56 protein-coding genes (1 of these 56 cut by a window edge) are annotated in these 56,555 nt (G+C 54.7%); 31 read left to right on the top strand and 25 right to left on the bottom strand.

Annotated features, from left to right (window positions below; translation table 11 throughout):
* Positions 1–77: 77 nt before the first annotated feature.
* The 11 genes from AC6I8K_RS15635 (at position 78) to AC6I8K_RS15585 (ending at position 9,436) form a co-directional block, all read left to right on the top strand.
* Positions 78–1,037, top strand: a complete 960-nt coding sequence (locus AC6I8K_RS15635) for a LysR family transcriptional regulator (protein WP_196762317.1) — start codon at positions 78–80, stop codon at positions 1,035–1,037.
* Between the two features lie 334 nt (positions 1,038–1,371).
* Entirely contained in the window at positions 1,372–2,826 is a 1,455-nt protein-coding gene (locus AC6I8K_RS15630; protein ID WP_497827033.1) for an NAD(P)-binding domain-containing protein, read from the top strand.
* The gene (locus AC6I8K_RS15625; protein ID WP_497827032.1) at positions 2,823–3,305 is read left to right on the top strand and encodes a CMD domain-containing protein; all 483 of its coding nucleotides are present in this window, start codon (positions 2,823–2,825) and stop codon (positions 3,303–3,305) included. The genes AC6I8K_RS15630 and AC6I8K_RS15625 overlap by 4 nt, the downstream gene beginning before the upstream one ends.
* Positions 3,302–3,868, top strand: coding sequence for a peroxidase-related enzyme (locus tag AC6I8K_RS15620; RefSeq protein WP_497827031.1), 567 nt, complete (start codon positions 3,302–3,304; stop codon positions 3,866–3,868). Before AC6I8K_RS15625 ends, AC6I8K_RS15620 begins: the two co-directional genes overlap by 4 nt.
* Before the next feature lie 10 nt (positions 3,869–3,878).
* Complete coding sequence (locus AC6I8K_RS15615) at positions 3,879–4,616, top strand: amino acid ABC transporter ATP-binding protein (RefSeq protein WP_497827030.1); 738 nt, start codon at positions 3,879–3,881, stop codon at positions 4,614–4,616.
* 20 nt (positions 4,617–4,636) lie between these two features.
* The gene (locus tag AC6I8K_RS15610) at positions 4,637–5,452 is read left to right on the top strand and encodes a transporter substrate-binding domain-containing protein (RefSeq protein ID WP_483816139.1); all 816 of its coding nucleotides are present in this window, start codon (positions 4,637–4,639) and stop codon (positions 5,450–5,452) included.
* A 111-nt stretch (positions 5,453–5,563) separates the two neighbouring features.
* Positions 5,564–6,250: an amino acid ABC transporter permease gene (locus AC6I8K_RS15605; protein WP_196762321.1), complete on the top strand. Its 687-nt coding sequence runs from the start codon at positions 5,564–5,566 to the stop codon at positions 6,248–6,250.
* A 15-nt stretch (positions 6,251–6,265) separates the two neighbouring features.
* Positions 6,266–6,958 (top strand): amino acid ABC transporter permease, encoded by a 693-nt coding sequence (locus tag AC6I8K_RS15600; protein ID WP_497827029.1) that lies wholly within the window; start codon positions 6,266–6,268, stop codon positions 6,956–6,958.
* Positions 6,959–7,130: 172 nt separating this feature from the next.
* Positions 7,131–7,661 carry a winged helix-turn-helix transcriptional regulator gene (locus tag AC6I8K_RS15595; RefSeq protein WP_497827028.1) on the top strand — a complete coding sequence of 177 codons (531 nt, stop codon included), beginning with the start codon at positions 7,131–7,133 and terminating at the stop codon, positions 7,659–7,661.
* A 42-nt stretch (positions 7,662–7,703) separates the two neighbouring features.
* A complete protein-coding gene (gene fabF / locus AC6I8K_RS15590; protein WP_497827027.1) occupies positions 7,704–8,969 on the top strand; it encodes a beta-ketoacyl-ACP synthase II in 1,266 nt (421 codons plus the stop codon).
* A 35-nt stretch (positions 8,970–9,004) separates the two neighbouring features.
* The gene (locus AC6I8K_RS15585) at positions 9,005–9,436 is read left to right on the top strand and encodes a MarR family winged helix-turn-helix transcriptional regulator (protein ID WP_483816135.1); all 432 of its coding nucleotides are present in this window, start codon (positions 9,005–9,007) and stop codon (positions 9,434–9,436) included.
* Here AC6I8K_RS15585 and AC6I8K_RS15580 read toward each other — a convergent pair.
* The 4 genes from AC6I8K_RS15580 to AC6I8K_RS15565 all read right to left on the bottom strand — a co-directional run bounded on the left by AC6I8K_RS15580 (position 9,433) and on the right by AC6I8K_RS15565 (position 15,173).
* On the bottom strand, positions 9,433–9,855 hold the full coding sequence (locus AC6I8K_RS15580; RefSeq protein ID WP_064738577.1) for an ester cyclase: 423 nt from the start codon (positions 9,853–9,855) through the stop codon (positions 9,433–9,435). The genes AC6I8K_RS15585 and AC6I8K_RS15580 overlap by 4 nt on opposite strands.
* 170 nt (positions 9,856–10,025) lie before the next feature.
* Entirely contained in the window at positions 10,026–11,090 is a 1,065-nt protein-coding gene (gene uxuA, locus AC6I8K_RS15575) for a mannonate dehydratase (protein WP_483816134.1), read from the bottom strand.
* 130 nt (positions 11,091–11,220) lie between these two features.
* Entirely contained in the window at positions 11,221–11,925 is a 705-nt protein-coding gene (locus AC6I8K_RS15570) for a response regulator (protein ID WP_483816133.1), read from the bottom strand.
* Positions 11,922–15,173, bottom strand: coding sequence for a transporter substrate-binding domain-containing protein (locus tag AC6I8K_RS15565; protein WP_497827026.1), 3,252 nt, complete (start codon positions 15,171–15,173; stop codon positions 11,922–11,924). The genes AC6I8K_RS15570 and AC6I8K_RS15565 overlap by 4 nt, the downstream gene beginning before the upstream one ends.
* Positions 15,174–15,454: 281 nt before the next feature.
* Between AC6I8K_RS15565 and AC6I8K_RS15560 the strand changes: the two genes are divergently transcribed.
* Positions 15,455–16,402 carry a diguanylate cyclase domain-containing protein gene (locus AC6I8K_RS15560; RefSeq protein ID WP_483816131.1) on the top strand — a complete coding sequence of 316 codons (948 nt, stop codon included), beginning with the start codon at positions 15,455–15,457 and terminating at the stop codon, positions 16,400–16,402.
* A 317-nt stretch (positions 16,403–16,719) separates the two neighbouring features.
* On the opposite strand, the gene treF is transcribed toward AC6I8K_RS15560, so the two are convergent.
* Both treF and AC6I8K_RS15550 read right to left on the bottom strand, forming a co-directional pair.
* A complete protein-coding gene (treF, locus tag AC6I8K_RS15555; protein WP_064738645.1) occupies positions 16,720–18,378 on the bottom strand; it encodes an alpha,alpha-trehalase TreF in 1,659 nt (552 codons plus the stop codon).
* Positions 18,379–18,884: 506 nt separating this feature from the next.
* Positions 18,885–19,739 (bottom strand): SDR family oxidoreductase, encoded by an 855-nt coding sequence (locus AC6I8K_RS15550; protein WP_497827025.1) that lies wholly within the window; start codon positions 19,737–19,739, stop codon positions 18,885–18,887.
* A gap of 97 nt (positions 19,740–19,836) precedes the next feature.
* On the opposite strand from AC6I8K_RS15550, the gene AC6I8K_RS15545 reads away from it, so the two are divergent.
* The gene (locus tag AC6I8K_RS15545) at positions 19,837–20,202 is read left to right on the top strand and encodes a winged helix-turn-helix transcriptional regulator (RefSeq protein ID WP_483816129.1); all 366 of its coding nucleotides are present in this window, start codon (positions 19,837–19,839) and stop codon (positions 20,200–20,202) included.
* A gap of 45 nt (positions 20,203–20,247) precedes the next feature.
* Here AC6I8K_RS15545 and yghX read toward each other — a convergent pair whose 3' ends face one another.
* Positions 20,248–21,138 (bottom strand): YghX family hydrolase, encoded by an 891-nt coding sequence (yghX, locus tag AC6I8K_RS15540; protein ID WP_497827024.1) that lies wholly within the window; start codon positions 21,136–21,138, stop codon positions 20,248–20,250.
* A gap of 566 nt (positions 21,139–21,704) precedes the next feature.
* On the opposite strand from yghX, the gene AC6I8K_RS15535 reads away from it, so the two are divergent.
* The 4 genes from AC6I8K_RS15535 (at position 21,705) to AC6I8K_RS15520 (ending at position 25,383) form a co-directional block, all read left to right on the top strand.
* A complete protein-coding gene (locus AC6I8K_RS15535) occupies positions 21,705–23,126 on the top strand; it encodes a cytochrome ubiquinol oxidase subunit I (protein WP_064738585.1) in 1,422 nt (473 codons plus the stop codon).
* A 1-nt stretch (position 23,127) separates the two neighbouring features.
* Positions 23,128–24,132 (top strand): cytochrome d ubiquinol oxidase subunit II, encoded by a 1,005-nt coding sequence (gene cydB / locus AC6I8K_RS15530; protein ID WP_064738586.1) that lies wholly within the window; start codon positions 23,128–23,130, stop codon positions 24,130–24,132.
* 1 nt (position 24,133) lies between these two features.
* Positions 24,134–24,301, top strand: a complete 168-nt coding sequence (locus tag AC6I8K_RS15525) for a DUF2474 domain-containing protein (protein WP_073991652.1) — start codon at positions 24,134–24,136, stop codon at positions 24,299–24,301.
* 215 nt (positions 24,302–24,516) lie between these two features.
* Positions 24,517–25,383, top strand: a complete 867-nt coding sequence (locus tag AC6I8K_RS15520; RefSeq protein WP_483816128.1) for a helix-turn-helix domain-containing protein — start codon at positions 24,517–24,519, stop codon at positions 25,381–25,383.
* 195 nt (positions 25,384–25,578) lie between these two features.
* Here the strand turns inward: AC6I8K_RS15520 and AC6I8K_RS15515 are convergent, their stop codons facing one another.
* Complete coding sequence (locus tag AC6I8K_RS15515) at positions 25,579–25,635, bottom strand: SEC-C metal-binding domain-containing protein (RefSeq protein WP_483817917.1); 57 nt, start codon at positions 25,633–25,635, stop codon at positions 25,579–25,581.
* Between AC6I8K_RS15515 and AC6I8K_RS15510 the strand changes: the two genes are divergently transcribed.
* The 3 genes from AC6I8K_RS15510 (at position 25,636) to AC6I8K_RS15500 (ending at position 27,593) form a co-directional block, all read left to right on the top strand.
* A complete protein-coding gene (locus AC6I8K_RS15510) occupies positions 25,636–25,779 on the top strand; it encodes a hypothetical protein (protein ID WP_231102700.1) in 144 nt (47 codons plus the stop codon).
* Positions 25,780–26,182: 403 nt separating this feature from the next.
* On the top strand, positions 26,183–26,965 hold the full coding sequence (locus tag AC6I8K_RS15505; protein ID WP_497827023.1) for a siderophore-interacting protein: 783 nt from the start codon (positions 26,183–26,185) through the stop codon (positions 26,963–26,965).
* A gap of 88 nt (positions 26,966–27,053) precedes the next feature.
* Positions 27,054–27,593, top strand: coding sequence for a PadR family transcriptional regulator (locus AC6I8K_RS15500; RefSeq protein ID WP_497827022.1), 540 nt, complete (start codon positions 27,054–27,056; stop codon positions 27,591–27,593).
* A gap of 55 nt (positions 27,594–27,648) precedes the next feature.
* Here the strand turns inward: AC6I8K_RS15500 and AC6I8K_RS15495 are convergent, their stop codons facing one another.
* Positions 27,649–27,936, bottom strand: a complete 288-nt coding sequence (locus tag AC6I8K_RS15495) for an Rdx family protein (RefSeq protein WP_007890340.1) — start codon at positions 27,934–27,936, stop codon at positions 27,649–27,651.
* Positions 27,937–28,166: 230 nt separating this feature from the next.
* Here AC6I8K_RS15495 and AC6I8K_RS15490 point away from each other — a divergent pair, with 230 nt between their 5' ends.
* The 5 genes from AC6I8K_RS15490 (at position 28,167) to AC6I8K_RS15470 (ending at position 34,268) form a co-directional block, all read left to right on the top strand.
* Positions 28,167–30,488 (top strand): TonB-dependent receptor domain-containing protein, encoded by a 2,322-nt coding sequence (locus tag AC6I8K_RS15490; RefSeq protein WP_497827021.1) that lies wholly within the window; start codon positions 28,167–28,169, stop codon positions 30,486–30,488.
* Between the two features lie 48 nt (positions 30,489–30,536).
* Positions 30,537–31,559 carry a hemin-degrading factor gene (locus AC6I8K_RS15485; RefSeq protein WP_497827020.1) on the top strand — a complete coding sequence of 341 codons (1,023 nt, stop codon included), beginning with the start codon at positions 30,537–30,539 and terminating at the stop codon, positions 31,557–31,559.
* Complete coding sequence (locus tag AC6I8K_RS15480; protein WP_497827019.1) at positions 31,556–32,398, top strand: heme/hemin ABC transporter substrate-binding protein; 843 nt, start codon at positions 31,556–31,558, stop codon at positions 32,396–32,398. Before AC6I8K_RS15485 ends, AC6I8K_RS15480 begins: the two co-directional genes overlap by 4 nt.
* Positions 32,399–32,493: 95 nt before the next feature.
* Positions 32,494–33,492: a FecCD family ABC transporter permease gene (locus tag AC6I8K_RS15475; protein WP_497827018.1), complete on the top strand. Its 999-nt coding sequence runs from the start codon at positions 32,494–32,496 to the stop codon at positions 33,490–33,492.
* Entirely contained in the window at positions 33,489–34,268 is a 780-nt protein-coding gene (locus AC6I8K_RS15470; protein ID WP_497827017.1) for a heme ABC transporter ATP-binding protein, read from the top strand. The genes AC6I8K_RS15475 and AC6I8K_RS15470 overlap by 4 nt, the downstream gene beginning before the upstream one ends.
* 96 nt (positions 34,269–34,364) lie before the next feature.
* On the opposite strand, the gene acuI is transcribed toward AC6I8K_RS15470, so the two are convergent.
* Positions 34,365–35,348 carry an acrylyl-CoA reductase (NADPH) gene (acuI, locus tag AC6I8K_RS15465; protein WP_497827016.1) on the bottom strand — a complete coding sequence of 328 codons (984 nt, stop codon included), beginning with the start codon at positions 35,346–35,348 and terminating at the stop codon, positions 34,365–34,367.
* A 208-nt stretch (positions 35,349–35,556) separates the two neighbouring features.
* Here acuI and AC6I8K_RS15460 point away from each other — a divergent pair, with 208 nt between their 5' ends.
* On the top strand, positions 35,557–37,704 hold the full coding sequence (locus AC6I8K_RS15460) for an ornithine decarboxylase (protein ID WP_497827015.1): 2,148 nt from the start codon (positions 35,557–35,559) through the stop codon (positions 37,702–37,704).
* A 73-nt stretch (positions 37,705–37,777) separates the two neighbouring features.
* On the opposite strand, the gene mltC is transcribed toward AC6I8K_RS15460, so the two are convergent.
* The 3 genes from mltC to mutY are packed head-to-tail and all read right to left on the bottom strand — an operon-like array spanning position 37,778 to position 40,270.
* The gene (gene mltC, locus AC6I8K_RS15455; protein ID WP_064738598.1) at positions 37,778–38,857 is read right to left on the bottom strand and encodes a membrane-bound lytic murein transglycosylase MltC; all 1,080 of its coding nucleotides are present in this window, start codon (positions 38,855–38,857) and stop codon (positions 37,778–37,780) included.
* 55 nt (positions 38,858–38,912) lie between these two features.
* Positions 38,913–39,185 (bottom strand): oxidative damage protection protein, encoded by a 273-nt coding sequence (locus AC6I8K_RS15450; RefSeq protein WP_007890330.1) that lies wholly within the window; start codon positions 39,183–39,185, stop codon positions 38,913–38,915.
* On the bottom strand, positions 39,185–40,270 hold the full coding sequence (mutY, locus tag AC6I8K_RS15445; protein WP_483816118.1) for an A/G-specific adenine glycosylase: 1,086 nt from the start codon (positions 40,268–40,270) through the stop codon (positions 39,185–39,187). The genes AC6I8K_RS15450 and mutY overlap by 1 nt, the downstream gene beginning before the upstream one ends.
* 154 nt (positions 40,271–40,424) lie before the next feature.
* On the opposite strand from mutY, the gene trmB reads away from it, so the two are divergent.
* The 4 genes from trmB to AC6I8K_RS15425 all read left to right on the top strand — a co-directional run bounded on the left by trmB (position 40,425) and on the right by AC6I8K_RS15425 (position 44,981).
* A complete protein-coding gene (trmB, locus tag AC6I8K_RS15440) occupies positions 40,425–41,144 on the top strand; it encodes a tRNA (guanosine(46)-N7)-methyltransferase TrmB (protein WP_064738600.1) in 720 nt (239 codons plus the stop codon).
* Complete coding sequence (locus AC6I8K_RS15435; RefSeq protein WP_483816117.1) at positions 41,144–41,470, top strand: YggL family protein; 327 nt, start codon at positions 41,144–41,146, stop codon at positions 41,468–41,470. The genes trmB and AC6I8K_RS15435 overlap by 1 nt, the downstream gene beginning before the upstream one ends.
* A 157-nt stretch (positions 41,471–41,627) precedes the next feature.
* Complete coding sequence (locus tag AC6I8K_RS15430; RefSeq protein WP_483816116.1) at positions 41,628–42,341, top strand: YggN family protein; 714 nt, start codon at positions 41,628–41,630, stop codon at positions 42,339–42,341.
* Positions 42,342–42,614: 273 nt separating this feature from the next.
* Positions 42,615–44,981: an Ig-like domain-containing protein gene (locus tag AC6I8K_RS15425; RefSeq protein WP_497827014.1), complete on the top strand. Its 2,367-nt coding sequence runs from the start codon at positions 42,615–42,617 to the stop codon at positions 44,979–44,981.
* A 132-nt stretch (positions 44,982–45,113) separates the two neighbouring features.
* On the opposite strand, the gene hemW is transcribed toward AC6I8K_RS15425, so the two are convergent.
* Genes hemW through AC6I8K_RS15405 form a run of 4 tightly spaced genes read right to left on the bottom strand, consistent with a single transcriptional unit; the run spans position 45,114 to position 48,137 of the window.
* The gene (hemW, locus tag AC6I8K_RS15420) at positions 45,114–46,256 is read right to left on the bottom strand and encodes a radical SAM family heme chaperone HemW (protein ID WP_497827013.1); all 1,143 of its coding nucleotides are present in this window, start codon (positions 46,254–46,256) and stop codon (positions 45,114–45,116) included.
* A complete protein-coding gene (locus tag AC6I8K_RS15415; RefSeq protein ID WP_497827012.1) occupies positions 46,249–46,842 on the bottom strand; it encodes an XTP/dITP diphosphatase in 594 nt (197 codons plus the stop codon). Before AC6I8K_RS15415 ends, hemW begins: the two co-directional genes overlap by 8 nt.
* 20 nt (positions 46,843–46,862) lie before the next feature.
* Entirely contained in the window at positions 46,863–47,417 is a 555-nt protein-coding gene (locus AC6I8K_RS15410; protein ID WP_064738605.1) for a YggT family protein, read from the bottom strand.
* Positions 47,418–47,429: 12 nt separating this feature from the next.
* Positions 47,430–48,137 carry a YggS family pyridoxal phosphate-dependent enzyme gene (locus AC6I8K_RS15405; protein ID WP_497827011.1) on the bottom strand — a complete coding sequence of 236 codons (708 nt, stop codon included), beginning with the start codon at positions 48,135–48,137 and terminating at the stop codon, positions 47,430–47,432.
* 16 nt (positions 48,138–48,153) lie between these two features.
* On the opposite strand from AC6I8K_RS15405, the gene AC6I8K_RS15400 reads away from it, so the two are divergent.
* Positions 48,154–49,146: a type IV pilus twitching motility protein PilT gene (locus AC6I8K_RS15400; protein ID WP_497827010.1), complete on the top strand. Its 993-nt coding sequence runs from the start codon at positions 48,154–48,156 to the stop codon at positions 49,144–49,146.
* Positions 49,147–49,280: 134 nt separating this feature from the next.
* On the opposite strand, the gene ruvX is transcribed toward AC6I8K_RS15400, so the two are convergent.
* The 8 genes from ruvX to metK form a co-directional block, all read right to left on the bottom strand.
* Positions 49,281–49,697 (bottom strand): Holliday junction resolvase RuvX, encoded by a 417-nt coding sequence (gene ruvX / locus AC6I8K_RS15395; RefSeq protein ID WP_497827009.1) that lies wholly within the window; start codon positions 49,695–49,697, stop codon positions 49,281–49,283.
* The gene (locus tag AC6I8K_RS15390) at positions 49,697–50,260 is read right to left on the bottom strand and encodes a YqgE/AlgH family protein (protein ID WP_064738609.1); all 564 of its coding nucleotides are present in this window, start codon (positions 50,258–50,260) and stop codon (positions 49,697–49,699) included. The genes ruvX and AC6I8K_RS15390 overlap by 1 nt, the downstream gene beginning before the upstream one ends.
* An 82-nt stretch (positions 50,261–50,342) precedes the next feature.
* Positions 50,343–51,287, bottom strand: coding sequence for a glutathione synthase (gshB, locus tag AC6I8K_RS15385; RefSeq protein ID WP_064738610.1), 945 nt, complete (start codon positions 51,285–51,287; stop codon positions 50,343–50,345).
* 77 nt (positions 51,288–51,364) lie between these two features.
* Entirely contained in the window at positions 51,365–52,096 is a 732-nt protein-coding gene (gene rsmE / locus AC6I8K_RS15380) for a 16S rRNA (uracil(1498)-N(3))-methyltransferase (protein ID WP_497827008.1), read from the bottom strand.
* Between the two features lie 73 nt (positions 52,097–52,169).
* Positions 52,170–52,877: a deoxyribonuclease I gene (endA, locus tag AC6I8K_RS15375; protein ID WP_483816111.1), complete on the bottom strand. Its 708-nt coding sequence runs from the start codon at positions 52,875–52,877 to the stop codon at positions 52,170–52,172.
* A gap of 75 nt (positions 52,878–52,952) precedes the next feature.
* Positions 52,953–53,465, bottom strand: a complete 513-nt coding sequence (locus tag AC6I8K_RS15370; RefSeq protein ID WP_497827007.1) for a SprT family zinc-dependent metalloprotease — start codon at positions 53,463–53,465, stop codon at positions 52,953–52,955.
* 292 nt (positions 53,466–53,757) lie between these two features.
* Complete coding sequence (locus tag AC6I8K_RS15365) at positions 53,758–55,152, bottom strand: sugar porter family MFS transporter (protein ID WP_064738613.1); 1,395 nt, start codon at positions 55,150–55,152, stop codon at positions 53,758–53,760.
* Positions 55,153–55,788: 636 nt separating this feature from the next.
* Positions 55,789–56,555, bottom strand: partial view of a methionine adenosyltransferase gene (gene metK, locus AC6I8K_RS15360; protein ID WP_064738614.1) — the 3' portion only. The gene runs 388 nt beyond the window's last position; 767 of the gene's 1,155 nt are visible here — the last part of the coding sequence; its start codon lies beyond the right edge, outside the window; its stop codon occupies positions 55,789–55,791.

Here is a 56,555-nt window from a genome sequence, read left to right as displayed (position 1 = left end):
GCCACGACTCTCTCTATGATGAAAACTTTCCCGCGCCAATGTCGGGAATGATCAATGAGTTAGGGGATAAACGCGCGATGACCATTTTAAACGACCTGGATTTGCGGCAGCTGGAAGCCTTCTCGGCGGTGATCTCCGCCGGTAGCGTTACGGCGGCGGCGAAGGCGCTTAATCGCTCGCAGCCGGCGGTGTCGCGTTTGATTCAGGAACTGGAACAATCGCTGGGTTATCCGCTGTTTATCCGCAACGGACCGCGTATTCATCCCTCGGAAGAGGCGCTGCAGTTGCATCAGTACGTGCAGAAGGCGCTGCTCTCATTGCAACAGATCCGCCTGCGTGCGCAGGAGATTGCCCATCAGCAGCATCGTCCACTGAGCATTGCCGCCACGCCCGCGCTGGCGGCGGGGTTATTGCCACAGGCACTGGCCGCGCTTAACTTGCAGAACAAAGTGCAGATCATCAGTGAATCCGCCGTGAATACCGCACATGCGGTGATAACTGCCGAAGCCGATCTCGGTTTATGTAGTTTGCCGCTGGAACATCACGCGGTGGAGCTGCACTGGATTGGACAGTCGCAGTGCGTAGTGGCGCTGCCGGAAAATGATGAGTTGGCCGCGCACACGCAGCTGTCGTTGAGCAGCCTGGCCGGACGCCGTTTGATTGCGCCCTGGAGCCCGCAGCGCCTGCGCGGGCGCTATGAAAAAGCGCTGAAAAAGGTCAAAACGCCGCTGCATGAAACCATCGAAACCAACTCATCCGCTAATATGCTTGGCTGCGTACGCGCCGGACTCGGCGTGGCCATTCTCGAACCCGTTACCGCCTGGGGCATGCCGCTGGCCGGTGTAGCGATCCGCCAGCTTGAGGAGGATATTCCTTACTACTTTGGTGTCATCACGCCGCAGGGGCGCCAAATCTCCGCTGCCGCACAGTCATTGGTCGAGGCAATCGCCCGCGCTGCCGCCGATTTGCTGCCCGGTTTTGAACGCCTATCCGCCAGCGAGCATCCACGCATTATGCGCCTGATTAATCAGGATTGAAGACCAGTGCGGATATCAACAAGGTCGCCATGAATGACGACCCTACAAACCAACGATGTAGGGGCGCCATTTATGGCGACCGCCAGCCGCGTCAGCCTCGCTTATAACATTTCTGGCATAAGATATAAGAAATCCATTGGTCAAAAGCTGAGCGTGATTCTTGACTCCGAATTAGGGCAAGAGGATTATGCGAAACCTTAGCTCTTACTATGCGGTTTGGTAATTATTGCCCTTTAACTATGTGTTATAGGGATAATGAAAATGCAAATTGACCACCGCGCTTTAGTGGTTTTCGCCCGCATTCAGGCTGCCGCTTCTTTCAGGGAAAATGTGTATGACTCATGCCGCCGATGGCCTTGCCGCGCTGGAAGACCAGCTTCAGCAGGATTTGGAATATCTTGAACTGCCCGCGAAATCCTGGGTGCCAGAGCGCACGCAGGATGGCGCACCCGCGCGTGACGTGGTGGTGATCGGTGCGGGCATGTGCGGGCTGGCGGCGGTGGCCAAATTACAGTTCACCGGCATCACTAATGTGGTGGCGTATGATGCCGCACCTGCCGGGTTGGAAGGTCCGTGGGTGACATTTGCGCGCATGGAAACGCTGCGTTCGCCGAAGTCATTGCACGGTCCAGCGCTCGGTATGGCGCAGCTGACGTTCCGCGCGTGGTTCACCGCGCAGTGGGGCAAAGACGCCTGGCAGGCGCTGGATAAAATTCCCAAAGCGCAATGGATGGATTACCTGATTTGGTATCGCAAGGTGTTGAATCTGCCGGTGCGCAATAACGTGCGCGTCACGCATATTGCCTTTACAGGCGATCTGATTGCCCTCGATCTCAGCGGTGCCGAAACCGGCCGCATTTACACCCGTCGTTTGGTGCTGGCCACTGGACGTTCTGGTCTCGGCGGCTTTGCTGTGCCGGACTTCCTGCAGGGTATTGATCGCCAGTTCTGGGCGCACTCCGCCGACGACATTGATTTTTCTGCCCTGCAGGGCAAGCGCATTGCGGTAATTGGCGCGGGCGCATCCTCGATGGATAACGCCGCCACCGCGCTGGAAAACGGCGCGGGCGCGGTAGATCTGCTGATTCGTCGCAAACAGATGCCGCGCATTAATAAAATGACCGGCATTGGCAGTCAGGGCGTGGTACACGGCATGCATCAGGTGCCGGACGCGTGGAAATGGAAGTTTGTCGATTACACCGCCGCCACGCAAACCCCGCCTCCGCGCTCCTCGACACTGCGCGTGTCGCGTCATGCCAATGCGCGCTTCTTCCTCGACTGCGGCATTATCGCGGTAAAACAAACAGGCGATGGCTTACTGATTGAAACCACCCAAGGCCCGATGCGCTATGACTTTCTGATTGCCGCCACCGGTTTTAGCAACGATTTCCACGGTCGCCCAGAGTTTGCCGCTCTCGCGCCGCATATCCGTAGCTGGCGTGACGGACGCTATCAGCCAGAGATGGGCGCGCCGCGCGCCAATCTGCTGGAAGCGCCGGATCTTGGCCCCGCATTCGAATTCCGTGAATTAACGCCTGGCGCATGTCCGCTGCTTGCGCATATTCACTGCTTCAACGATGCCGCGATGCTAACGCACGGCAAAGTCTCAGGTGACATTCCAGCAGTAAGCGCCGGTGCCGACCGTCTGGTGCGCGGTATTACCGCTTCGCTGTTTGCCGAAGACATTGAGCAGCATTACGCCAACTTACAGGCTTTTGACACCCCTGAATTGCAGGGCGACGAATGGGTGGATTCCACGCCCTTACTCAACCAGGAGAACGCGCAGTGAGTGACGCAATTGATCGCGCAGTGGGCTTAAACGCTGAAGATGCGCTGTATGGAACGCGCCGCCTGCGCCCGGAATTTGTTGATGGCGCGGAACAGTGCCGTCTATCGGTGCTGGCACCTAATGACGATCAGGGCTTAGCGCCGGACGTGCGTTTTGCGCTGGCGCAGCGCATGGCGATGCTCAATAACGATGCCGAGTTGCAAGCCGATTATCAGGCGCAGCTGGCAACCTTGCAGCCATCAGATCAACTGCTGGCGCTGGCAGCTGGCGCAAGCGAGCTGGCTGAACCGCTGGCAACCCTCGCGCGCCACGCCGACCTCGTTACCCAGCAGCCGATGAACGCCACCGAGCAGCATATTCGCCTGCTGGAGCAGGCAGGATTGAGCAATCCGCAAATTGTGGCGCTCTCTGAACTGATCGCTTTTGTTAACTTCCAGACGCGCGTCGCGGCCGGATTACGTTTGTTGAGGTCTGCATGATTCCGTCGGTTAATCTTAAGCCTCTGTATTGGCACCCTTACATCACGCCGGTTGAGGTGGCAGATGCCACACCTGCGCAGCTCGATGCGATGAAAGTGACGCCATCTAATAAGAAGATCTCGGAATATGTGCGCACGCTGGCACACGATCCCGACAGCTACGTGGCGCGCACCGTGCTGTTCAACGCCATTATGTATGTAGAGGGCGGATTGGATCGCGCGGATCGGGAGCTCGGTGCGTTAGGGGCTTCAATCGTCAACGGCTGCAGATATTGCGCAGTGGTTCACGCGCGCCGCCATGCGCAATTGGCAGAAAGTGATGCGGTGGTGAGTGCGATCTACTTCGATCGCGCTGATGAGCTGGGCGAGCGTGACGCGGCGATCTACCGTTTTGCTCGCCGCCTGTCAGTCACGCCAGCAGAAGCCAGCGCCGAGGATATGGCGGCACTGCGCGCGGTCGGCATGAACGATCAGGAGATTATCGATCTGATCCACGCCATCGCCATTTTTGGCTGGGCTAACCGTCTGATGCATGTGCTTGGCCATGCTGATCTGAATAAATAAGGGCTGCTGCATGTTAGAACTCAACAATATTAAGCTCGCTTACGGCAGCACACCGATCCTAAAAGGCGTCGATTTGTCAGTAAAACGCGGCGATGTGGTGTCGATCATCGGGCCAAGCGGTACCGGTAAAACCACGCTGCTGCGCTGCATCAACTATCTGGCGAAACCGGCGTCGGGCACTATACAGCTCGATCAAATTAGCATGGATTATCAGGCACCGGATAAAGCGGCGATCCAGGCGATCCGCCTGCGTACCGCGATGGTGTTCCAGCAGTTCAACGTGTTCAAAAACATGACGGTGCTGGAAAACGTGATGGATCCGCTGATCGTCATTCAACGTAAAACTAAGCAGCAAGCGCGCGACATCGCCGTGCAGGAGCTGGATCGTGTGGGATTGGGTGCCAAGCTCGATCACTATCCATCCCAGCTTTCGGGTGGTCAGCTGCAGCGTACCGGCATTGCCCGCGCGCTGGCGGTGCGTCCGGACGTCATGCTGTTTGATGAGCCGACCTCATCGCTCGATCCCGAGCTGGTGGGCGAGGTACTAAAAGTGATTAAAGATGTGGCGTCTTCCGGCATTACCTCGCTGCTGGTGACGCACGAGATGCAGTTCGCCAAAAGTATCTCCAACCGCATTGTCTTTATGGATCAGGGTGTGGTGGCCGCGCAGGGCAGCCCGAGTGAGATATTTGATAATCCAACCCTGCCACGCCTTGCACAGTTCCTCAATTCAGAACGCGTATTCTAATAATTAAAGGAATCAACGACATGCCTGCAATCAAAACCACATTTCGTCGCCTGGCCGCGCCTGGCATCATCGCACTGGCGCTCATCAGCGGCAACAGCTTCGCGGACGCGGTGCGCACCATCAAAATCGCGACTGCAGCGGAGTCTAAACCGCTGTCGTGGGGTGCGATTGGCCACGAGCCGCAGGGCTACGAGCCGGACGTGCTGAAAGCCATCAATGCCAAACTGCCGCAGTACAAATTCGTGATGGAAGGTGCGGCGGATATCGCCCAGGAAACCGGTCTGGCGACCGGTAAATATGACATGGCGAGCGGCGGCTATTACAAAGCGGCGACCCGTAGCAAACAGTTCCTGATTCCCGATGCACCTATTGGCGCCAGCCTGATGAAGATTTACAGCCGCAGCGATAGCAATATCAATGGCATGAAAGATCTGGTCGGTAAAAATATCGTGCCGGTCACCGCCGGCGGTGGCGTGTACAAATTCGTCACGCAGTGGCAGCAAGACAACCCGAACGACAAAGTCGATATCAAAGCATCGAGCGCGGGCGTGCCGTATCCAGATCGTCTGAAAGAAGTACAGCGTGGTAAATATGATGCGCTGATCCTGCCTTCTAACCTCGGTGAGCAAACGGTGATCGACAACCAAAAACTGGCGATCAAAGCCAGCGAGCCGGTGGCCGTCAACAATACTTACGTGCTGATTCACCGTTCTGCCGAGAACCAGGCGTTGAATGATGACATCACCAAAACGCTGAAAGAACTGAAAGCCGACGGCACGCTGGATAAGTTGGCGCAGAAGTGGTTTGGCGAAGACGTCACGAAGTACATGAAGTAATAGATTCACTGTGCTCGATGATGCGTTGACAAGGGCGGGCCGAAGGCCGCCCCTACGACGCATTCACCGGCTCTTTTTAAGCAGGAGTGTTTCACCGTGAATCTATCTTCGATGATTCCCGAGCTGCTCTCGGCGCTGCCGTTGACGCTTGGCATAATGTTTGTCGCGATGATCGTCGGGTTCTTTCTGGCGCTGATCGCCACCGTATTCCGCGTGCGCCGCATTCCGGTCATCAGCCAGTTTGTCGATCTGTACGTCTCGTATGCGCGCAGCGTGCCGGTGGTGCTGCAGCTGTTTGTCGCTTTTTATGGCTTGCCGCTGGTGGCCGAGCAGTTTGGCTTCAGCGATTTTGTCACTGCTAATATTGCGGCGATGATTGGCCTGAGCCTTTATCACGGCGGTTATTTGTCGGAAGTGATGCGCCCGGCGTTTCTCGCCGTGGAGAGCGGCCAGCACGATGCCGCCGATAGCATGGGCTACAGCTTCCGCCAGAAAATGCTGCGCATAGTCGGGCCGCAAGCGGTGCATTATGCGCTGCCTGGCTACGGCAATGCGATTATCTATCTGATTCATAACGTGGCGCTGGTGATGTACATCGGTGCGGCGGATGTGATGGCGACCGCGCATCTGATCATGGAACGCGACTACAACCAGTATCAGTTCGGTACCTATCTGGTGCTGGCGGTGCTCTATTCGCTGCTGTGCGGCGTGGCCTGGTTGATTATCCGTTACTTCGAACAACGTCACGCGAAATACAGCTCGAAAACCGCTGCACGCGTCAAATTCACCAGCGTCTGATAAGGGAGAGAAACCATGTTTGATCTTGAGGTTTTGCTACCGGACTTCTGGAGCATTCTCGATGCCGTGCCGGTAACGTTGCTGATGGCGGTGACGGTGTTTATCTGCTCAACGCTGCTCGGCGGGCTGTTTGCTTTTGTGGAACACCGTCGCATACCGGTGCTGCGCCAATTGGTGATCGCTTACAAGATTGCCTTCAAGGGCGTGCCGATGGTGGTGGTGATTTTCCTCGCCTATTACGGTTTGCCGCCGGCGCTGGACTTTGTCGCCACGCTCATGGGCGTGAAAGTGAATGCGCACTCGCTGCCAAACTGGGTGATTATCATTGTCGCCTTGAGCGCCTGCGTAGCGGCGTTTCAGGCGGAAGTGTGGAAGGGCGCGCTTAACTCGTTTGATAGCGGACAATCGGACGCGGCGTTGTCGCTTGGCTACAGCGGCGGCCAGCTGTTCCGTCGGGTGATGTTCCCGCAGATCATCGTGGCGGCGATCCCCGATTTGGCGAACGCCTTTATGGTGATCATGAAAGCGCTGTCGCTGGCGTTTGCCATTGAAGTGGTGGATATTTTTGCTCAGGCACAGTTGACTGCAGCGCTCAATTTCTACTATCTCGAAGCCTTCCTGGTTGCCGTGGTGTTCTACATGGTGATTGCGTATGTCGTCACCAAGATCGCCGACAAGATTGAGGCGGCGTTGCGGGTGCGGACGTAAGCCCCGGTCGCCATGAATGGCGACCCTACAAATCCGTACCGATTCGTTGTAGGGTGCGCATTCATGCGCACCTTTTTTATCGCCATCATGACTTTCATTTTGCAAGTTACTTGCAAAATGAAAGTCATTCTGCAACAGTATCCGCCACCAGAACAATGTCGGATATCCAACCTTGAAAAACCAACCTCTCTGCAACATGCCTTGTCCCATCGCGCGCAGCCTTGGCCGCATAGGTGATAGCTGGAGCATGTTGATCATGCGCGATGCGCTGGCCGGTTTTACCCGCTTCGATGAATTCCAGAAAAGCAGCGGCGTGGCGCCCAATATTCTTTCACGTCGGCTAAAAGAGTTGGTGGAGGATGGGCTGCTTGAGAAGGTGTGTTACAGCACCAGCCCGGCACGCTTTGAATACCACCTGACGCCCGCCGGGCGCGATTTCCGCAGCGTGATTCTGGCGCTGGCGGAGTGGGGCAGCACACACTTCTCGCCGGAAGGTCGCCAGATGCAGCTGGTGGAAATCGCCACGCAGCGGCCGGTACAAGTGCAACTGGTTGATAGCGACAATGGCCAGCCACTCGCGTTGGAAAAATATCAGATGGTACCGGGCCCGGCGGCGTCGCCGATGATTCACTATCGCCACGACTACCTGCAGAAAAAGCACGCCGGAGATCACACGCAAAAGTTTGCGCCGCCGTCGCTGTAAGCAGGGCAACCCGGATACGCACACCTTTGGAAGGAGCGATCAATGAGCACAAAAATTGTTATTACTGGCATGGGATTAGTGTCGCCGCTGGGCTGTGGAACGGAAGCGGCATGGCAGTCGCTGCTGGCGGGAAAGTCGGGTATTAGCGCCTTACCGCCGGAAATGGTGCAGGACATTGCCTGCAAGATCGCCGGACAGGTGCCAACGTTAGGGCAGGATCCGCAGCACGGCTTTAATCCCGACGGCATCATTGCCGCCAAAGATCGCAAAAAGATGGATCGCTTTATCGAATTTGCGTTGGTGGCGGCCCATGAAGCGCTGACGCAGGCCAACTGGTTTCCGCAGGATGTGGGGCCGCAGCAACGTACCGCCACGGTCATCGCCACCGGCATTGGCGGCTTTAACGAAATCGCCAACGCGGTGGAAACCACAGCTGAACGTGGGCCGCGTCGTCTGTCGCCGTTTACTATTCCCTCGTTCCTGGCCAATCTCGCCGCCGGACATGTTTCCATTGCGCACGGTTTTCGCGGGCCAATTGGCGCGCCGGTGACCGCCTGCGCGGCGGGTGCGCAGGCGATTGGTGATGCCGCCCGCTTGATTCGCAGTGGCGAAGCGGATATTGCGCTGTGCGGCGGCACCGAAGCGGCGATCCATCGCGTCAGCCTGGCCGGATTTGCGGCGGCGAAAGCGATGTCGGGCGGCTTTAACGATCGTCCTGAGCAGGCTTCGCGTCCGTTTGATCGTGACCGTGACGGCTTTGTGATGGGCGAAGGCGCGGGTTTGTTGGTGATTGAATCGCTGGAGCATGCTCAGGCGCGCGGCGCGACGCCGCTGGCGGAGTTAGTGGGCTACGGCACCAGCGCCGATGCTTACCATCTCACCGCCGGTCCGGAAAATGGCGAAGGGGCACGACGCGCGATGGAAACCGCGCTGGCGCAGGCCGGCATTTCGCCTGCTGAGGTGCAGCACATTAATGCGCATGCCACCTCGACGCCGGTGGGCGACAAAGGCGAACTGGCCGCGATCGGTTCGCTGTTTGCCGGCAGCAATGTGGCGATCACTTCCACCAAATCCGCCACCGGACATCTGCTGGGTGCTGCGGGCGGGGTGGAAGCGATCTTCTCGATTCTGGCGTTGCGCGATCAAATTGCACCGCCAACGCTGAATCTGCAGTATCCGGATGAAGCCGCTGCCGGGCTAAATCTGGTGGCATTGCAGCCACAACCGACCGCAATGACCTATGCATTGTCTAACGGATTTGGCTTTGGCGGCGTTAATGCCAGTTTGTTGTTTAAAGCCTGGCGATAGGTTTTCTATAATGGGGGCATTGATAGCGCGCAGGAATGCCCTCTTTGACCACTGAAACTGAAACTCAACAGCTGGCGGAAGCGCTCCGCCAGCTTGTCAGCCACTTCGTACGCAATGTGCGGGTAAGCACCGCGACCGTGCGCACTTCGCAATATGAAACCTTAGATCTGCTCGACAGCCATGACGCGCTCTCCATCGCCGACCTCGCACGGCTGCGCGGCGTGAAGCATCAAAGCATGCGATTAGTGATTAATGAACTGGAGGCGCAGGGTTTGGTGCTGCGGCAGAAAAGCGCGCAGGACGCGCGGGCGCAAGTGATTGTGCTCAGCGATCGGGCCCGCGCTGCGCTGGCCGCGGCGCGCGAACAGCGTGTTGCCTGGATTGCCGCTCGCATCGACGCAACGCTTAACCAGCAGGATCGTGACGATCTGCAAGCGGGTCTGGCGGCGCTGCGTAAGCTGCTTTAATCCGCCGCGCTGGCGCTGCGCAGCTGATCGATCACCGCCGCCAGCGTGTTCATGCCCCAATGTTCAGCGTATTTTCCCGCTTCGATGCGCACCATATCGATTACTGCGATCGTCACCGCTAAACCGGTGGGCGCAATGCCCATCAACGATCCGCTGTGCACGCCGCGGATGCTTTTGCGCGTGGTAACCCAATCGCGTTCGGCGATCTGATCCTCAATGTGTACCTGCAAATCAGAGAACGCGGGGCGCAGGATCTGATCGAACGTGTGCCATAAGCTTTCACCATCGCTGGGCGCGCCGGGCGGCGCGGAGCGGTTAATAAAATTCTGCGCGACGAGCTGATCGAAAGCCTGACGATCGCCTTCGGCAATCACCTGCTGATTGAAACGGCGTACCACGGCTTTGTTCTGTTCTGACATGATGAGTCTCCGCTGAATATGTACAGTTTAACTGTACATATTTAACGGCAAGTGAGTCGCGCGGGTTTGATATGTTGTGCGGTGAACTATGCGTGAATCGGTCACCATGAATGGCGACCCAACAATGGCGAGTGTTGTAGGGTGCGCATTCATGCGCACCTGAGGAAAAATCAGCGCTTACCCAGCGCTTCCCACAGTCCCAGCAAATAGGTGGTGCCGAGTGCGCGGTCGTACAAACCATAGCCCGGCCGGCCGGTTTCGCCCCAGATAAAGCGGCCATGATCCGAGCGGATGTAGCCATCGAAGCCGTTGTCATACATCGATTGCAGCACTTTATACATATCCAGCGAGCCGTATTCCGTCGGGTGCGCGCACTCGTAGAAATCTTTGTCCTGAATGATTTTGATGTTACGCACATGGGCAAACGGGATGCGTTTGCGGCGCGAGAACTCGGCCAGAATGGCGTAGACATCATTGTTGGGATCTTCTGCAATCGATCCGGTGCACAACGTAATGCCGTTGGCTTCAGAATCGACCACATTACAGATCCAATCAAGATCGTCGCGGTTTTTCACCACGCGCGGCAGGCCGAAGATCGAATACGGTGGATCGTCGGGATGGATCGCCATCTTCACGCCCACTTCTTCACACACCGGGATCACCGCTTTGAGGAAGTAAGCGAGGTTTTCGCGCAGTTTAGCGTCATCAACATCTTTGTATTGGGCAAACAGATCCTGCACTTTCGCCAGACGTTCCGGTTCCCAGCCCGGCAGGGCGAAACCATTCGAATTGCCGAGAACTTCCTGCACCACTTCGTCGAGGCTTTTATCGATGCCTTTCTTCTCGAACGCCATGGTGAGCGAGCCGTCAGGTAGCACGTAGTTCATGTCGGTCTTCATCCAGTCAAACACCGGCATGAAGTTGTAGCAGATCACCTTCACGCCGACGGCGGCCAGATTGCGGATGCTCTGCTTATAATTTTCGATGTATCGATCGCGGCTCGGCAAACCGATTTTGATGTCGTCGTGGATGTTAACGCTTTCGATCACTTCCACGGTCAGCCCGGCGGCATGCACCTGCTCAACCAGCGCGTTGATTTTGTCAACCGGCCAGGTTTCACCCACCGGCACGTCATAGAGTGCGCCAACCACACCGCGTACGCCCGGCACCTGGCGAATATATTCCAGAGAAACTTTATCTTCTTTTGGACCAAACCAACGCATTGTCAGCTGCATAATGTCATCCACCGTTATCGTGTCTGTGATAACTGATAAACTACCATTCTAGTAAACATCATGACAGCGCGGCTCGGCGATTAAGCTTTGATCCGCGTCACAGAACACAATTTATCCACTGCGATGACGCTTAATGATGCTGTACCAACACGCTGAAATGCTCTTTGTACTTAAACAGCTCCAAATCAGAACGCAGGCCCAGCTTGCGCAGCGCGGTCTGTTTCTGTCCACTAATGGTTTTGCGGCTGCGCGCATATTTGCCGGCGATTTGCGTGATGCTTAATCCGTCCAGATAGCAGCGAATCACTTCGATTTCGCGCGGACTGAGCTCGCGCATCAGCAGCGTAATTTCATCGCCCATTTGTCGTGGCATCAGGTAGTCATGCATTTCACGGTCGCTTTCCTGGAATTTATCCATCTCCAACAGCATATCCGCGGTGAGAAAACGCTTATTGCGACAAACCTGATGCAGCGCGGCAATTAACACTTCCTGGTCTTCGCTTTTACCGACAAAGCCATGCACGCCCGCTTTAAGCAGGAGTTGCACTATCGCCGGTTTCTCCACCGCAGAAGAGACCAAAATTTTCATCTCGGGATAACGAACGCGCAGCTGTTTCACCATCTGCAAACCGTCGAGTTCCTCCTCACCGAGCATGTAGTCAAGCACCAGTACATCGACCGATTGGCGTTGTAAAAAAGCCATCAGCTGCTGACGCTGCGAAAAGGCACCGGCGAGATCCAGCGCGTCTTCCTGCGCCAGTCGATATTGAATCGCTTTACCGATCAAAGGATGATCGTCTAATACGGCAACCTGCCAGATTGCAGATTCTTTCATGGTTTCACCTCATTATGGGGATTATTGTCCAGTGCATGCTGGAACAGCGCTTCCAGCTCGACGACGGCCGCGACGACCGCAGGCATCAGTTGCTGCAGGAGGGCACGCTGCTGTTGTTCGGCTGCCTGCTCGGCGGCGAGACAGCACTGTTGTAGGGAGTCGGCGCGCAGCAGTTTGGCGCTGCCGAGCAGTTGGTGTGCGGCGTGGCGCGCGCTGACGAAATCGTCGCTATCAACCGCCAATTGCAGCTGGGCGAGATCGCGCGCGTTCTGTTGCTGCGCGGTGGTCACCAGATCGCGCCAGGCTTGCGGATCGTTGGCCGCCAGATTTTCCAGCGTTAGCAGCGTTTCATTGCGCGTGCCGCCGCTGGCGCTGCCGGTCACCACCTGCAACAGCTGCGCGCGCTCCAGCGGTTTGAACAGGCAGCCGTCCATACCGGCCTGCGTAGCGAGCTGTGCTACGCGCTCCTCTGCCATCGCCGTGAGGCCATAAATCGGTACGCGACGGCGATTAAGCAATTTCTCTTCAATCCGCAGCTGGCGAGTGAGTTCGAAGCCATCCATAGCCGGCATATTGCAATCCGTGATGACGCGGTCGACCTCGTGTTCACGCCACAGAGACAATGCCGCTTCACCGCCATCCGCCACCAGCACATGGTGGCCAGCGTAACGCAGCTGCTGCGCTAACAGCTGTCGATTGGTGGCGTTGTCATCCACAATCAACATTCTCAATGACACCTGCGCGATCTCCTCCAGCGGTTGTCGCTCAGGCTGGATATCGCTGAGCGTGGCGGCGGGCGCGCTAAAACGCAGCATAAATACGCTGCCGACATCGGGTTCGCTCTCGACGTGCAGCTCGGTTCCCAGCATCACCGCCAGGCGGCGACAAATATTGAGACCCAGCCCGGTGCCGCTGACGCGGTTGGTGCTTTGTTCAACCTGTATAAAGGGTTCAAAGATCGCCTGTTGCTGCGCAGGCGTTAAGCCAATGCCGCTGTCACACACCTCCAGCACATACTCGGCTTTGCTGCTGTCGGCCTGATACAGCGCCACTTCTACTTCGCCGTGCGCGGTGAACTTAATGGCATTGCTCACCAGGTTTGCCAGGATCTGCTTCAGCGCCACCGGATCAAACAGCACGCTGTCCTGTTCGATATCCAGCATCACCGTGAGCGCCAGGCCTTTGTTATGCGCTACCTGACGGAACAGCGCTTCGGTGTCGTACACCACATCGCTGAGCGACATCGGCATATGGCGAATGCTGAAGTGACCGGATTCGATTTTCGCCAGATCAAGAATATCGCCCACCAGCGACAGCAGCGAACGCGACGATTCCCACGCCAGATCGATATTCTTCTGCCGCTGCGCCGCATCGCTTTGGCCTAAATGCTCAATTTCCAGCAGGCCAATCAGCGCCGCCAGCGGAGTGCGAATTTCATGGCTCATGTGCGACAGGAAGGTGCTTTTCGCCTCGCTGGATCGCAGCGCTGCACGTTTGGCTTTGCGCACATCCTCCAGCAGGGTTTCGATATAGTGCAGCTGGTTGCTGATCTCTTTTTCATGCTGGCGCTGTTTGGCCAGGGAGGATTTCAGCAGATGGTTGCGCCACAGGAAAAACAGCAGGCAAATGGCCGCACCCGCCACGATGCGCAAGCCGTAACTGCGGAAGCTTTGCCATGAGGTGCTGGTAGCGGGTGGCGTATATTTTATCCAGCGCTCCATCAGCGACTGCATAGTCGGTTGCGGAATATCGGACAGCGCTTTGTTCAGGATGGCGATCAAGTGCACATCGGCGGCATTCGCCGCCATTGCCATGCGAAACATCGGCAAAGGGGCAACAAACGCCACTTTGAAGCGATCGTTAAAGTGATTATTCAGCAAATACTGCGCGGATTCGTACGGCACGATAAAACCGTCCACTTGCTCATCCTGCAACTGCCCGAGCGCATCAATCGAGACCACTTTTTCCATAAAATGGGCTTTTGGCCAGCGCTGACGCAGGTCAAAACGGTAATACGAACGTTCGTAAATGCCGATACGTTTGCCGGCCATCTCATCAAAACTGCGCCAGGAACTCTCTTTGCGCGTCATCACCACCCAAGGCGAATAGATATAGGTGCGGGTAAAACGGATGTGTTCACTTTGCGGCGACGCGCCATCGCTCACCACGATCAGGGCATCACGTTGATTCACCAGCGCATCGCGCATGTTGCTCAACCCCTGAATGGGGTTGTAGTGAAAGCGGATGCCGGTGCGCTGCGAAATCAGCTTAAGCAGATCGACGCTCAGTCCGGTGATGCGCTGTTTGCCATCCAAAAAGGTAAAGGGCAGATGCGTGGGATCATAATTCAGGGTGATATCGCGATGCTGTTCCAGCCAGCGGGCTTCTTCATCGCTGAGATCGAGCGGATGGTTCTTCACCACCGATTGATAATCAAGGCCCCATGCTTCGGCGATTTGCACGGCATTACGCAGCGGAATATTGCGGAGTATTTCATTGATGGTCTCGATCAGCGCTTCGTTGTCGGCGCGCGCGGCAAAACGCGCATCTACATCATTTACGTACGGCGTGCTGTGGCCTTCAATAACATTCTGTAATCCGCGCTGCGATAAATAACGCTGGGTGGCGGTATTACTCCAGAACACGGTGTTTTCACTCAGCGCGGTATCGGTATAAGCCCAGAGTGGCGGCGAGGCGGGGGCTAAAGTTGCGTCGGGATAACGCTTTTCTAACAATGACTTAAGTTCATCATCGCCGTAATACATCAGTCGAAAGCGGCTATCTTTCAGCTCGCGATCAAATTTTGCCTGGCGACGGCTAATTAACACACTTTGTGCCAGCGAATAAGGGATACTCAGTGCCAGCTTGCTCTCGTGATTGGCCGCCTGTGGATAGTAGGGAATTATATCGACCTGCTTATTATTTAACGCCTCAACCAGTTCCAGGCGGGTAGCATAACGTTTGATTTCCACTGGCAGATTCAGCGTTTTCGCGACGATATCGAGGTAATCGGCAGAGAGACCTTCGAACGTATCTTTTTCAAATTCAACCGAGTAGGGCGGTAACGAGTGGCTCCACACGCCGACGCGTAACACGGCATGACGCGCCAGCCAGCGCTGGCTTTCCGGCTTGAGGGTGACGCCCGGAGAAACCAGGCCATAACGCGGCGTGAAGGTTAATGTGGTGGCGCTGCAGGCGGAAAAGCACCAGCCCATTAGCAAGATCATGCCTAAAATGCGTTTACCCATAAACCCGTTCTCACTCCTCAATACCTGTATCCGATGCCCCTTCACAGCGGCACGAAGCGCAGCAGTTATTAAACGGAATTAAGAATTTTCTTAGATTGCCGCGTGAGGTTTACTAAAAGTGGGAACTTAATTAAGTTTAGTCAGCTGTTTTTTCTGGAAACTTTCGACGTAACTTCTGAAGTCGCTGCAATTTACCGCGTCTAATCGGCTTTTCATTTGTTTTATTTACAGCAACGTCCAGGCAGGCAAAATAGCGCTTATTTCCTCTCCATCAGCTAACCATGTCAGAAGAAGCGCTGCGTCAGCAGATCCAGAACCTGAAAAAGCACAATGCGCGATTAAAGCGTATAGCGCATGACGCGCGAAATAAGCTGAGTGCCGCGCTGGATGGAACCGGGCTGTGTTTGTGGCAGCTGGATATTCCCAGCGGCAAGCTGGTGATTTTTAACCGCCGCTGGGGCTCAATGCTGGGTTTCCAGCCAAAAGAGACCAAAGCGCAGTTCGACGTGTGGCGTGAACGCCTGCATCCCGATGATGCGGACGAAGTGCTGAAGGCGTTTTACGATCATATTGAGGGGCGTGCGCCTTATTACGAAGCGCTGCACCGTATGCTCGGCAAGAACGACAAGATTACGTGGGTGCTGGATCGCGGACGCGTCACCGAATGGGATGCCGCAGGTAATCCGATCAAGGTGACCGGCACGCATATCGATATGACCAAAGAGAAGCAGTATGAAGCACAGCTCTCTTCTCTGGCACATCACGATCCGCTCACTGGCCTCACCAACCGCCATGCACTGCAGACGCAGTTCAGCAAAATGAAAGCGCTGGGGCCGCTGTGTGTGGCGTTTATCGATCTCGATAACTTTAAGCACGTTAACGATACGCTGGGCCACCGCAGCGGTGATGAAGTGTTGATTCAGCTCAGTCAGCGCATTACCGACGCCGTGCCGCCCAATGTGGTGATTGGCCGTTTGGGTGGCGATGAGTTTGTACTGCTGATGCCGTTCCTGATCGACTATCCAAAAGTGCGGATTATGATGCAGGCGGTGCTGGATGCGGCGCTGACGCCATTTGATATTGATAATGGCCACGCGCAGATTGGTGCATCGATTGGTATCGCACAAGTGCAGGATCGCGACAGCTTTGATGAGGCGCTGACGCGAGCTGATGAAGCGATGTATCAGATTAAGAAGAACGGTAAACAAGGTTTTGGTCTGGCGGGTTGATTCATGGTTACCGTCAGGTCGCCCTTCAGGCATCACCGGGCAGACACTGATAGCTGCCCCTAAACCGCCGCTACGCGGTGCCTTCACTCGCTCACGATTCCTGACGGACCGGCGGCGATTCGCTCCTGCTCAGCGCCGCCTCTCACCGCATCCCTGCGGTTCGAATTGCCGAGTGCACACATTGTAGCGGCGCAATTCATTGCGCGATAAATTGTGCCGCTACGGAAGGTGCGGCGATGTGATACGGCGCTTAACTGACGAGCATTACGCCACCAATGGCGACCCTGCGGTGCGCTTTAATGCGCACCGCTGCTCAATCAATCTGCCAGCAAATGCCCGTACATCGTCATTAACCGACGGGTGACACCGTTGGTCCAGCCAAAGCCGTCCTGCAACGGATATTCACCACCGCCGCCCGGACGGGCGCGATCGCCGCTGATATCATACTTCTCCACCAGCTTGTGATGCAGTGAATAGAAATTATTTACTGTATTCAGCCAGTTGACGGCAATTTCTGTCGCCAACGTCTCTTCACCGTAGTGATTCAAACCCACGACCGCCATCCACTGTAGCGGAGCCCAGGCATTGGGTTTATCCCACTGCTCACCGCTCTCCACCATTGACGTTAACAGGCCACCCTGCGTCAGTAAAAGATGACGCAGCGCAACGGCCTGCAAGTGCGCCTGCTCTGGTGATGCGAGGCCAAGGAACAGCGGCACCACCGCAGCGGCAGTGAATGCGCCAAAGCGCTCGCGGCGCCAGTCGTAATCACGGTACACACCGGCGGTGTTGTCCCACAGATAGCGATGAATCGCCTGCTTACGCGCATCGGCTTTTTTCTGCCACGCCAGCGCCGTCAGCTCTTCGCCTTTGGCGTGTGATAGCGTCGAAATCATCAGTTCCAGCTTGTAGAGGAACGCGTTGAGATCGATCGGAATAAATTGCGTGGTGCGGATACTCGCCAGACGCTGCGGATCGCGCAGCCAGCGTGATGAGTAATCCCAGCCCGATGCGGCACCGGCACGCAGATCACGATAAACCTCGTTCGCCGGACGACCCGATTTCTTCGCGGTCTCAATATCTTCCAGCCACGACTCATCGCGCGGCGTATCGCGATCGTCCCAGTAACGGTTCAGCAGCGAACCATCTGGCATGCGCACCACGTGGCGATAAGCCTGATGCGGCATCAGCTCGCCCGCGCCGTCCATCCAGAACTGATACTCTTTCATCAACTGATCGAGGTAGCGTTTCGCGCCGCGAATACCATCCTCTTCAAACAGTTCAACCATCAGCGCAAACACCGGTGGCTGCGAACGGCTGAGATAGTAAGTACGGTTGCCGTTCGGCACGTGACCGTAATTATCAATCAGCCAGGCGAAGTTATCCGCCATGTGGCGCAGCAGATCGTCGCGTCCCGCATCGGCGAGGCCGAGCATGCTGAAGTAGGAGTCCCAATAATAGGTTTCTCCGAATCGGCCACCAGGCACCACGTAGGGTTTTGGCAATGGCAGCAGCGATGAGTGCGCTAAATGTTGCTGCGGCATTTTGGTTAATACCGGCCACAGATCATCAATGTGTTCGGTTAAGGTTTTATCCGGATTGGATACATAAAAACTCTCATTCACCTGCGGTGAATAAAAATGTTCATGCACGAATTTTTCCAGATCGAAATCCGCAGCGCGTTTGCGACGACGAAAGCGGATTAAAATATCCAGCGGATCGAATTTTGGTGCGCAGTCCGGGAACGTTTTGCTGTCGGCAAATATGTGCGATGTCTGCACCTGCTCAAACAGTTCCATGTAGCGATCGGCAGGCGTCAGCGCATCCGGCGCGGGCAAACCCTCGATCAGCTCGGGTTCTGGCTCCGAATCCTGCATACCTTCGCGAACGAACTCGTGAGGATTATATTGATACTCCAGTTCAGCATCAGCGCGTCGATCCTCGAAAGCGTTATATTGCTGTTGGTTAGTATTAATAGCAGCCTCCTGGTAAATTCTTGAATGCGTAAAGAACAAATTATAGAGCTCTGAACGGGCGAAACAACAATGCGATTTATCTATGAACGTAATAAATCATGTCGATGGATCGCGGGTTTATATGATTTTTCAGCGATTACAACGGGCTATATTTCAGGAAATGAAAGCGGCTTTTAGGATGGATGTTTAAATAACCGCACAGATTTATCTGTATTTAAGAAAATCGCTAAAATTTGTGCAAAAAAGGGCGAGATGGCTTGATCAATTTATGGCAAACGCAGCGGTGATTAACAAGGTTGGCATCCATGCCAACCCCACAAAATCGCGTAGGGTCGGCATTGATACCGTAATGTTTGTCAGTTAAGAGATGAAAACCCCAACTACCTGGCGCACACCTTGTAGCGGCGCAATTTATTGCGCGATAAATCGCGCCGCTACGGAATGTGCGGTAATTAATACGGGGCTTAACTGATCGGCATTACGGCATTGATGCCGACCTGTTTACGCTACTTCTGCAACGCAGCCTTAATCACCTCTGCATACGGTGTAGTAGGGCGGCCAATCAGTTGACTTAGCGTGTGACTCTCATCGAACAATCCACCTTTTTCAGCGCCTGCATCCGAATCCGCCAGCATATCCGATAATCCATCCGGCAAACCGGCACCTTTCAGCGCGGCGGCAAACTCGGCCTGCGGCAGGTTGATGTATTCCACGTGCTCGCCCGACTGTTTAGCAATCTCGGCGCTAAACTGCGCCAGCGTGTAGCTGTCGTCGCCAGCCAGTTCATACACTTTGCCAGCCTGATCGTCACGGCTGATCACTTCTGCCGCGGCGTCGGCATAGTCAATGCGCGCCGCTGAAGCGATACGACCTTCGCCCACCGCACCAATAAAGGCATGATGCGCCAGCGCGGGCGCAATACTCGCCGCGTAGTTTTCGGTATACCAGCCGTTACGCAGCAGCGCGAATGGAATGCCAGAGGCTTTCAGCTGCGCTTCAGTCGCACGATGTTCAACGCCTAAACCCAACGGCGAAGTATCGGCGTGCAGCAAGCTGGTGTAGGCGATAAAGCCCACGCCGGCGGCTTTTGCCGCATCAATCACCGCCTTGTGCTGCGCTTCACGCTGGCCGACTTCACTGGAGGAGATCAGTAGCAGTTTATCGATGCCGGCAAAGGCACTTTGCAGCGTTTCCGGTTTGCTGTAATCCGCTGCACGTAGCGTAATGCCCAGCGCTTGCAGATCGACCGCTTTCTCCGGCGAACGCACGGCGGCAATCACTTCGCTGGCCGGCACTTTTTTCAGTAATGCGTTAATCACTAAGCGGCCCAGTTGGCCAGTGGCACCTGTAATTGCAATCATGATGTTTTCCTTGTGAACGGGTATGGAAACAGCCTACGGGATAAGCTAACTTATAGTAAGTACTTACAGATTTGTTAGTTTGGGGGAAGATAATTAAATGTCTGAAAAGTTGAGTGAAAAATTTACGCGCGGCGAGTTGCTTAACGTTAATTGCCCCTCACGCGAAGTGCTGAAGCGCATCACCAGTCGCTGGAGCGTACTGATTTTGCTGGCGCTACGCGAAGAAACCCTGCGCTTTAGCGAGCTGCGTCGCAAGATTGGCGGCGTCAGCGAACGTATGTTGGCGCAGACGCTGCGTTATATGGAAGAGGATGGTTTTGTTGAGCGGATTGCCTATGAGGTGGTGCCGCCGCACGTTGAGTACCGTTTGACGTCATTAGGCCGCGAAGTGGAAGGGCAGGTGACCGGGCTGGCGGATTGGCTGGAGAGCAATGTGCATCGGATTTTAAAGCCAGCGCATTGAAGCGGTCGCCATGAATGGCGACCCTACGACACGGCGATCACCAGGCTACGCGTGCAAATACTTCTCAAACCAGCCCAGCGTGCGGCTCCAGGCTAACTCGGCGGCGGCTTTGTCATAGCGCGGCGTCGAATCATTATGGAAGCCATGATTCACGCCGGGGTACACATAGCCTTCATAGATTTTATGGTTGGCTTTCAGCGCCTCTTCATAGGCGGGCCAACCTTCGTTGATGCCTTTATCCAGCGCGGCGTAGTGCAGCAGCAGCGGCGCTTTAATGCGCGGCACATCTTCGGCTTTGGGCTGACGACCATAAAACGGTACCGCGCAGGCGAGATCGGGAAAGGCTACGGCCGCCGCGTTTGCCACGCCGCCGCCGTAGCAGAAGCCGGTGATGCCGACTTTGCCGGTTCCTTCCTCGTGATGCATCAGGAAATCGATCGCGGCAAAGAAGTCGTTCATCAGCTTGGTGGGATCGACTTTGGCCTGCATCACCTTGCCTTCCTCGTCGTTGCCGGGATAACCGCCGAGCGAGCTCAGGCCATCGGGTGCCAGCGCAATATAACCGGCTTTGGCTACGCGTCGTGCCACATCTTCAATATAAGGATTGAGGCCACGATTCTCGTGGACCACCACCACCGCAGGCACGTTGCCTGACGCATTGGCCGGTCGGACCAGATAACCGCGCACCTCGCCGTGACCTTGCGGGGACGGATAGTGAATGTATTCGGGTTTGATGGCCGGATCGGTGAATTCCACCTGCTGTGCCAGCGCATAGTTGGGGCTCATGGCGCTAAGCAGCGTGGCGCCCGTCATACCGGCAATGGTGAATTTTGCCGCCATTGAGATAAATTCGCGTTTGCTGATTTTGCCGTGGGCGTAGTAATCGTAAAGCTCGAGCAGTTCCTGAGGGAAATCCTGTGCAGTAAGACGGGCCATAACCTCTCCTTCGCTGTTTAACTGGTTGATTACTGCTCTAAAAAAGCACAGCTTGTGGCTGCTGGCAAATGCCATGCAGCAGTAAGTTAACGCCGCGGGCTTTACATCACGTCACTAATAAGCAGCAGCAATATATCTTTTTGTTCTAAATTCTTTATCTTTTAATTAACAATTAAGATCATGGCGTATTGTCCGGAAATATTTACATGCTTAAGTTCCGGAGAAGAAATAATCCCTTTTTTTGGCGCACTAAAAAATAAATAAATGAAGCGGTTACCTGATAAGCATAGCGATAACACGTTAAAAATAATAACAATAATGTCACAATAAATGAGGGTGTTTAACCTTAAGGTGGTGATTTTAAAGTATTAGTTTCTATTGAAAACAATGATCGAAATCAAAAAACACTGTTATAGTTTTACCCATTCCCACTGTTTATTTTCGTTTGCATCACTTCCTTTTACAGTGATGCGACATTTCTTTAAGCACAGTGAAATAACACGCTGGGTTCTGCTTGTTAAATATAAGTAATAATTTCGGTGTAATTTGTGGCAATGAGGTAAGCAATGTTTGGATTAGACGCCTTTCATCTGGCCAGGATTCAGTTCGCCTTTACTGTTTCCTTCCATATTATCTTTCCAGCCATCACCATCGGTCTCGCCAGTTTCCTGGCGGTGCTTGAAGGGATGTGGCTGAAAACCCGTAACGAGACCTATCGCGATCTCTACCATTTCTGGTCGAAAGCTTTTGCCGTTAACTTCGGTATGGGCGTGGTATCCGGTTTGGTGATGGCATACCAGTTCGGGACTAACTGGAGCGGTTTCTCACAGTTTGCTGGCAGTATTACCGGCCCGCTACTCACCTATGAAGTGTTAACCGCCTTCTTCCTCGAAGCGGGCTTCCTCGGCGTGATGCTGTTTGGCTGGAACCGCGTCGGCCCAGGTTTGCACTTCTTCGCAACCTGCATGGTGGCGCTCGGCACCATTTTCTCTACTTTCTGGATTCTGGCGTCTAACAGCTGGATGCATACGCCGCAGGGCTACATCATCCAGAACGGCATCGTGGTGCCGGAAGATTGGCTGAAAATCATCTTCAACCCTTCCTTCCCTTATCGCTTGTTCCATATGTCGGTCGGTGCCTTCCTGGCCAGCGCCTTCTTTGTTGGCGCATCGGGCGCGTGGCATCTGCTGCGCGGCAACGACAATCCCGCGATTCGTAAGATGTTCTCGATGGCGCTGTGGATGGCACTGATCGTGGCACCGATTCAGGCGATGATCGGTGATGCGCACGGCCTCAACACGCTTGAGCATCAGCCGGCGAAAATCGCGGCGATTGAAGGCCACTGGGAAAACAAGCCGGGTGAAGCCTCGCCGCTGATTCTGTTCGGTGTGCCGGATATGGATCAGGAGCGCACCAAGTATGCGCTGGAAATTCCCTACCTCGGCAGCCTGATTCTGACGCACAGTCTGGAAAAACAGATCCCTGCGCTGAAGAGCTTCCCGAAAGAAGACCGTCCGAACTCAACCATCATCTTCTGGTCATTCCGCGTGATGGTGGCGCTGGGCTTGCTGATGATTACGCTTGGCGTGGTTTCTTTGTGGCTGCGCTTCAAAGGTCGCTTGTATCACTCGCGTCCATTCCTGTGGTTCACGCTGTTGATGGGCCCATCAGGTTTAATCGCGATTCTGGCCGGTTGGTTTACTACCGAAATTGGCCGTCAGCCGTGGGTAGTGTATGGCGTGCAGCGCACCATTGATGCGGTGTCAGCGCATGGCGATATGCACATGAGCATCAGCCTGCTGGCGTTCATTCTGGTCTACTCATCTGTGTTTGGTGTCGGTTACCTCTACATGATGCGTCTGATTAAAGAAGGTCCGGTAACGGGCGAAGGTAAAGAAGTTGATCACGGTGGTCCAGGCCAGCATCACACGCCTGCGCGTCCGTTGTCAGCGGCGAAGACCCATAGCGAAAAGAGTGGGGAGCACTAAGATGATCGATTTTTCAATTATCTGGTTTGCCATCATCGTCTTCGGCACTTTGATGTACATCGTGATGGATGGCTTCGATCTTGGGATTGGCTTGTTGTTGCCATTCAACAAAGATCCCATCGAGCGCGACATGATGGTCAACACCGTTGCGCCGGTGTGGGATGGCAACGAAACCTGGTTGGTACTGGGCGGGGCGGCGCTGTATGGCGCGTTCCCGCTGGCGTACTCGGTGCTGCTGGATGCGCTGTCAATTCCCTTAACCGCGATGTTGATTGGCCTGATCTTCCGTGGCGTGGCCTTTGAGTTCCGCTTTAAAGCTACGCTGGAGCACCGCGCGTTCTGGGATAAATCGTTTATTGCCGGTTCACTGCTGGCGACCTTCAGTCAGGGCGTGGCCGTTGGCGCCATCCTGAATGGTTTCCCGGTGGTGGGTCGTGAATATGCCGGTTCGGCGATGAGCTGGTTAGCGCCGTTCCCGCTGTTCTGCGGCGTCGGCCTGGTCATTGCGTATGCGCTGCTGGGATGTACCTGGCTTATCATGAAAACTGAACACGATCTGCACCGTAAGATGTCTGCGCTGGCTACGCCGTTGACGCTGACGCTGCTGCTGGTGGTGGGCATTATCAGTATCTGGACGCCATTGACGCACGCGGATATCGCGCAGCGCTGGTTCTCGCGTCCGAACCTGTTCTGGTTCCTGCCGGTTCCGGTGCTGGTGGTGTTGTGTTCGTGGGGCATTGTGCGCGCCATTAAACGTGAAGCGCATTACTCGCCGTTCATCCTGACGCTGGCGCTGATTTTCCTTGGCTTCTCGGGCTTGGGCATCAGCATCTGGCCGAACATCATTCCACCGTCAATCACCATCTGGCAGGCCGCGTCTCCGGCGAGCAGCCAGGCATTTATGCTGGTGGGCGGCTTGCTGATTATTCCGGTGATTCTGGGTTACACCTTCTGGAGTTACTACGTGTTCCGCGGAAAAATCAAAGCCGACGAAGGATACCATTGATATGAAAACCGAGGTCAGCAACATGAAAACTCACACTGAAACTAAGATTCCGTGGTGGAAGCAGGTGATGTGGCTGGTGGTCATTTACGGCGCAAGCGTGCTGGCACTCGGTGTGGTGGCATCACTGTTTCGTATGATGATGACGGCGGCGGGCATGCGTTCGCATTAAGAATCTCCCCTCGTCGATACGCATCGTAGGGTCGCCATTCATGGCGACCTTTTTTTATTCCCAAGCCCCAAAAAACATTAGTAACCTAAGCAATTAATGCTTTTCCCGCTGCGCTACGTTTACTCTTCCTTACGTTAGTAATACGTTTTTGTTATATTTATGTGACGAATAACGCATATTCATTACGTTAACCACTTCATTCGACCATCAAAATCATGCTCAGCCTGAATCTGAAAAAACAATACATCATCGATCTGGTGGACTGGATAGAAGCGAACCTGACCGATGAGCTCAACATCGATCTGATCACCCTGAAATCCGGTTACTCCAAGTGGCACATGCAGCGCATGTTCAAAGAGATGACCGGACAAACGCTGGCGTCCTACACGCGCAAACGTCGTCTGACCATGGCGGCGATGGCGCTGCGTCTGACCAGCATGCCGCTGATCGATATTGCCGTGCGTTTTGGTTTTGATAATCAGCAAAATTTTACACGCGTGTTTAAAAGTCACTTCTCGATGACGCCGGGCGCCTATCGCCGCATTCCGGAGATGTTGATGAAGGATTTCCACAGCCGCATTTCCACCCAGCGTGAATGGGTCAATGCGCGTCTGGCGCAAAAGCCGGAGATTCAGCTGTGTGGTGAAGTGATTGAGTGGGAATGCCGCTTCGGCGAATACATTGATCATCATCATCATGTGGTGGCGCAGCATACGCGCGATTTCATCGCCTTTGCCGGTCAACATGTCAGCTGCGGCTGGCTGGGTTTCCAGTTTAGTCCGGGTTTGCACTCGGCCGATCAGCAGCACATCAGCCTGTTCCAGGCGCTGGAAAGTCAGTACGCCGATATGTTGCCACGTAACGTGCAGAATTGGACCGGCGAAAGCGGCTTGTATGCTGAGATTGACTGGCACGGTACGCCGGAAGAGATCAACGCCTTCACTGCTGAAATCTACTACAACCACTTGCCCGCGTTGGGTGTGGCACGTCGTCCGGGCAAGGATTTGCTTAAGCTGGATCTGAAATACAGTACGCCAGATCTGCTGCAAGGGACGTTCTATATCCCGGTGGCGGATAAGTAATGCATAATTCGTGCGGTAAACCGTGACAAACCGCACGATTTTATAAACTCAATGCCGTAATAGGCGTAAAATTCTCCATCGAAACCTGATTGGCCGCGTAAATCACCAGCCGCCACACATCAGGCTGGATAATCACCTGCATTTCTGGTCCATTCCGGGCCGCTATAGTGAATAGACAAAAAAATTATGCGACTTCTACCGTTGTTTCTCATGACAGCGCTTGTAGCGTTTTCTTCGCTGGCAAGTGCACAGATGGCTGAACCTTTTTCACCGCCGGGCGGACTGCATCCGCATCAAACACATTGCGCACAGCGTGAAATCCTTGGCGACAATGTGCTGCCGAAACATAGCCAGGATGATGGCAGTTTTGTTAACTGCGGCAATCATCAGGCTTAATATTTCTGCGCTTTAATCTCGCTTGCCGGTCGCACTGCTCGTGCCTGATGTCCGGCAGGATGAGCTTCCCTATGAAAATCTTTACGCCTGTTGCATTGCCAGGTGCGATTAGCCATGTCTCAAATTCCGTGCGTCCATGTAAACGGTGCGCATAAATGCGCACCCTACAAAACCCGCGCGTCTTTATAAATGCGCACCCTACAAAACCCGTGCGCCTTTATAAATGCGCACCCTACAAAACCCGTAGGGGCGCCATTTATGGCGACCACTTGCGGATCGCACAGATTTTTCCATCGCCACAATCTCCTAATAGCATTTTTCGGCATTGCATCGAAGATATATCATAACTATTCTTTCCCCATCAGATGAGAATGACTTTCACTATCTTTTAGGGAGACACCACTTGCAAACTAACCCTTCCGAACGCGCGCCACGCCGTGTGCGCAATGAACTGCGTTTTCGCCATATCACCGTGGTCAGCAAGACGCTGATTGCCGGTGAATTCTGGCGCATTGTTTTCAACGGCAGCGATCTGGCGGGCTTCAACTCGCCGTCGTTTGACGATCACATCAAAGTGTTTTTCCCGGAAAGTCCGGGCAAAACATTGGCGCTGCCGCAGATGACTGATGAAGGCATCGTATGGCCGGGCGGCGTCCGTCCTGCCGCGCGTGATTACACGCCGCTGGAATTTAACGGCGTAGATTCCCTGACCATCGATTTCTACCTCCACGATGGCGGCGTTGCCAGCAGTTGGGCAAACGAAGCCAGCGTAGGTGATCAAATTGCCATGGGCGGCCCGCGCGGTTCGTTGGTTATACCGACGGACTATGCCTGCCAGATTTACGTCTGCGATGAAACCGGCTTACCGGCCTTTAAACGTCGTTATGCCGAAATGCAGGCGCAAGAAATTCATCTGTTAGCCTGTGCAGATGAAGCCACCGGCCGCGATTATCTCGGTGATCTGCCCGATGTGCAGGTGAGCTGGTTGGGCAGCGGTGCCTTGCAGGCCGCGAACCTTGCGCCAATAACGGCGCAGCTGGATAAGATCGCGCTGCCCGCTAATGAATACTTCATCTGGTTGACCGGCGAGGGCGAAGCGGTGAAATTGCTGAGCGATTACTTCACCCAGGGACGCGGTGCAGATAGCGATTACGTTCGTGCTGTGGCGTATTGGCATCAAAAATAACCCCTCCACCTGCGCGCTGCCGCCTGTGTTGAATTTTGCCAGGCGGCGGACTACTATCAACCTCCCTTAATTGATGCTCAGGAAGGCAATGAAACAGCAGCGGGATTTTCCATCGCAGTCCGATCACGCACCGCGTACCGTCTGTGCAGGCGCACGCAAGAAGCGTCGGGAGCGAATGCTGGATGCCAGCGATATCCGCCTGTTAATGCTACATTTTCTGGCGAACAATTCTGCACATGGTTATGAGCTGATCAAATCGGTTGAAGAACTCTCCAAAGGGGAATACTCCCCAAGTCCCGGCATTATTTATCCCAATTTGACGTTGCTCGAAGAGATGGATGCGATTCGCGTGGTCGATGCGCAGGCATCGCGTAAAGCCTATGCGCTGAATGACAGCGGATCGGCGCTGCTGGCAGAAAATCGTGACAATGTGGACGCAATTATCGAGCGATTAACCTCGCTGGCGATTCTGGTAAATAACCGCAGCATCCCGCAGGTTGAGCAGGCGATTCACCTGATTAAACACTCGCTGAATCATCGTCTGGCACAGGAAGATATTTCGGATGAGGCGCTGGCGATCGTGATCAACGCGCTGCATGAAGCGGCGGAGAAAATCGCCAGGAGTTAAATGATCGCCCGTAGGGTCGCCATTCATGGCGACCGTTCTGTTGCAGGGTGCGCAATCAGCTCTTCTTCTTATCAACATGTCCCAGTGCCCGATCCGGCCAGCAAACATCGCGCACGCGCTGCTTCAACGCGGCCGCATCCGGGAATCCGCCTTCCTGCTTACGCTCCCAAATCACCAGCCCATCAATCTGGATCTCAAACACGCCGCCGGTGCCTGGCTTAAGCGTTACCGCACTTAAATCCTCGGCAAAGGTATGCAGTAACTCCTGCGCCATCCACGCAGAACGTAGCAGCCAGTTGCATTGAGTACAGTAGTGAATGGTGATGGCAGGTTTCTGTGTCATAGGTGTCTCTGCTTAATTATTGATTATAAACAAGTTAACAAAATGTGCGGTCTAAGATACATCTTAGTGTAAATGCTATTGATAATGATTACCAATTGCATTACATTTCTGTCGAAATTATTTATTACATAAATTAAGTCCATAACTTTTTACGGTCTTTTCAACAAAGCCCGTACTTTCCGGCAGCAAGCAAGTGAGCGAATACTAACAATTAACCAGGTATTTCGCGCATGTCTTCATTCTTTCAGGGATTAAACCAGCCACGCCTTTTCAACGTTGCCATTTTGTCTGCGGCAATTCATGCCGCCTGCAGCTTTGCCGCCAGCGACGAACCGGTTCTCACCGTTACCGCGCCGAAGCAGCAGGCCGGCAATAAAACCACTATTACCGCACAAGAACTGCAAAAACGCGGTGCGAACGATTTCGGTTCGATCATGCGTTATGAGCCGTTAATCAGCGCCACCGGTTCCAGCGGCGGTTCGTCTGCCGGGAAAAGCGGCTTCGACCGCGCGGGTTACACTGGTTACAACATTCGTGGTCTGGAGAGTAATCGCGTTGGCATGGATATCGACGGCATTCCAATTCCGGATGCCACCGGACGTCCTTACGTCAGCCGCACCGGCAACAACACCTTTGGTATTGGCCGCGATTACATCGATCCCTACATGTTCGGCAGCGTCGATATCGAGAAGGGCGCCACGGCGGTGGATCAGCCGAATACCTCCATCGGCGGTAACGTCTCGTTCCACAACAAAACCGCCGACGATTATCTTACCAGCGACAAAAATACCTACTTCGGTTATCAGAGCGATTACGACTCCTCGAATCGCAGCTGGCACAACGGCATCACCGCCGCCGCTGGCGATGATGAGCTGCGCGGCCTGTTTGTTTACAGCCGTCGCGATGGCCAGGAAACCCGCAACAACAGCGATGTAAAAGACGCCTATCCGGCTAACTGGCACTCCGATGCCTTTATGACCTCCGGTATCTGGCAGCCCAACGATCAGCACAAGCTGAGCGCCACTTTCGATTACTATCACAAAACCAATCACAGCCATTACGATACCTGGGACACCAGCGGCAATACCGTGTGGGGCACTGCGCAGCAGCAGAGTGATACGCGCCGCTGGGGCATCAATCTGGCGGATGAGTGGACGCCATATAACGACTTCATCGATACGCTGACCACGCGCCTTTACTGGCAGCAAACCCAGGCGCATGACAATACCTATTTACCAACCAGCGCCAGCCAGTATGGCTTTGTCTACTCCGATTTCAACGTCGATACCTACGGCTTCGATACGCGCGGCACCAAAACGCTCGGTCGTCATGAGCTGAGTGCCGGTGTTAACGCGCGCCTGGATAACAGCGAGCGTCCGTTCCGTCAGGCGCCAGCGCCAAGCACCTTCAGCGCCATTACGCAGCCACAGTCAGACAGTCGCACATTTGCCGTGGCCGGTTATCTGCAGGATAAGATCAACTTCGATCTGGATAGCCACAACTTCGCGATCATTCCCGGCGTGCGCGTGATGTATCAAAGCACTAAGCCGAAGGATCTGGGTGATCTTACCACCGGTAGCACGGTGCTGACCGAAGAGCAGGTCGAAGCGCTGTACGGCAAAACCAATTCCGACACGCAGGTGCTGCCATCGCTGACCTTCCAGTACGACATAACGCCAGCGTTGACCACCTATCTGCAATACAAACGCGGCGTGCAGTTCCCCACCACCAGCCAGCTGTACGGTTCATGGAACCTCGGCTCCAGCTATGCCGGGAGCGGGCAGTATGCGTTGATTGGGAACACCGATCTGAAAACCGAAACCAGCAACAACGTCGAGTGGGGCCTGAAAGGTCAGGCGACCGAAGGCGTAACGGTGAACACCTCGGTGTTTTACAACCAGTACAAAAACTTCATCGCTTACACTCGCTATCGTCGCGCCACCAATCCGGAGATGTTCGTCAACGTACCGAGCAACATCTACACCAGCTATCAGGCTGAAAACCGCGATAAGGCCTACATTTATGGTGCTGAGATCACCACCAAAGTGAATTACGGCACCTGGTTCCCGCAGGTCGATGGTCTGAGCAGCACCTTTGCGCTGGGCTATAACGAAGGGAAATCGAAGTCCAGCTACGCCGGTGACAAGTACATCGATCTTGATAGCGTCGCACCATTGAAAGCGATTGTTGGTCTGGCGTGGGATGACAAAGCACGCGGCTACGGCGCAGCGCTAACCGCCACCTTCGTGAAAGGCAAGCAGGCCACGGCGACCAACCGCGAAAGCTACACCAACAGCGGCACGGCAATTACCGATTCCACCGCAGAATATATGCGCGTACCGGGTTACGGCATGGTGGATGCCACGGCGTATTGGCAGGCGACGAAAAACGTCAAGTTGAGCGGCGGCATCTACAACATTACCGATCGCAAATACTGGGACTACACCAGCAGCCGCACGCTGACCAGCAGCAATGCCCAGGAACGCAACGACATCAACCTGGCGGTGATGCCAGGCCGCACCTTCCAGTTGGGTGTGAACGTCGATTTCTAATCCTTTTTCGCCCTGCGGCAGCGCAGGGCATTTTCACGGAGCAAGGCAATGAACCCACGTTACGATCACTATCTGGCGCTGAAAGGCGAACATCCGAAAAAGTACGCGCGCGATCTGGCGGCGTTAATGGGCATTGGCGAAGCGCAGCTGTGTGAAGCGCGTATTGGCCAGGATGCAAAGGCGTTAAAAACCAATTTCCCGGCGCTGCTGGCAGCACTGGCGGCGGTGGGTGAAACCAAAAGCATCACCCGTAATGAATATGCGGTCCACGAGCAGCTGGGCAAATATGAAAATCTGCACCTTGGCGAACATGCCGGGCTGATTCTCAACCCACGCGCGCTCGATCAGCGTCTGTTCCCCAATCAGTGGCACAGCGCATTCTTCCTGCGTGAGCAGAACGCCCACGGTGAACGTCAAAGCATCCAGATTTTTGATCGCCACGCTGATGCGGTGCTGAAAATCTACACCACCGATAACACCGATATGGCTGCCTGGGATGCGCTGCTTAACGAATTCGTGGTGGATAATGCCGCGACGTTAGATCCGCAGCCCGCCAGCGTGCCGCAATACAGCAGTGTGATTGATGCCAGTAAAGTGGAAGCCGAATGGCGTGCCATCACCGATGTGCATCAGTTTTTTGGTCTGTTGAAGCGCCACAACCTTTCGCGCCCGCAGGCGTTTCGCGCGGTGCCGGACGATCTGGCGCGTCAGGTGAGCAATGACTCTCTGGCGCAGCTGCTGGATCTGGCGCAGCAGGATGGCAACGAAATCATGATTTTCATCGGCAACCGTGGCTGCACGCAGATCTTCACCGGCGCGGTGCAGAAACTGATGCCGATGGATAACTGGATCAACATCTTCAATCCCACCTTCACGCTGCACCTGATGGCGGATCGCATCCATGAAAGCTGGGTGACGCGCAAACCAAGCGGCGACGGCTTCGTCACCAGCCTGGAACTGTTTGCCGCCGACGGCACGCAGATCGCGCAGCTGTATGGTCAGCGCAGCGAAGGCACACCGGAGCAGGTGCGCTGGCGTGAGCAGGTGATGTCGCTGGAGGGAGCAGCATGAGAAAACTTCTGTTGCTGCTGAGTACGCTGGCGCTCCCCGCTGTAGCGGCGGAGCGGGTGATCTCGATTGGCGGTGATGTCACGCAAATCATCTATGCGCTGGATGCGCAGCAGGATTTGGTGGCGCGCGACAGCACCAGCCAGCATCCGGCGCAGGCTAATAAGCTGCCGGATGTCGGTTATATGCGGCAGCTGAATGCCGAAGGGATTCTGGCGCTGAAGCCGACGCTGGTGCTGAGTAGCGAGCTGGCAAAACCGTCGCTGGTACTGCAGCAAGTGGCACAAGCTGGCGTGAAAGTAGTGGATGTCACCGGCAAAAACAGCCTCGACGCCATTCCAGAAAAAATCGCGACTATCGGCAAAGCGCTGCATCGTGAAGATGAGGCCACCGCGCTGATCGAAAAAGTGAATAAGCAGCGCGCGCAGATCCCGCAAAAACCGTTGCCGATTAAAGTGCTGTTTATCATGGCGCACGGCGGCATGCGCACCCAGACGGCGGGCGCACAAACCGGCGCGGATGGCGCGATTCGCAGCGCGGGTCTGATTAACGCGATGGCGGCGGTGCCGCATTACCAGCAGCTGTCGCAGGAAGGCGTGGTCGCGGCGGCGCCGGATTTGATCGTGGTGGGTGAAGATGGCCTGCGTACGCTGGGCGGCGAAGAGAAAGTGTGGGCGCTGCCCGGTTTGGCAATGACGCCGGCCGGTCAGCATCGCGCGTTGCTGGTGGTCGATGAAATGGCGCTGCTGAGCTTTGGCCTGGATACGCCGGGCGTTCTCATCAAGTTGCGTCACGCCGCCGAAGCCGCTTCCCCGTCATACTTCAAGCCGCAGGCACGTTAGCTGCGAGTCCTCACCCCAGTCACTTACTGATGTAAGCTCCTGGGGATGCGCACACTTGCTGCCTTCCTGCACCTTGAATGATTTAGGGGAAAAACATGACTAATACCTCTGTGCTGCGCTGGTTGTGTTTGATGGGCATCAGCATGGTGATGTGTATGCTGCTGGCCGCCAACTTCGGCGCAATGCCACTTTCCATGCGTACCTTGTGGCGTGCGCCGTTCAGCGATATGACATGGCAAATTTGGGTCAACATCCGCCTGCCGCGCGTGCTGCTGGCGGTGCTGCTCGGCATGGCGCTGGCGGTATCCGGCGCGGTGATGCAGGGATTGTTTCGCAATCCACTGGCCGATCCCGGCTTGCTCGGCATCAGCAGCGGCGCGGGTTTAGCGGTGGCGCTCTCAATCATCATTCCGCTTGGCTTACCGCCGCTGCTGGCGCTGTGGCTGCCGAGCATTGCCGCCTTTATCGGCAGTTTGGTGGTAACGCTGCTGATCTTCAGTTTTAGCCGTATGGCGTTAGGCAATTTGTCGCGCCTGCTGCTGGTCGGCATCGCCATCAATGCCTTGTGCGGCGCGGCGGTTGGCGTGCTGTCATGGCTGAGTAACGATCAGCAGCTACGTCAGCTGGCGCTGTGGGGCATGGGCAGTTTGAGTGCGGCACAGTGGCCGAGCCTGGCGGTGTGCGCGGTGCTGATTCTGCCGGCGCTGATGGCGATTCAGCTGCGCGCGCGTCGTCTCAATTTGCTGCAACTTGGTGAAGAGGATGCGCATTACATGGGCATCAACGTTAAGCGCACGCAGCGTCAGCTGCTGGTGCTGAGCGCCTTGCTGGTGGGTACCGCCGTGGCGGTGAGCGGCATTATCGGATTTGTCGGTTTAGTGGTGCCGCACCTGATGCGTTTCTGTCTCGGCAGCGATCATCGCTGGATGCTGCCCGGTTCGGCACTGGCGGGCGCAATTTTGCTGCTGCTAGCCGATACACTGGCGCGCACGGTGGTGGTTCCGGCGGAAATGCCGGTGGGCCTGTTAACCAGCCTGCTGGGCGGCCCGTGGTTTCTCTGGCTGATTCTGCGTGAGCCCAAGGGGGATGAATGAGTGATTGCCTGCAAGCGCGTGGCCTGCGCTTCAGCCACGGCTCACGCGCTTTAATCGATGACGTTTCACTGAGCTTGCAGCCTGGCGAAATGGTCGCGCTGATCGGCCCGAACGGTGCGGGGAAATCCACGCTGCTGCGGCTGTTGACCGGGTTTCTCATGCCGGAATCCGGCCAATGCTGGCTTGGCGATCGACCGTTAAACGACTGGCCACGCGAACCGCTGGCGCAGCGCCGCGCGGTGATGCGCCAGCAAAATAGCGTCAGTTTTCCGCTGCCCGCTGCCGACGTGGTGGCGATGGGCCGCGCGCCGTGGCCAGCCAGCCAATCGAAAACGGTAATTGATGAGGTGATGCATCTCACCGGCAGTCTTGAACTGGCAAAGCGCGATTATCGATCGCTCTCCGGCGGTGAACAGCAGCGCGTGCAGCTGGCGCGCGTGCTGGCGCAGCTATGGCACGACGACGGTCCGCGCGGTTGGCTGTTTCTTGACGAACCGACGTCAGCGCTCGATCTGTTCTGGCAGCAGCACAGTTTGCGTTTGCTGCATCGCCTGACGCGCAACGGACGCTTTAGCGTCTGTACCGTGCTGCACGATCTGAATCTCGCGTCGCTGTGGTCGGATCGCGTGCTGCTGCTGCATCAAGGCAAGCTGGTGGCAGAGGGCGCACCGCAGGAAGTGATGAACGAAGACACGCTGACGCGGTGGTATCAGGCGGAGCTGGATGTGGTGATAAAGGAGGGAAAGGGCAGGCCGCAGATTCAGTTGCGACCATGATGGCAATGCCTGGGTTTTCGTAGGGTGGGCATTCATGCCCACCAGTCCGCGATTCATGCGTACAAGGTCGCCATGAATGGCGACCCTACGAACACATCAGCGGCAATCAACAATCAATCGTCCCCGCACCTGACCGGCCAGCAACTGCTCGGCGCCTTCACGCGCTGCGCTTAGCGGAATCACCTTGGTTAACTGCTGCAATAATTCGCCATCCACCAATTCCGCCAGACGCTGCCACGCCTGCTGACGCAGCGGTTTCGCGCACATCACGCTATCCACGCCCGCCAGAATCACGCCGCGCAGAATGAACGGCGCGACGCTGGTCGGCAGATCCAAACCCTGCGCCATGCCGCACGCGGCTACCACGCCATCGCGCTTGATGCCCGCCAGCACATTGGCCAGCGTGTGGCTGCCGACGCTATCAATCGCCGCCGCCCAGCGCTCTTTCGCCAGCGGTTTGCCAGGCTCACTCAGTTCCGCGCGATCGATAATCGACGTAGCGCCCAGCGTGTTGATCAGGTAATCGCTGTCGCTGGCACGACCGCTCGAAGCCACCACGTCATAGCCGAGACGCGCCAGCAGGCTGACGCTGAAGCTGCCCACGCCGCCGCTCGCGCCCGTCACTAAAACCGGGCCGTGCTGAGGTGTGATGCCCTGTTTTTCCAGCGCCAGTACGCACAACATGGCGGTGAGGCCAGCGGTGCCAATCGCCATGGTTTGCAGCGGGCTAAGTGCGGCGGGGACTTTCACCAGCCAGTCGCCCGACACGCTGGCTTTCTGCGCCAGTCCACCCCAATGTTTCTCGCCTACGCCCCAACCGGTGAGCAGCGCCACGTCGTCTTGCTGCCATTCGGCATGGCGACTGCTGATCACCCGACCCACAAAATCGATGCCCGGCACCATCGGGAATTGCCGCACAATCGGGCCTTTATTGCAGATGGCAAGCGCGTCTTTGTAGTTGAGGGTGGAGTAGCTTACTTCAAGGGTGACATCCTGATCTGGCAACTGTTTTTCTGACAGATCTTTCAGAGATGTACGGTAGCCCTGTTCGTCATTTTCAATGACCAATGCCTTGAACATGCAGCCTCCGGCTGGTTGAGGAAAGTGGGGTAATACTACTCCTTTTTTTCCCTTACCCAACCCTTACCCGCCGCGGGTTGTTCCCGCAAAAAAAAGATGACATGATTGCGCCCCAGTCAGTGATCAACTCCCTTATGACTTTCGCCGAGGAAATCTCCTCATTGCTGTGCCATCGGCACCCACTCATCCTCTCTCAGGGATTTGTGTTATGAACCCATTGAAAATTGCTGCCAGCGTTGCTGTAGCGCCAACCCTTAGTCTCAACACCGCGCGCGATGTGGTGACGCTGGACAATACCGACTTTACCGATGTCGCTGCGGTAGTGATCACCCTTTCAGACACGCGCAGTGGCGTGCTGACGCTGTTGCGCAAGATCGGCTTTAATCTGCCGGTGTTTGTTGCCAATGCGTTCGATGAAGAAGTGCTGAAGCTGCCGGGCGTCACCGGTGAAATCAACGGTGCGCCAGAAGAGTGGGATGCGCTGGAAGACGCCGCGCAAGCGTATGAAGCTGAGTTGCTACCGCCGTTCTTCGACACGCTCACGCGCTACGTCGATATGCAAAACAGCACGTTTGCCTGTCCGGGACATCAGGGTGGCGCTTTCTTCCGCAAACATCCGGCGGGTCGTCAGTTTTATGAGTTCTACGGCGAGAACGTATTCCGTTCTGATATGTGTAACGCCGACGTTAAGCTCGGCGATCTGCTGATCCACGAAGGCTCAGCTAAAGATGCGCAAAAGTTTGCGGCGAAAGTGTTTAACGCCGATAAAACCTACTTTGTGCTCAACGGCACCTCCAGCGCCAATAAAGTGGTGACCAACGCGCTGTTAACGCGCGGCGATTTGGTGCTGTTTGACCGCAATAACCACAAATCCAATCATCATGGCGCGTTGATTCAGGCGGGCGCAACGCCGGTATATTTGGAAGCGGCGCGCAATCCGTTTGGCTTTATCGGCGGCATTGATGCGCACTGTTTTGACGATGCTTATCTGCGTGATCAAATCGCCAAAGTGGCACCCGAACGTGCCAACGATGCGCGCCCATTCCGCCTGGCGATAATTCAGCTCGGCACTTACGACGGCACGGTGTACAACGCGCGCCAGGTGGTCGATCGTATCGGACATCTGTGCGATTACATCCTGTTTGATTCAGCGTGGGTCGGTTACGAGCAGTTCATCCCGCTGATGGCCGGCTGCTCGCCGTTAACGCTGACGTTGAACGCGAACGATCCGGGCATCTTTGTCACGCAGTCGGTGCACAAGCAGCTGGCTGGTTTCTCACAGACTTCGCAGATTCACAAGAAAGACAATCACATCCGTGGGCAGAAGCGTTTCTGTCCACACAAGCGCCTCAATAATGCGTTTATGCTGCACGCCTCAACCAGCCCGTTTTATCCGCTGTTTGCGGCGCTGGATATTAACGCCCGCATGCACCAAGGAGAGGCGGGGCGCAGCATGTGGCACGAGTGTGTCACCATCGGCATTGATGCGCGCAAAGCGATTCTGGAACGTTGTGAGATGATTCAGCCGTTCCTGCCGGAGAAAGTACACGGCAAGCTATGGCAAGCGGCAGAAACTGAAGCCATCGCCGCCGATCCCGCTTACTTCAGTCTTGAACCGGGCGCGAAGTGGCACGGTTTTGCCGGCTACGCGCAGCAACAGTATCTAGTTGATCCCTGCAAGCTGCTGCTGACTACGCCGGGCATTGATGCAGCCAGCGGTGAGTACACCCGTTTTGGCATTCCAGCGACCATTCTGGCCAACTATTTGCGTGAGAACGGCATTGTGCCGGAGAAGTGCGATCTTAACTCGATTCTGTTCCTGATGACGCCAGCAGAAACGCCGGAGAAAATGGCGCATCTGGTGGCGATGTTGGTGCAGTTTGAGCAGCACGTGCGCGAGGATGCGCTACTGGCGGAAGTGCTGCCGAGCGTTTATCGCAAAAATATTGAACGCTACAAAGGTTATACGCTGCGTCGTTTGTGTCAGGAGATGCACGATCTTTATGTCAGTTTCGACGTCAAAGATCTGCAGAAGGCGATGTTCCGTTCCGCATGCTTCCCTCCGGTGAAGGTGAATCCGCAGGATGCGCATCAGGCTTATATTCGTGGCGAAGTGGAGCTGGTGCCGATTGCCAAAGCCGAAGGGCGCATTGCGGCAGAAGGCGCATTGCCCTATCCGCCGGGCGTGCTGTGCGTGGTGCCTGGCGAAGTGTGGGGCGGCGCAGTGCAGCGCTATTTCCTCGCGCTGGAAGAGGGCATCAATCTGCTACCGGGCTTCTCGCCAGAGCTGCAAGGAGTTTACACCGAGGAAGATGAAAGCGGGCGTAAGCATCTGGTGGCGAATATGATGGTTTAACAAGGTCGCCATGAATGGCGACCTTACACGGAGGGTGGGCATTTATGCCCACCGTTTCAATCATCGCACTATCTTAGAATCGACGATAACTGCGCTGCGCCTGGCTCACTTTATACAGATAACGTCGCGACTCTGCCGAAGGATGGTTGGTCGTCAGCGTCTGATACACCTCCGCTGGCGACATACCGTTAATCGACGAGAAGGCGCGATCTTTATCGCTGGAGAACACGCGCAGCACGCTGCCCGCACCGCCGTTGTAGGCCGTAATCACCGCATAACGCCGTGAAACCGGATCCTGAATGCCACCCAAATAACTTCTCTGCAGCAGCGACAAATACGCGGTGCCCGCATCAATATTATTCTCGGGATCAAGCAGATAACTGCGGCTTGGTTTGCCGCCTTTACCCTTCATGCGGAACACATCGACACCGGCGGTATGCTGCACCACCTGCATCAATCCCAGCGCATCGGCATGGCTCACCGCATACGGGTTGAAGCTCGATTCAATCTGCATAATCGCCAGAATCAGTGACGCATCCACGCCATATTGCTCAGCGGCTTTACGCACCATCGGCAGATATTTGTGCGCACGCTTGTCGAGGTGGTTCGGTACCATCGGAATGGTGACCGACCAGATGACGTGCAGGCCGGAAGTGCGTTTCTGCAGTTTGTTTTGAATCAGGTAATCCGCAAAGCTGCCGGCGCGACCCTGCCAGCGAATCGGCTGACCGGTATTATCCAGCACCTGGCCGTACAGCAGCGGCTCTTTACTGATTTGAATATCGTTGACATCGGAGTAGAGATCGACATTGCCGGGATCTTCGCCAATTAACAGCGTGGTGATGATTGCCTGACGCAGGCTGGCCATCGGATCGGTGCCGGAAATGGTCTCAATGGTGATGCTACCGCTGTCAAAGTTGATGTGGCTGCGGGTGTAATAGCCGTCGCTGTATTTGACGTAATCTTTCGGTCCGGCGATCAGAACTTCATTGATTCCCCAAATGTTTTCAATATTGTGGGCAAACTGCCCCATTAAAATATCAAAACCGTTGGTGTCCTTAACCCACTCTTCATGAAACGGCGATTTTTTTTGTCCGGAGCAGGAGACCAAAAGTGGTGCAATCACTAATAGCGCTATCAGTTTTTTATTCATTTGTTAATGCGTGCCTGAATCGAAAAAGAGGGCCTCAATGGGAAGCCCTGAACGGTTATTTTTCTGGCGGGGTGTAACCTTCAATGTGCACATCTTTGCCTTCGAACAGGAAATTAATCATCTCCTTCTCCAGCACTTTGCGATCTTCCGGATTCATCATGCTCAATTTCTTTTCGTTGATCAGCATGGTTTGCTTGGACATCCACTGCTGCCAGGCTTCTTTAGAGATCTCGTTAAAGATGCGCTTACCCAACTCGCCAGGATAGAGCTGAAAGTCCTGGCCTTCAGCGTCGCGTTGCAGATAAGTACAAAAAATGGTGCGGCTCATTACTCTTCCTCTTCGGTCACTCTTGAATGCAGTTTTAGCTGCTGGGGATGGCGCAATTCATGCAGTAAGCGCTCAACCGGCGCCGCCAAACCCACTGACGGTGGTTGCGCTAAGTTATACCAGAGACCGCCCGCTTCATCCATCAGCGACCCAGCGGAAGGCCACGCTAGCCACATAGGCACAATGTCTAAGTGGAAATGGCTAAAGGTGTGACGGAAGGCCGTGAGCTGCTGCGGTTTGGTATGAATGCCGCGCTCGGTTAGCCAGTCAGTTAGCGCTTGCTCACTTGTAAACTGTGGGAAGCAGAATAACCCGCCCCACAGGCCAACCGGCGGACGCTGCGCTAACCACACGTCATCGCCATCCTGCATCATCAACATCCAGCCGCTACGTTCCGGCAAGATCTGCTTCGGTTTTTTGCCTGGATACTCGGCCCAGCTGCTGTTGGCATAGGCGACGCAGCCGCTGCTAAGAGGGCAAATTTCGCATTTAGGACGTGAGCGAGTACATACTAACGCGCCAAGGTCCATCATCGCCTGATTGAACTGGCTGACGCCCTTTGCGGGCGTGACCTCTTCGCTGATCTGCCACAGCCGTTTCTCCACGTCCTTTTTGCCCGGCCAACCGCCGACCGCGTAGCAGCGCGCCAACACGCGTTTTACGTTGCCGTCCAGAATCGGGAAATGCAGACCCAACGACAGCGATAACACCGCGCCCGCAGTGGAGCGACCAATGCCCGGCAGCGCCGCGACATCGTCAAAGTTACGCGGGAACTCGCCGCCGTGCTTTTCCACCACCTGTTTCGCCGCTTTGTGCAAGTTGCGCGCACGCGCGTAATAGCCAAGGCCGGTCCATAGATGCAGCACTTCATCCAGCGGTGCAGCCGCCAGATCGGCCACCGTGGGGAAGCGCGCCATAAAACGTTCAAAATAGGGAATGACGGTAGCAACCTGGGTTTGCTGCAGCATCACTTCAGAGAGCCATACCTTGTACGGCGTTTTCTCCTGCTGCCACGGCAGGGTTTTGCGACCGAAGCGCTGATACCAATCCAGCACTTGTTGCGCGAACGTCGGCGCTTGCATCATAAGAAGGAAATTTTCCGTGTTTACTCTACAATCAGGCAGGAATTCCAGCACAGAGACCTCTGGGTGTAAACCGGAACATTGCAAAGGCTTGCTTCTGCTTTCTAACTTTGCATAATGCCCGTTTCCCAGAACAGGCTAACCAGCAGGCTTCAACATGATTAATGACGTCATCACCCCAGAATTTGATGAGAACGGGCGGCCATTACGCCGTATCCGCAGTTTTGTGCGCCGTCAGGGGCGCTTAACGAAAGGACAGCAGCTCGCGCTTGATAATTTATGGCCGGAGATGGGCGTGGAGTTCCAGCAGGAGCCGCTGGATCTGGTGACGCTGTTTGGCCGCGAAGCGCCGGTGGTGCTGGAGATCGGTTTCGGTATGGGCGCCTCGCTGGTGACCATGGCGCAGAATAATCCGCATCAAAACTTCCTCGGCCTGGAAGTGCATGCGCCGGGCGTGGGCGCTTGCCTGGCTTCTGCCAAAGAAGCGGGCGTTGAGAACCTGCGCGTGATGTGTCACGACGCGGTGGAAGTGCTGCAGAAGATGATTCCGGATAACTCGCTGCGCATGGTGCAGCTGTTCTTCCCGGATCCGTGGCATAAAGCGCGCCATAACAAACGCCGCATCGTGCAGGTGCCGTTTGCTGAGCTGGTGATGCGCAAGTTGAAGCTGGGCGGCGTATTCCATATGGCGACCGATTGGGAAGCCTACGCCGAACACATGTTAGACGTGATGAGCAGCATCGACGGATATAAAAATCAGTCGGAAAGTAACAATTACGTGCCGCGTCCCGAAACGCGTCCGTTAACTAAGTTTGAGCAGCGCGGGCAGCGACTGGGCCATGGCGTATGGGATCTGATGTTTGAGAGGGTGAAATAATGGCCGTACAGCGTAGCCGTCGTTTGCGTAAAAAACTGCATATTGATGAGTTTCAGGAATTAGGTTTCTCCGTCGCCTGGCGTTTCGCCGAAGGCACTACTGAGCAGCAAATCGACGCCACCGTTGATCAGTTCATTAATGAAGTGATCGCGCCGAACGGTCTGGCGTATGACGGCAGCGGTTATCTGGTGTGGGAAGGTCTGGTGTGTCTGCAGGAAACCGGCAAATGCACCGATGAGCACCGCGAGCTGGTGCGCAAATGGCTGGAAGCCCACAACCTGTCTGATGTGCAGGTAACTGAACTCTTCGACGTTTGGTGGGACTAAAGATCGTATCGGGCTAGCTTACTTGCCCTTTTTGCACCGGGCAGTGCTCGCATTCCTCACGTACTCATGTACGCTCCGGATGCTGTGCGCTGGCCGGCACAAAAATGGCTGCGACGCTCAACGCCCGACCTTCAAGCCTGTAAAAAAGGGAGATTTCATGGTTCGTAAGGCACTTATCGCCGCGCTGCTGCTGGCGGCAACTCAGGCTCAGGCTGCATATGAATGCAGCGTTAAGCCACAGGATGATGTGATCGTTAAACCGCAGAGCGTGCAGGTGGTGGGAACCAACGGCAACCTCGAAATCACTCCGCAGGGCGATGTGCAGTTCAATGGCCAAAAGGTCAACGTGGATAACGCTGATCGCCAGAAAGCCATTGATTATCAAACGGCGCTGCGCCGCGATTTGCCGTGGATCGATAGCGGGGCGACTTCGCGTCTGGAGCGCAGCCGTGTGGCGCTGGATAAAGTGATTGTTGAAAAGCTCGGCGCGAACAGCAACGTGCGCAATCGCCTGACTAAGCTGGATGGTCAACTTAAAGAGCAGATGAACCGTATTATTGAGCATCGTCCAGATGGGCTGACGTTCCACCATCAGGCTATCGACCAGGTTCGTGCTGACGGCGAGAAACTGGTGCAAAGCACGCTTGGCGGCATCATGCAGGATAGCCTGAACGAAATGGGCAGCAGCCAGGCGGCGAACGGCAGCAATCCGCTACAGGCGATCATGGGCAACCTTGGTGGCTTACAGCAATCGGTGCAGGCGGAATGGAATAAACAGGAACAAGATTTCCAGAATTTTGGTCACGAGGTGTGTAATCGCGTGACGGTGTTAGAAAAACAACGCTCAGAATTGATAAAAGGGATTCAATAAAATTATCAATCTTTACAGATTATATAAGATAATTTCGCGTTGATAAACCTAGAAGATTATCTTTTTTTTATTTTATGGTAAATGACAAGATAAGCTGGGTTTATTTGATGTCTTGTTGTATTTACTTAAAACGTGAAATGTCTTGAAATCGCCTTAGTGACAAATTATTTAACTTGAAAGCGTCTTTTTTAGATTAAGACGCTTCTTGTTAATGGGTCATTTGAGCGGTGAGAATATAACACCTCGTTTAATATATTTCACATCGAGGTGGTTATGAGTATTAATTTTGATTTCTCTGATGATTTTATCGTTGTTAATCCACATGTCGCTAATCAAGATAAACAAGATAAAGAAAGTTCTAAAGCAGCCATTAATCCGGACTGGTTATATTCAGACGATATTATCGTCCACGCATTACCCGGCTGGTATAACGATCCACAAAAGAGCTGGTATGTCGAAGTCACTTCACCCGATACAAAGCAGATCATAGTTACCCTGAATGGCAATCAGGTAATAACCCTGCCCGTGCGTAACGGTGCGATTGAATGGACACCAGTACGCCCGCTCAGTGATGGTGAATATAGCCTGAGTTTTACCCCGGTAGATTTCGCGGGAAATATCGGAACGCCTGTTACCGTGGCTTATAATGTTGATACCATTCCACCAGCACAACCTGCAATTATTGCTATTGAAGATGACGTTGCTGGCGGTGTGCAAAATGGTGAAAGCATTAAGCGCAATGGATACACCAACGATCCAAATCCTGTCGTCCGTGGCAATGCGGAAGCAAACAGCATTGTGTACATCTATAATAAAAACAATAAAACGCCGCTGGCCTCAGTAAAAGCTAATGCTCGCGGTGAATGGGAAGTGGAAGTTAATTTACCCAAAGACGGAAATTATGAACTCAGTGCCGTTGCGGTAGACCGTGCTGATAACCGCAGCCCATCCTCACAGAAATGGAACTTCGAATTAGACACGCTGAATCCTGATAACGCAGTAATAAAATATTATCAGGATGACGTGGGTCTTAATCGTGGGCAGTTTGATTTTACTAAGGCAACCGACGATCGCCGACCAGAATTACACGGTAGTGGTGAGCCCGGTGAATATGTGCGCGTGCAGTATGCTGGCAAGAATGGAAGCTGGATTACAACCGCGACGGTGAATGTCGACAGTAATGGTAACTGGCAATGGACGCCGCCAGTTGATCTGGCCGATGGTAGCTGGAATTTCCGGGTTCGCAGTATCGATCACGCAGGTAACGTCAGTAAATGGAGCGGTACCACGACGCTGGTTGTTGATGGTTCCACCACGCAGCCTACCATCGTTCAGGCCTGGGATGACGTGGGCAAGCAGCAAGGCAATATTGCATCGGGTCAAACAACGGACGATACACGCTTAGACTTCAGAGGCAAAGCCGAAGCTTACAGCAGCGTCACGCTTTATCAGGATGGGGTGCCTGTCGGCATAGCACAGGCAAATGGCGCGGGTGACTGGGTGATTACGCCTAATCGTGATATGAGAGAAGGCTATAATAATTTCACGGTTGAGGCAGTTGATACCGCAGGAAATAAAAGCATTCCTTCACAGAACTACTCGGTGAATTACAAATCTGTGCCGAGGTATGAAAGAAACAGTGAAGACTGGGAGCTCAGAAGTAATGATAACTGGGCAACCGGGCAAACATATCAATACGGCAAGCTCAAAGTCACCGAGTTAAAGCATGGCGATGCAATTAATACCTTTCACACGGGCATCATGTCGAATATAAAAACCCATACCGATTATTACCATGGTCGGGCGGTGACGATGCTGGATAACTCAATTGTTAAATATGATTTTGGTGAAACAGACTTTGTCGCGTTTAATTATGCTAACCTGCATAATAGCAATGCAAAAGTGAAAGTTTACTCACCGGACGGTACGTTACTTGCTATCCAGGCGCTGGCACAAAGTGGCACTATTAATTACGAATCGCAGAGTTATCAATTTAACTATAAGGCGAGTGCAGAAAAGCCGATAGGGTATATTGAGGTACATTCAGCGGCCGATCCCGATACCTACTGTTACTATTGGTTCTATGGTTGGGTAAAAACCTACAATGATGTTGGCTGGACTATTGATACCATGACCTGGGGCAGCGGAGAAGGCACCGGGGTTAAAAGTATCGCGTCGAATGAAGCCGCGCCAATTTATGCGCCAGCCGCCGGTGAATTGCATATTATTGATGTAGCTAGCTGGTTAATTACTACTCAGCCAATCGATGCGATTCAAACCGGAAAACTTGTTTTTGACGGTGCAGAACAGCACATTGATTTTTCAGATATCGTTGAACGTGTTGAAGGTTTGCAACAGGTGGATATTACCGGACAAGGCAATAATACCCTCAAGCTGGATTTGACCGCACTGCTCACCGAAGGCGGCAACGGGTTATTTATTAACGATGGCACGCAACAGCTGATGATTGATGGCGATAGGGGCGACCGCGTTATTATTGATCGGGCGGAGTGGCGCGAGGGTTGGTCAATTTCGCAGAATAACGTACAGGTCGGTGGTGAAAGCTGGAAGCTGATAACCAATAGCAAAGAAAATTACACGCTGTTGGTCAATCAGGAAATTGAGCTTGCTTACGGCTAAGGTAATTTAATCGTTATGCACGACGATTAAACCAAACGTAGCTATGTTAACTCGGTGCGCATTATTGCGCACCTTACAACATTAGAAGTGCTCCGCTGCAAGATCGCCATGCACAGCGATCCCATTACAGATTTACTCATCATCGCTCAGGAACAGCTCCAACAGCGAATTCAGGAACAACTTCCCTTTTTCGGTAATCTGCCAGTTCTCGCTGGTTTCCACCACGTATCCCGCACTTATCGCCGCATCAATTTGCGGACGAATCACTTGCTCATTCATGCCGGTGTAGCGACGGAAATCTGCGCGCGGTGCCGCTTCCAGCAGGCGGAAACGGTTCATAAAGAACTCGAACGGTTTGTCGTTCTCGGCTACGTCGTGCTGCTTATCGAGGTAATTACCCTTCATAAAGCCGCGAGGATGGCGGGTTTTCACCGTACGCACAATGCGGCCATCCGGCTGCGTTAGTTTGCCGTGGGCACCGCAGCCAATGCCAAGATAATCACCGAAGCGCCAATAGTTGAGGTTGTGCTCGCAGCGATAGCCCGGTTTAGCGTAGGCCGAGGTTTCATACTGCAGATAGCCAGCGGCGCTGAGCAGCTGATGACCTTGCTCGAAGATATCCCACAGCGCGTCATCATCCGGCAGTTTTGGCGGACGTGAGCCAAATAAGGTGTTTGGCTCGATCGTCAGCTGATACCACGACAGATGCGGCGGGTTGAGCGCAATCGCCTGGCGCAAATCGTCCAGCGCTTCTTCCAGCGACTGATCCGGCAAACCGTGCATCAGGTCGAGGTTAAAGCTGCGCAGGCCTAAGCCTTCCGCCAGCTGCGCCGCGCGCACCGCTTCCTGCGGCCCGTGAATGCGGCCAAGACGTTCAAGTTTTTGCGGGCTAAAGCTCTGCACGCCAATTGAAATACGGTTAATCCCGGCGCGCTGATAGCCGCTAAAGCGGTCGGCTTCCACTGTGCCCGGATTGGCTTCCATGGTGATTTCCGCATCGACAGCCAGCGGCAAACGTGCCCGCACGCCATCCATCAACATCTGCATCGCATTGCTGCTCAACAGGCTTGGTGTACCGCCGCCGATGAAGATGGTGCGCACTTCGCGCCCGGACGTCAGCGGTAAATCCTGTTCGAGATCGTTGAGCAGGTGCTGCACATACTCAATGTGCGGCACTTCGCCTTTTAACGCGTGCGAGTTGAAATCACAGTATGGGCACTTCTGCACACACCATGGAATGTGGATATACAGACTTAACGGCGGTAACTCAGGCATTGCGCATCGCTTCCAGCAGCAGCGTCAATGCTTTACCACGGTGAGAGACGGCGCGCTTTTCGTCTTTACTCAGCTCTGCCGCCGTTTTACCTAATTCAGGTACGTAGAAGATGGGATCGTAACCGAAGCCGCCTGCACCCGCTTCCGCGCGGGCAATCTCTCCGGCCCAGCTACCGTGGAACACCAGCGGCGTCGGATCGGCGGCGTGACGCACGTAAACCAGCACGCAATGAAACTGCGCCTGACGTTCGCCTTCCGGCACGTTTTCCAGCGCCACCAGCAGCTTATCCAGATTTTGCCGATCGCTGGCGTCAACGCCTGCATAGCGCGCGGAGTAAATGCCCGGCGCGCCGCCCAGCGCGTCTACCGCCAGGCCGGAATCGTCGGCAATCGCCGGTAAACCGGTAATCTCCGCCGCATGACGCGCTTTCAGGATGGCGTTTTCGATGAAGGTCAGGCCGGTTTCTTCCGCCGACTCAACGCCGAGGTCGGTTTGCGCCACGATATCCAGTCCGAAGGCCGCTAACAGATCGGCCAGTTCACGAACTTTGCCCGGATTACCGGTCGCGAGAACAACTTTTTGCATAACAGTTCCAGATTAACGAATTACAGCAAATACCAGAGACCTGGGAACAGGTCCATGCCGAGGAAATTCAGTGCGTACAGCACCAGAATCACAATCATGGCAGAGAAATCGATACCGCCCATCGCAGGCAGAATACGACGAATTGGCGACATCAGCGGTTCAGTCAACTGCAGCAAAACCTGATCCACCGGACCGCGGCCCTGGCTGATCCAGCTCATAAGCGAGCGAATGATGATCACCCAGAACACCAGATAACCGGCGGATTTCACTAGCGACAGCAAGCCAACCAAGAGGTTGGTGGGATCAACCGAGAACACGCCGACCTGAATCAGCAACAGGATCGGATATTTCAGCGTGGTCAGCACAAAGGCCAGCAGCAGCGACGCGGTATCAATCGGGCCAATCGCAGGAATCACGCGGCGCAGCGGCTTGATAATCGGTTGAGTGATCTTCACGACAAACTGCGCCAGCGGATTGTAGAAGTCACAGCGCGACCACTGCATCCAGATGCGCAGCAGCAGCACCATCACGTACAAATCGATCAGCGTTTTGACTAAAAACGTCAGTGTTAACATGAGGTTCCTCAATTATTGTTGTGAAGGTCGCGCATAATCCCGCGCGCCAAAAACGGCGGTGCCAATACGCACCATGGTGCTGCCCGCGGCGATTGCCGCGTCCATATCGTCGCTCATTCCCAGAGAAAGCGTATCGACGTCAGGATAGTCCTGCTTTAAGGCCTGAAACGCGGCAGCCATCTGCTGACATACCGCCAGTTGCCGCGCGTATTCCAACTCGGGCGCCGGAATGGCCATCAGCCCACGCAGACGTAGCTGCGGCAACGCCGCTATCTGCTGAGCCAGCTCCGGCAACGCCTCCAGCATGATGCCAGATTTGCTGTTTTCGTCACTGATATTTACCTGAATTAACACGTTGAGCGGCGGCAATGACGCTGGGCGCTGATCGTTCAGGCGCTGCGCAATGCGCTGCCGGTCAACGGTGTGGCACCAGGCGAAGTTTTCCGCCACCAGGCGGCTTTTATTGGATTGCAGCGGGCCGATAAAGTGCCATTGCAAATCAGGATGTGCGGCCAGTTCCGCCACTTTTTCAACCCCTTCCTGTACGTAATTTTCACCGAACGCCTGTTGTCCAGCGGCAATGGCTTCTGCGACCGCGCTCGCAGGTTTGGTTTTGCTCACTGCAAGCAGGGTAATTTCTTCTGGCGCGCGGCCGCAACGTGCGGCGGCAGCGGCGATACGCTCACGCACTTGCTGTAAGTTGTGCTCAATGGAAGTCATAGTCAGGAGAAGTTAAATGGAGTTGGATGAAATTGTGGCCCTTAGTGTAAAGCATAACGCCGCCGATCTGCACCTTTGCAGCGGACATTTACCGCACTGGCGTCGGCAAGGCGTGCTGGAGCCGATTCCGCAGCAAAGCGCGCTGGATGGCGGCTGGCTCGAAGGCTTTATGCAGCAGTGGCTCACAGCGCCGCAGCAGGCCGAGCTGGAGGAGAATGGACACGTTGATTTTGCCATCACGCTTGCCAGCGGCGAACGACTGCGCGCCAACCTGTTTATGCAGCGACATGGGTTATCGCTGGCGCTGCGGCTGATTGCCAGCAGGGCGCCCGATCTCATTAGCCTGCATTTGCCCGAAGTGATGAGCCAACTTTTACAGCTGGAAGAGGGGCTGATTTTAATTACTGGTGCCACCGGTAGCGGCAAATCCACCACGCTGGCGGCCATGGTGGATTGCCTGAATCGCCAGCAGGCGCGGCATATTCTGACGCTTGAAGATCCGATTGAGTTTGTGCATCGCAGCCAACGCTCGTTGATTCAACAGCGCGAAGTCGGTGCGCACTGCGCCTCGTTTCAGCACGGGCTGAAAGCTGCGCTGCGGGAAGATCCTGATGTGATTCTGCTTGGTGAACTGCGCGACAGTGAAACTATCCGCCTGGCGCTCACTGCAGCGGAAACCGGTCATCTGGTGCTGGCTACGCTCCATACGCGTGGCGCAACGCAGGCGGTTGATCGGCTGGTGGATGTGTTTCCCGCCGAGGAGAAAAATCTGGTGCGCACCCAATTAGCGGGCAGCCTGAAAGCGGTGTTGGCGCAACGTTTAGTTCCGGCAAAAGCGGGCGGGCGCATTGGCTTGTTTGAAGTGCTGGTGGCGACACCCGCGGTGGCGAACCTGATCCGCGAGGGCAAAATGCATCAGTTGCCAGGCGTATTGCAAACCGGCGCGCAGGCTGGCATGCAAACGTTCGCGCAGAGCGAGCAGGGACGTCAGATGGCGGGATTGATTTGATGGGATTGAGTACAAATCGTAGCGGCGCAATTTATTGCGCAATGCATGGAGGGGCATGGTGCCGCCATTTATACGCGCGATAAATCGCGCCGCTACGGTATGTGACAGAACTGGATGAGATAACGGGTAAGGGTTTAGTGCGTCTCAAACCAATCTTCGAGGATAATTACCGCCGATTGTGAATCGACCTGGCCTTTCTGCAACGCACGAAAGCCGCCGCGTTCAAACAGGTCGGCACGCGCTTCTACGGTGCTCAGGCGCTCATCCTGCAACTCAACGCGCACGCCAAAACGGCCATGCAGGCGATTGGCAAACTTACGCGCACGCGCAGTCAGCTCCTGTTCGGTGCCATCCATATTCAGCGGCAAACCTACCACCACATAATCGGGCTGCCACTCTTTCAGCAGCTTTTCAATCAGATTCCAGTTTGGCGTGCCATCCTGCGCTTTTAGCGCCGTTAACGCGCGGGCGGTGCCCGTCAGTTGCTGACCAATGGCGACGCCGATGTTTTTGGTGCCGAAATCGAAGCCCAGTAAGGTTTCATTGGCCATCAAGCATGTCCTGCATCGGTGGCGATATTATGAATATCGACACCCAAACCGCGTGCTGCCTCGCGCCAGCGCTCTGCAATTGGCGTCTGGAACAGAATATTGGTATTAGCGGGCGAGGTGAGCCAGGCATTCTCCAGCAGCTCATCTTCAAGCTGTCCTTTCTCCCAGGCGCAATAACCCAGCGCGACCAGCACGTTATCTGGTTGAGAGGCGGTACCGATCGCTTCCAGCACATCGCGCGAGGTAGTGATCACCGTGGTGTCTGAAATACGAATGCTTGAGGAGTAAATGTGCTGCGCCGAGTGCAGGATGAAACCACGATCTTCCGCCAGCGGACCTCCGGCAAACACCGGCTTGTCCAGTTTGATAGCAGGATCGCGTTCGGATGCGCTAATTTTAAGCTTTTTAAGAATGCCTTCGACCGTCAGGTTTTCCATTGGCTTATTTACAATCAAACCCATAGCGCCATCTTCATTATGCTCGCAGATATACACCACGGAGCGTTTGAATAGCGGGTCCTGCAGCGATGGCATCGCAATTAAAAAATGATGCTGTAAATTCATTATCACTCGTATACCAAAAATAACCGGCGCTGCCGCGGCAGCGCCGGTTTTGGGTGTTCACGGAGTGGAAACTCCGACGGCATCAGCCCAGGCGTTTCTCAATGGCATCCATCAGCATGCCAGTGACCGATATCGGGAACGCGGCCTCGATTTCACGCACGCAGGTTGGGCTGGTCACGTTAACTTCAGTCAGTTTATCACCGATGATATCCAGACCGACAAAAATCAGTCCTTTGGCTTTCAGCGTTGGGCCTACGCGACGCGCAATTTCCCAGTCGCTGTCGCTCAGCGGACGGGCTTCACCACGGCCACCAGCAGCCAGATTACCGCGCGTTTCGCCACCTTGTGGAATACGTGCCAGGCAGTAAGGCACAGGTTCGCCATCCACCACTAATACGCGTTTGTCGCCGTCTTTAATCGCGGGCAGATAGTTCTGCGCCATACAGAAGTTCTGGCCGTGATTGGTCAGGGTTTCGGTGATCACGCCAAAGTTTGGATCGTCCTGCTTCACGCGGAAAATGGATGCGCCGCCCATGCCGTCCAGCGGCTTAAGGATCACATCGCCATGTTCCTGCCAGAAGGCGCGCAGCTGCTCTTTGCTGCGCGTGACCAACGTATCTGGCGTCAGGTCGGCAAACCATGCGGTATACAGCTTCTCGTTGCAGTCGCGCAGGCTCTGCGGTTTGTTAACGATCAGCGTGCCTTGCTCTTCCGCGCGTTCCAGCAGGTAAGTGGCATAGATAAATTCGGTGTCGAACGGGGGATCTTTACGCATCAGCACCACGTTAAGATCGGCCAGCGGGATAACCTGCTCGCTGCCAAACGTGTACCAGTTATCGTAATTCTGCTCAACGCTCAGCAGACGGGTGCGCGCATAGCTCACGCCACCGCGCAAGGAGAGATCGCTCATCTCCATGTAATGAATTTCGTAACCACGGCGCTGTGCTTCCAGCAACATGGCGAAGCTGGTGTCTTTTTTAATGTTGATGGACGAAATGGGGTCCATAACGATGCCAAGCTTAATCATTATTCTCTCCTAAATGGGGAAGCAACTACCCCGAAAGCATTATGCTGTGAAGTTACGTTCGAACCCGAAAGTATCGCTTAACCGAGGTCACCAAACCTCACCTGAAGTGCCGTAATGGCAGTGAGTGCGGTGGTTTCAGTGCGCAACACGCGTGGTCCAAGCAAAATATCGGTAAAACCCTGTTGCGCCGTCATGGCAATTTCATCGGCGGATAAGCCGCCTTCCGGCCCAATCAGCAAACGCAGGCGTTCTACCGGTTGCGGCAGCGTGTTGATGCTATGGCTGGCACGCGGATGCAAATTAAGCTTCAAACCATCTTCGGCTTCCGCACACCAGGCTTGTAACGTCATCGGCTCGCGAATTTCCGGCACACGATTACGGCCGCACTGTTCACAGGCGGCAATCGCGATTTTCTGCCATTGCTGAATCTTTTTCGCCAGTCGCTCGGCATCCAGCTTTACGCCGCAGCGTTCAGAAAACAAGGGCGTAATGACATTCACGCCAAGTTCGATCGATTTCTGGATAGTGAATTCCATTTTTTCACCGCGCGACATCACCTGGCCAAGGTGCAAATGCAGCGGGGATTCACGATCATCCTGCTGACTGGCAAGGATCCTTACTTTTACACGCTTTTTATCGGCCTGGGTGATTTCAGCGCTAAAAGTCAGATTACTGCCATCAAACAGCTCAATTTGCTGACCGGCCGTCATGCGCAGCACGCGCCCGACATGGTTAGCGGCGTCTTCATCGAGAAAGACTTCACTGTTTACTTCGAGAGATTCGGGATGATAAATGCGAGGTATACGCATGCGGTTCCTGCCAGCGTTATGCCGTGTCAGTGGACACGGCGCAATCGAAAAAAGCTAGTGTAGGGTAGCGCTTTTAGCGCTGGCAAGCCTGCTGTACGTAGGAATTATGATTTCCCTGCACGTTGGCGATGCGATTATCGCGTTCACACTCCCACGTTGTCACCGGATATTGCTTATCCCACGCGGTAAAAAGTTGAGTTTGCTGGCGCGACAGGCGCAGATGATATTGGTCACGCATATAGAAGTACGTGCGGGCAATGGCACCGCGCGCGCGTTCCGGTGGTTGCGCCCGTTTCTGCTTAAAATCGACCTTCATGCTGCATTGACCGTATTGCTGTTCGCCGCCATTCCACTGACTGTACTGGAAGTTATTGCGGTCACCATTCACTTCACCAATCGCGGGCTGCAGGTTATGCAGGTCGCTTTCGATACGGCGGTAATCAGCATCTTTACTGCAGTTTTTGCGTCCACCGTTTTGCCAGCACTGGCGCTGGTGACCGAATTCCCACGCCGGCATCACATGTTCCCACTCGATACGTTCTGCGCGGTTGGCATTTTTACGTACGCTGTAGCCGCAGCTGCTCAAATCCGGCACGCCTTTTTTGCCGTGCCAGCTGATTTTACAACCGCAGTAGAAGTCTGCTGGCGCATCGGCGTTGATTTGCGCGGCATAGACTTTGGCCTGACTGAAGTTGTTTTGATGATAGTTAGTGAAACTGAGGCTATAAGCACTAAGCGGAGCAACTAACAAGGTAAGTAACAGCAGCGTTTTGCGAGACATATTCCAAAAATTAACCTGGTCCTGAAAAAGGGCGGCAGGGTAACAGAATGGCGAGAGGCGGGATATCAGATTAGGCTATGTTGCTGAGAATTCGCCGGGTTGCAGTAAGGTTTTGCAGTGTACGCAACGATACTCGCTTTCGCCGCGCAGCACGCGGTTATGGCGGCGCACGGTGAGCTGATGCTGCTGACAGCGGCAGCGATAGGGGAAGGTGTTGCTGCGCACCGAGTCGATTTCAAACTGGTGCGTGCGACGTGCCGGCACGCCAAGTACGCTCTCCATCATCCATTTCCACTCTTTGCCGTGCGGTGGCACGCGACCAAAGGTTTTCCACACCAGCAGATGCGCCAGCTCGTGCGGGACGACTTCATCAACGAACGCCTGCTGATTCTCCAGCAGTAGCACCGGGTTGATGCGGATTTCCCACTTTTCCAGCCATGCGGTTCCTGCAGCGGTGCCACGCTGTTGGTAAACCAGATTGGGCTCATCAAAGCGCCGCTCCAGCTTCTCATTGGCCAGCTGTAGAAAGTGGCGCAGTGAGCGCATAACGGCTTGTTGTAGGGCGATAGGAAGGCGTGGTGTTTTCATGGAGGGAAGCATAAAAGGTTGCAGCCGTTGAATCAACTGAGCACCAGGTCGCCATGAATGGCGTAATGCCGATCAGTTAAGCCCCGTATTAATTACCGCACATTCCGTAGCGGCGCGATTTATCGCGCAATAAATTGCGCCGCTACAAGGTGTGCGCCAGGTAGTTGGGGTTTTCATCTCTTAACTGACAAGCATTACGCCATAATTGGCGACCGCACGGTTATGTGGCTCGATGCGCAGCCGAAATAAAAAAGGGCTGCCAGTTGGCAGCCCTTGCATTCGCTTATCGGGATTACTTCTGACCGATATCGCGCAGTTTTTTGCCTGACATCAGGTTGCGTTCGATGTGTTCCAGCGAGACGTTTTTGGTCTCCGGAATCAGCGCCAGCGTCAGCAGAATGAAGAATACGTTCAGACCCGCGTAAACCCAGAAAGTTGGCGCGTTGCCCAGCGTGTTCAGCATGGTCAGGAAGGTGGCACCCACGATCATGTTCGCAATCCAGTTGGTTGCGGTAGACACGGTAATACCAAAGTCGCGGCCTTTCAGCGGCTGGATTTCTGAACATAGCACCCAAATCAGTGGACCGGCAGACATCGCAAAACCAACGATGAACATCAGCAGCATCGCCACCGCGAAGTATTGTGCTTCAGGCGAATGGATGCCGATGTGCAGCATGGTACCCAGCACGCCCATGCCGACTGCCATTACCAGGAAGCCCAGCAGCAGCGTAGGTTTACGACCCCAGCGATCCACCAAACCGATAGCAATAAAGGTCGCCAGTACGTTAACCAGACCGACAATCACCGTGCCCCACATTTGCTGCGTGGTGTTGGCAAAGCCAGCGATCTCGAAGATCTTCGGTGCGTAATACATGATGACGTTCATACCGGTGAACTGCTGCATTACCTGCAACAGCACGCCGAGGAACACCGCGCGGCGGAAGTGACTGTTGCTCTGGAACAGCTGCCAGCCTGACTGCTTAATCTTCAGGCTTTCACGGATTTCATCCAGTTCGCGTTTTGCTTGTTCGCTGGTATCACGCAGACGCGATAACACCCGTTCAGCACTGCGGAAATCCCCTTTGGCTGCCAGCCAGCGCGGGCTGTTTGGCAGGAAGAACACGCCGATCAGCAGCAGCACCGCTGGAATGGTGATGATACCGAGCATCCAACGCCATGCGCCAGCATCGGCGAAGGCGGTATCAGAGAGATAAGCGGCCAGAATACCGATGGTGATCATCAGCTGGTACAGTGAAATCATACTGCCGCGAATTTTCTCTGGAGCGATCTCAGAGAGATAGAGCGGAGCGGTGTAAGACGCGACACCCACGGCCAGACCGAGCACCACACGCGCGGCGATCAGCATGTCCGGGCTGGTTGCGCCCGCAGACCACAATGAACCGATAACGAACAGAATCGCACCCGCCATCAGGCTCTTTTTACGGCCAAGACGCGATGACATCCAGCCGCTGCCGACCGCACCGACCGCAGCACCAAACATCATTGAGCTGACGATCCACTCTTGCTGATGCGCGGTGACGTTAAAGTCTTTCGCGATGAAAGGCAGAGCGCCAGCGATAACGCCGATATCCAGTCCAAACAGTAAGCCGGCCAGCGCCGCTAAAAAGCAGACAAACAAGGTCATGACCTTATTTGAAGTTCTGCTCTTGTGATTATTACCAGGCATGAAGCCTCCAAAGTTTATCCATCGTTGTTGTTATCAATGTTATGAAACCTGTCGGCGGAAAAAAGTGAGTAAGATCACATCAGTGTAATCGGTTACACACGCTGAAACCCTGCAATCCAGCATTTTCCGCCCGAAATAGTTACGTAACCAGTAAGGTATAGCACCCTTTAAGTTTCTGACATCGCACTAAATACCGGCTATCAGACGACGCTGAAAATAACGCATTTTCAGAGTAATAACTACGCTGAAAAATCTCTAAATTGCCGATTGATAAAGGATTTCAAAATGTAATCGTTATCACCAAGATGTAAGCGAGGCGAAAGAAGTGTAGACGCGAGTTGAAAAAGAACAATGTGCCTTAAATCGGGGGCTTGGTGAGGCATGAGGCGTGGTGGTCGCCATAAATGGCGTAATGCCGATCGGTTAAGCGCCGTATCTAATTACCGCACATTCCGTAGCGGCGCGATTTATCGCGCAATGAATTGCGCCGCTACGAAATGTGCGCTCGGTAATAAGGGTTTTCATCTCTCAAATGACGAGCATTACGCCATTCATGGCGACCAGCTACACATTCTTGCGCTATGGGCAAAAAAAAGCCCGCCAATGGCGGGCTCGATATCGATAGCGCTTCTGGGCTTATTTCAAACCAGCCGCTTCACGCAGCTGTGCAGCTTTATCAGTCTGCTCCCACGGGAAGTGCTCACGACCAAAGTGACCGTATGCTGCGGTCTCTTTATAGATCGGTTTCAGCAGATCCATCATCTGAATCAGACCGTAAGGACGCAGGTCGAAGAACTCGCGTACCAGCAACGTTAGCTGCTCGGTGGAGACTTTCTCAGTACCGAAAGTTTCAACCATGATAGACGTTGGCTCAGCCACACCGATGGCGTAAGAAACCTGGATTTCGCAACGGTCAGCCAGGCCAGCGGCTACGATGTTTTTTGCCACATAACGCGCAGCGTAAGCGGCAGAACGGTCAACTTTAGACGGGTCTTTACCAGAGAATGCGCCGCCACCGTGACGTGCCATGCCGCCGTAGGTATCAACGATGATTTTACGACCGGTCAGGCCGCAGTCGCCCATTGGGCCACCGATAACAAAACGACCAGTTGGGTTGATGTGATATTTGGTGCTGGCGTTGATCCACTCAGTTGGCAGAACCGGCTTAATGATCTCTTCCATTACGGCTTCACGCAGATCCGCCTGTGAGATCTCTTCAGAATGCTGCGTTGACAGCACAACCGCATCAATACCGACAATTTTGCCATCATCGTACTGGAAGGTGATCTGGCTTTTCGCATCCGGACGCAGCCACGGCAATGAACCGCTTTTACGCACTTCAGCCTGACGCTGCACCAGACGGTGCGCGTAGGTGACTGGCGCGGGCATCAGCACATCGGTTT

It is taken from the genome of Pantoea sp. X-Soil-ISGK-421, assembly GCF_059730785.1.
Note: the sequence above shows the minus strand (reverse complement) of the source record. Positions and strands in the feature narration are given on the sequence as shown.

What these genes read in the sequence shown, in the direction of transcription:
- fabF (WP_497827027.1), top strand. Translation starts at nt 7,704, where the DNA reads ATGAGCACAAAAATTGTTATTACTGGCATGGGATTAGTGTCGCCGCTG.
- AC6I8K_RS15615 (WP_497827030.1), top strand. Translation starts at nt 3,879, where the DNA reads ATGTTAGAACTCAACAATATTAAGCTCGCTTACGGCAGCACACCGATC.
- AC6I8K_RS15570 (WP_483816133.1), bottom strand. Translation starts at nt 11,925, where the DNA reads ATGAAAGAATCTGCAATCTGGCAGGTTGCCGTATTAGACGATCATCCT.
- AC6I8K_RS15480 (WP_497827019.1), top strand. Translation starts at nt 31,556, where the DNA reads ATGAGAAAACTTCTGTTGCTGCTGAGTACGCTGGCGCTCCCCGCTGTA.
- AC6I8K_RS15410 (WP_064738605.1), bottom strand. Translation starts at nt 47,417, where the DNA reads ATGTTAACACTGACGTTTTTAGTCAAAACGCTGATCGATTTGTACGTG.
- AC6I8K_RS15475 (WP_497827018.1), top strand. Translation starts at nt 32,494, where the DNA reads ATGACTAATACCTCTGTGCTGCGCTGGTTGTGTTTGATGGGCATCAGC.
- ruvX (WP_497827009.1), bottom strand. Translation starts at nt 49,697, where the DNA reads ATGGCCAATGAAACCTTACTGGGCTTCGATTTCGGCACCAAAAACATC.
- AC6I8K_RS15565 (WP_497827026.1), bottom strand. Translation starts at nt 15,173, where the DNA reads ATGGGTAAACGCATTTTAGGCATGATCTTGCTAATGGGCTGGTGCTTT.
- AC6I8K_RS15435 (WP_483816117.1), top strand. Translation starts at nt 41,144, where the DNA reads ATGGCCGTACAGCGTAGCCGTCGTTTGCGTAAAAAACTGCATATTGAT.
- mutY (WP_483816118.1), bottom strand. Translation starts at nt 40,270, where the DNA reads ATGATGCAAGCGCCGACGTTCGCGCAACAAGTGCTGGATTGGTATCAG.
- cydB (WP_064738586.1), top strand. Translation starts at nt 23,128, where the DNA reads ATGATCGATTTTTCAATTATCTGGTTTGCCATCATCGTCTTCGGCACT.
- mltC (WP_064738598.1), bottom strand. Translation starts at nt 38,857, where the DNA reads ATGAATAAAAAACTGATAGCGCTATTAGTGATTGCACCACTTTTGGTC.
- AC6I8K_RS15580 (WP_064738577.1), bottom strand. Translation starts at nt 9,855, where the DNA reads ATGTCAGAACAGAACAAAGCCGTGGTACGCCGTTTCAATCAGCAGGTG.
- AC6I8K_RS15370 (WP_497827007.1), bottom strand. Translation starts at nt 53,465, where the DNA reads ATGAAAACACCACGCCTTCCTATCGCCCTACAACAAGCCGTTATGCGC.
- AC6I8K_RS15525 (WP_073991652.1), top strand. Translation starts at nt 24,134, where the DNA reads ATGAAAACCGAGGTCAGCAACATGAAAACTCACACTGAAACTAAGATT.
- hemW (WP_497827013.1), bottom strand. Translation starts at nt 46,256, where the DNA reads ATGCCTGAGTTACCGCCGTTAAGTCTGTATATCCACATTCCATGGTGT.
- uxuA (WP_483816134.1), bottom strand. Translation starts at nt 11,090, where the DNA reads ATGCAGCTGACAATGCGTTGGTTTGGTCCAAAAGAAGATAAAGTTTCT.
- AC6I8K_RS15510 (WP_231102700.1), top strand. Translation starts at nt 25,636, where the DNA reads ATGGCTGAACCTTTTTCACCGCCGGGCGGACTGCATCCGCATCAAACA.
- AC6I8K_RS15550 (WP_497827025.1), bottom strand. Translation starts at nt 19,739, where the DNA reads ATGATTGCAATTACAGGTGCCACTGGCCAACTGGGCCGCTTAGTGATT.
- AC6I8K_RS15405 (WP_497827011.1), bottom strand. Translation starts at nt 48,137, where the DNA reads ATGACTTCCATTGAGCACAACTTACAGCAAGTGCGTGAGCGTATCGCC.
- AC6I8K_RS15365 (WP_064738613.1), bottom strand. Translation starts at nt 55,152, where the DNA reads ATGCCTGGTAATAATCACAAGAGCAGAACTTCAAATAAGGTCATGACC.
- AC6I8K_RS15635 (WP_196762317.1), top strand. Translation starts at nt 78, where the DNA reads ATGACCATTTTAAACGACCTGGATTTGCGGCAGCTGGAAGCCTTCTCG.
- AC6I8K_RS15430 (WP_483816116.1), top strand. Translation starts at nt 41,628, where the DNA reads ATGGTTCGTAAGGCACTTATCGCCGCGCTGCTGCTGGCGGCAACTCAG.
- AC6I8K_RS15485 (WP_497827020.1), top strand. Translation starts at nt 30,537, where the DNA reads ATGAACCCACGTTACGATCACTATCTGGCGCTGAAAGGCGAACATCCG.
- AC6I8K_RS15520 (WP_483816128.1), top strand. Translation starts at nt 24,517, where the DNA reads ATGCTCAGCCTGAATCTGAAAAAACAATACATCATCGATCTGGTGGAC.
- AC6I8K_RS15470 (WP_497827017.1), top strand. Translation starts at nt 33,489, where the DNA reads ATGAGTGATTGCCTGCAAGCGCGTGGCCTGCGCTTCAGCCACGGCTCA.
- AC6I8K_RS15425 (WP_497827014.1), top strand. Translation starts at nt 42,615, where the DNA reads ATGAGTATTAATTTTGATTTCTCTGATGATTTTATCGTTGTTAATCCA.
- AC6I8K_RS15490 (WP_497827021.1), top strand. Translation starts at nt 28,167, where the DNA reads ATGTCTTCATTCTTTCAGGGATTAAACCAGCCACGCCTTTTCAACGTT.
- AC6I8K_RS15400 (WP_497827010.1), top strand. Translation starts at nt 48,154, where the DNA reads ATGGAGTTGGATGAAATTGTGGCCCTTAGTGTAAAGCATAACGCCGCC.
- AC6I8K_RS15535 (WP_064738585.1), top strand. Translation starts at nt 21,705, where the DNA reads ATGTTTGGATTAGACGCCTTTCATCTGGCCAGGATTCAGTTCGCCTTT.
- AC6I8K_RS15560 (WP_483816131.1), top strand. Translation starts at nt 15,455, where the DNA reads ATGTCAGAAGAAGCGCTGCGTCAGCAGATCCAGAACCTGAAAAAGCAC.
- AC6I8K_RS15415 (WP_497827012.1), bottom strand. Translation starts at nt 46,842, where the DNA reads ATGCAAAAAGTTGTTCTCGCGACCGGTAATCCGGGCAAAGTTCGTGAA.
- yghX (WP_497827024.1), bottom strand. Translation starts at nt 21,138, where the DNA reads ATGGCCCGTCTTACTGCACAGGATTTCCCTCAGGAACTGCTCGAGCTT.
- AC6I8K_RS15605 (WP_196762321.1), top strand. Translation starts at nt 5,564, where the DNA reads ATGATTCCCGAGCTGCTCTCGGCGCTGCCGTTGACGCTTGGCATAATG.
- gshB (WP_064738610.1), bottom strand. Translation starts at nt 51,287, where the DNA reads ATGATTAAGCTTGGCATCGTTATGGACCCCATTTCGTCCATCAACATT.
- AC6I8K_RS15390 (WP_064738609.1), bottom strand. Translation starts at nt 50,260, where the DNA reads ATGAATTTACAGCATCATTTTTTAATTGCGATGCCATCGCTGCAGGAC.
- AC6I8K_RS15620 (WP_497827031.1), top strand. Translation starts at nt 3,302, where the DNA reads ATGATTCCGTCGGTTAATCTTAAGCCTCTGTATTGGCACCCTTACATC.
- AC6I8K_RS15610 (WP_483816139.1), top strand. Translation starts at nt 4,637, where the DNA reads ATGCCTGCAATCAAAACCACATTTCGTCGCCTGGCCGCGCCTGGCATC.
- acuI (WP_497827016.1), bottom strand. Translation starts at nt 35,348, where the DNA reads ATGTTCAAGGCATTGGTCATTGAAAATGACGAACAGGGCTACCGTACA.
- endA (WP_483816111.1), bottom strand. Translation starts at nt 52,877, where the DNA reads ATGTCTCGCAAAACGCTGCTGTTACTTACCTTGTTAGTTGCTCCGCTT.
- AC6I8K_RS15495 (WP_007890340.1), bottom strand. Translation starts at nt 27,936, where the DNA reads ATGACACAGAAACCTGCCATCACCATTCACTACTGTACTCAATGCAAC.
- AC6I8K_RS15500 (WP_497827022.1), top strand. Translation starts at nt 27,054, where the DNA reads ATGAAACAGCAGCGGGATTTTCCATCGCAGTCCGATCACGCACCGCGT.
- AC6I8K_RS15600 (WP_497827029.1), top strand. Translation starts at nt 6,266, where the DNA reads ATGTTTGATCTTGAGGTTTTGCTACCGGACTTCTGGAGCATTCTCGAT.
- AC6I8K_RS15460 (WP_497827015.1), top strand. Translation starts at nt 35,557, where the DNA reads ATGAACCCATTGAAAATTGCTGCCAGCGTTGCTGTAGCGCCAACCCTT.
- AC6I8K_RS15450 (WP_007890330.1), bottom strand. Translation starts at nt 39,185, where the DNA reads ATGAGCCGCACCATTTTTTGTACTTATCTGCAACGCGACGCTGAAGGC.
- rsmE (WP_497827008.1), bottom strand. Translation starts at nt 52,096, where the DNA reads ATGCGTATACCTCGCATTTATCATCCCGAATCTCTCGAAGTAAACAGT.
- AC6I8K_RS15585 (WP_483816135.1), top strand. Translation starts at nt 9,005, where the DNA reads ATGCCCTCTTTGACCACTGAAACTGAAACTCAACAGCTGGCGGAAGCG.
- trmB (WP_064738600.1), top strand. Translation starts at nt 40,425, where the DNA reads ATGATTAATGACGTCATCACCCCAGAATTTGATGAGAACGGGCGGCCA.
- AC6I8K_RS15630 (WP_497827033.1), top strand. Translation starts at nt 1,372, where the DNA reads ATGACTCATGCCGCCGATGGCCTTGCCGCGCTGGAAGACCAGCTTCAG.
- AC6I8K_RS15545 (WP_483816129.1), top strand. Translation starts at nt 19,837, where the DNA reads ATGTCTGAAAAGTTGAGTGAAAAATTTACGCGCGGCGAGTTGCTTAAC.